Source organism: Gluconacetobacter asukensis (genome assembly GCF_014174375.1).
GTDB lineage: Bacteria > Pseudomonadota > Alphaproteobacteria > Acetobacterales > Acetobacteraceae > Gluconacetobacter > Gluconacetobacter asukensis.
The window spans coordinates 1-54,068 of sequence record NZ_JABEQE010000020.1 but is presented as its reverse complement, the minus strand read 5'-3'; the positions used below and the strand labels follow the sequence as shown (position 1 = coordinate 54,068).

Sequence of the window (54,068 nt, the reverse complement as noted above, 5' to 3'; positions counted from 1 at the left end):
TCGAGGCGTTGGAGGAACGCCCTGTGTCCTTCGATCCGGCGGACATGGCCCGCGCTGGAGCCTTCGTTAGCCTAGATACCGACGGCACACTGCTGGTGGAGCGGGGCTTCGTTCTGCCCGAGGATATGCTGGCGGATTCGGATGATGCTCACGATGAGTCCGAGGGATATGACGACACAGTTGTCCATCACGGCGCGGGCGACGACGGCGAAGGGGATGGGACGGAAGGCGCACCCGACATCGAGCCGGAGGAGGAAGACGGGCTGAAGCCGCTTTCCGATCGTGTGCTGACCGAACTGACGGCCTGGCGCACGCTGGCCCTGCGCGACGCATTTGCCGGCAATCCGCACATCGCGCTGACCGAACTGCTTCACACGCTGGTTCGCGATCTCTACTGGCAGGTCTCGGGCACGGACTGCCTGGAAGCCTATGTCCGGGAAATCTCGCTGTCGATCCATTCCCCAGACATGCCGGGCAGTCTGCCAGCCTATGCGCTGCGCCAGCGCAACGAAGGCTGGAAGCACGACCTGCCGGAGGATGAGAATGCGCTCTGGCAGTGGCTGGATGGGCTGGACGATACCAGCCGCCTGGCGCTGCTGGCCCATTGTCTGTCTTTTGGCGTCAACGCCCTTTACGAGCGGATGCCGCCCTATGGTGCGGTGTCGCAGCGCAGCGTCTCGGAGCGGGTGGCCCGCGCCGACCGTCTCGCCACTGCGCTCAGGCTCGATCTGACCGAAGTGGGCTGGCAGGCGACGATGGAGAACTATCTCGGCCGTGTCACCAAGGCGCGCATCCTTGAAGCCGTGCGCGAAGCACGCGGCGATGAGGCAGCGGACCGCATTGCCCATCTCAAGAAAATGGACATGGCCAGTGAGGCCGAGCAGTTGCTGGACGGCTCCGGCTGGCTGCCCGAAGCATTGCGAACTGCTGGTTTGACCGACGGTCATCAGGAACAGGTCGCTGTTATCCCCATCGAAACCGCCACGGATATCGCGGCCGAATGACGGGCGCCTCGTAATTCATGAATCCGAACCTAACCGGCCCTGGCTTCGGTCAGGGCCGTCCTGCTGATCCAGGAGAAACAGGACATGACCAATCCAGGAAATACGCCTGAACAGGCCGATACCTTCACCGCCTTTTCCGAGCATTACGAGGCCTATCGGAAACGGCAACAGGAGTTGGGAGCAGTCAATCGCAAAGCACTGTTTGATCGCCTTGATGCTGCTGGGATCGAAACGGTGGTGGTCACCTTCGATGGTTGTGGAGATAGCGGCCAGATCGAAGATATGGCGGTCACTCCGGAAACCGATAATACGGTTCTGGAGAACTGCATGCCTTACATCTCTGTCGACTGGCAGTGTGCCACGTCGAAAGCTGATGATTGCAGCGTCAAGGATGTCATTGAGAACGTCTGCTACGACCTGCTTTCCGAAGCGCATGGTGGCTGGGAAAACAATGATGGTGCGTATGGCGAGTTTACCTTTGACGTCGCGGGACGGTCCATCGCCCTGGAGTATAACGAGCGTTACACCGCCGTCGAAAACTACGGCCATGAATGGACGGAGGAGGGGCACTATGGCGCATAGTTATCATCATGCCCTCTCTTCCGTCCGGAAGTGGGGCGGTACGGTGGAGGACTACCTGCCGTTGCACACATGGTTCGATGAATCGAAACTGATCACGGCGGATTTCCGGCACCGGGCGCTGCGACACCATGCGGAAGGCATCTTCCTCGCCGAAAAACTGTTCGGCGTTACACTTACGCTCTCGACCGGACGGGTAGTACCGATCCGTCTGATCGGCGAACAGCATGTCCGGGAAGATTTCGGTTTTATCCCAGGCTTTGCGGATTGGGTGAAGGAAATCCGACCCTGTCCGTGGATGGGACGCGCCAAACCCCTCGATGTAGAAGGTGAGACACCGCACAGTATGAGCTGATGCGGGATTTCGAGACAGCGGCTTCCGGTAATTCAGATGCTCCGCTACCACTAATGTCTGGATAAGCGAGACGAGCGGGATACGTCCGCCTAAATATCTATTGTATTCATTTCCTCCTATTCTTCGATTCATATGAGCAGCCGCAAAGTCCCCTGTTTTACTTCAGAACGTCAATGACGATCTTACCGAACGGGCCCCGTTCAAGATGGTTGAAAGCTTCCGGAGCCGCATCGAAACTATAGATTTCGTCGATGGCCGGCTTGATGCCACGAGCGTCAATGGCTCGAACCATATCTTCGAAGGCGCGACGATGTCCGACTGTGATGCCCTGGATGATTGCTCTTTTGAGCATCATCGGAACGGCGGAAAACCTGATCTCGGTTCCATTGAGGAAGCCAATCTGCGCGATCCGGCCACCGCTCGCGAGTGCTGCCAATGATTGACTGATATTGTCGCCGCCAATCAATTCCAACACATGATCGACGCCAGCCCCTCCTGTCAGATCGAGTGCCACGGCCGACCAGTCAGGTGTGGCGCTGGTATCGATGACATCGCACATGCCAAGAATCTCGACCCGTTTCAACTTTTCGGCGCTCCGCGAAGTGACGATGGCGCGAGCACCGAAAGCACGGGCGATCTGGAGGCCAAACAGGGCAACGCCTCCAGTCCCTTCGACCAGGACTGTATCGCCAGCTTTCAACTTACCGGTTTCGACGAGAGCGAACCATGCAGTCAGCCCCGCGATCGGCAACGTCGACGCTTCTCGGTCAGTCAGCGATGCAGGAGCAGTGACCGCGACATCTTCGCGGATGAGTACATATTCGGCCAATACTCCGGGGAGAGGCCCGCCCAGCGACAAGCCGTGCCGCGTCATTTCCCGAGGCGGTTCGCCGTCGATCCATTGAGTCCAGAAATTGCCGAGCACCCGATCGCCGGTCCTGAAACGGGAAACCCCGTCGCCTGTTGCCACGACCTCTCCTGCCATATCGGAAACCGGCGTGAAGGGCATGGCCGGCGCATCCGGCAGCAATTCGCCTTCCACCACCAGCTTGTCGCGATAGTTAAGGGAAACCGCTGAAACCCGGACCAGAAGTTCGTGACTACCGGGCGTGGGAACCGGCACCGTAGCCAGTTCCAGATTCTTCAGGCCGAATGACGACAACTGCCATCGCTTCATGGTCTTGCTCATGTCTGATCCTTTCCCGCACGAGACTCGATATCAGAGCATATTGACAACCATAGGGAATGTGTTCCGATCTCATGGACGAAGACTTCCTCCAAAATGTCGGAAATCTATCGACCATGAATCTTCATTCCCAACTGCAAGGCATGTCGGCCTTTGTTCATTCGGTCGAGACGGGCAGTTTCACGGCTGCTGCCGCGCGCATGGGCGTCTCCAAATCCGCCACGGGCAAGAGCGTAGCCCGTCTGGAGGAACGGCTGGGTGTCCGCCTCCTCAATCGTACCACGCGAAGTCTGAGCCTGACGGCAGAGGGACAAGCCTACTATCAGAGTTGCCTCAAGATTCTGGACGAACTGAACGCAGCGGAATCGCTGCTGGCTTCGCGTATGCACAGTGTGTCCGGAACATTGCGCGTCAACTTGCCGGTCTCGTTCGGACGGTTGTGTGCAATGCCCGTCCTGACGACAGTAGCCGTGCGCAACCCTGACCTCGACCTCGATATTTCCTTCACCGATCGCCGGGTCGATCTGGTCGAAGAAGGCATAGACCTGGTGGTGAGGCTGGGTGATCCCGGCGATCATGTGAATCTGGTCGGCAGAAGCATTGCCACCCAGCGTTCGGTGATTTGCGCCGCACCAGCCTATCTGGAACGCAAGGGGTGTCCCTCCAGCATCGAAGATATTCGCCATCACGATTGCCTCGCCTTTGCACGGGACGGCCGGCCGCTTCCATGGATGATTTCGGACCAGCACGGCGGGCAGAAAGCCCTCGTCGTCAGACCCCGCCATCAAATCGGTCATGGCGAAGCCTTGCGGGACGCCGCGGTGAACGGGCTCGGTCTGGCTTATCTTTCGACCTGGCTTGCTGGAGAGGACATTAGGCGGGGTCGGCTTGTAATGGTTCCAGTCGCCACTCTTACCGAGGACAGCCCGATTTCCGTTCTCTGGCCACGTTCGCGCGATTTGTCGCCCAAGGTGCGCGTCGTGGTCGACGCGCTGGTATCGGCATTCATGCCGATACCACCCTGGGATCAGGAAATCGTGCGCGCCAAGGAAATTCCCGGCACCCAATAAACACTCGAGAGTGACGATGAGTGCCATCGCACTGCAAACTCTATCGGAGGAAGGTGTTAACCGGAAGCCGCTTTTTTCGTGCCGTTCCGGCCAGAAAAGAGGGAGAGGGCGGCTTCGCCTCTGATGCCGAATGTCCGGCAAGAGAGGAGAGTTTCCATGTCCGCTTCCGTTCTGTCTTCCGGCCGTGCCGGATTCCGCATCGATCCTTCGCGCGGGGAGCGTAGCGCCCGCGTGTCGTCCGAATGGTTCTCGCGCCCCGATGATGAGCGGTATCTGTCGCTGTCCGACCTGCACGCCGCCACCCTGGCGCGGGCGGATCGGGCTACGGCCCGCACGGTGGAGTGCCGCGCCATTCGCGTGGAGGCGAGCTGCGACAATGCCGAACGCCTGACGCTGGCTGTGCCGGGCCAGGCCGAACTGGTCGCGCCGACGCACTGGTCCTTCGGACAGCTTTGCAGCCTGGTCGGTGCTCCGTCTTCCTATCTGCGCGACCTGCCGGCACCGCTGGCGGCGATCAATCTCCAACACGGGCTGCTGTCACACCGCGCCGAGTTGGTCAAGACGTTGGAGACCGAGGACGGACGGGTGGAACTGCGCGCCGTGACCGGTCCCGATTACGGCCGCATCTGGGACCACGAACTGGTCGGGGCGGTGCGCAAGATCGCGGGTGACGGCACGGGCGATACCAACTGGAAGGTGCCCGGTGTAATCGACTGGGCCACCATGACCCATAATCCCTATGTCGATATCACGAAGGAAACCACGACGCTTTACGCATCGGATCGCGATGTATTCCTGTTTTTGGTCGACGATACACACCCGATCGAGGCTGGACGCCTGCCCAACGGCGATTCCGATCTCTATTTCCGGGGCTTCTACGCCTGGAACAGCGAGGTCGGTAGCAAGAGCCTCGGCATCGCCTCCTTCTATCTGCGCGGAGTGTGCCAGAATCGCATGTTGTGGGGCGTGGAAAATTTCGAACAGATCACGATCCGGCACAGCAAGTTTGCAGCCTCGCGTTTCGTGCATCAGGCCACGCCCGCGCTGCGGAATTTCGCCACGGCCAGCCCGGCGTCATTCGTCTCCGGCATTCAGGCGTCGCGCAAGGTGCTGGTGGCGAAAACTGACGAGGACCGCGAGAGCTTCCTGCGTCGTCGCGGGTTCTCGAAGCCGGAAACCGCGAAGATCATCGAAACGGTCCTGCACGAGGAAGGACGCAAGCCCGAGAGCGTCTTCGATTTCGTGCAGGGGATCACGGCACTGGCGCGGACAAAGGCCAACCAGGACACGCGGCTGGATCTGGAAGAGAAGGCCCGCAGGCTGATGGAGCGTGCTTCCTGAAAGCCGCTTTTCTGTCTTTCCGTAAAGACGTTTTTACGAGCCCGGCCCCTGCGCCGGGCTTTTTCGTTTCGGGAGTTCTTCCGATGGCTGATTTCTTCACGCATTTTTCCTGCGTGCTCGATGTGGGCACGGTGGAAAACGCTGCCAAGGCGCTCGACCTCTACAATGAATTCATGGACGAACTGGCGGCGGAAGACCCGCCCTCTGACGGTTTTATTCTGTCGATCGTGCCTGAATATGGCGGCACGAAACTCTGGATGCATGATGAGACAACCGGCGATCCGCATCAGGTCGTGGAATTCGTGCTACGCTGTGCGCGGGCATTCCGGTTGCGGGGCCGATGGGGGTTCCAGTGGGCCAATACGGCCTCACGTCCCCGGATTGGCGCCTTCAGCGGTGGCGCGCATCTGCTTGACCTTGGCCGGCGCAAGACGATTTCATGGATGACCACCGATCGCTGGCTGGCGATCGCCCTCGACGGAGGCGATCCCGACACAGGAGGGCAGGGCGATGACCTTGCATGATGCGGGCGATCTCGCCCGTCGTCTGGCGGAGAACGCGGAGGCGGTGTGCCGGCGGTATCTGTCCGCCGGTCGCCGTCACGGCAATTACTGGCTGGTCGGTGACGTGCGTAATGCGCCCGGCCGGTCGCTGTTCGTCCGGCTGCACGACACCGCCAACGGCAGAGCGGGAAAATGGACCGACGCGCAGTCGGGTGAGCATGGCGACCTGCTCGACGTGATCCGCGAAAGCCTCGGCCTGGTGGATTTCCGTGACGTGGCGGACGAGGCGCGCGCCTTCCTCAGCCTGCCGCGTCCCGATCCGGTACCGTCGTCACAGGACCGTCCGGCCCGTGAGCGTGGCTCTGCCAGTTCTTCCGAAGCGGCTCGACGGCTCTGGGCCATGTCCGGGCCGATCACGGGCACGTCCGTAGAAGCGTATCTCCGTAGACGCGACATTACGCTTTTGCACGGAGCCGGCGCCCTGCGCTTCCATCCGCACTGCTTTTACCGGCCGGACGAGGACAGTCCGACCGAGACCTGGCCGGCCATGATCGCCGCCGTCACCGACCTCGACGGCACTCTGACCGGCGTGCATCGCACCTGGCTGGCGGCGGAAGGGCGTGGCAAGGCGCCGGTGGATCATCCGCGTCGTGCCCTGGGGGGCCTGCTCGGCCATGCCGTGCGCTTTGGGGTGGCATCCGACGTGCTTGCCGCCGGGGAAGGTATCGAGACGATCCTGTCGCTGCGGCAGGTTCTGCCCGATCTACCGCTGGCCGCCTGCCTGTCCTCGGCCCATCTCGCTGCCTTGATCTTTCCGCCACTGCTGCGCCGTCTCTACGTCCTGCGCGATGACGACCCGGCCGGGGATCAGGCGTTGGCGACGCTGCACGCCCGCGCGAATGACGCCGGGATCGAACTGATCGGCCTGTCGCCACGGCTGGGCGATTTCAACGACGATCTCCGTGCCCTCGGACGCGGCGCGCTGCGGGCCATCCTGCATCCGCAACTCGCGCCATCGGACGTGGCACGGTTTCTGGAGGCCGCCGGCACCTGAGCGGGCCGGAAAGAGGAGTGGGCGGTTTCCGTTTTCGTCTGGCGGAGCTGTGGTGTGTCTCCCGTCCGGCAGGGCCGCGCCCCGGCCTTTCAAGTGGGGAGCGGGCGCCAGCCGAGCCGGGCCTTCAATGGCGGGGACCGGCTATTTTCCGCCGCGCGCAGAGCGCGCTTTGCATCTCGAAGCAAAATAGCCGGCCCCCTGCCATCCTTCGCTGTGCTGCGGCCGCGCGCGAGCGCGCGGTTCCGGCCCGTCCCTGGTCTGTCGCTGTCCGCCCCCGGAAAGGCCGCGAAGGGCGCGGCCGGAGACCTGGGAGGCTCGCATCATGACCCGTATGACCGACGATTTCGAACCGCTGCACGCCGCTTCCTCCACCGCCCACGTGCTGGCTGAACTCCAGATGTATGGCTACCGTCCCTTCGAGGCTGAGCCGGATCCAAGGCCGCTGCCCGAAGCACAGCGTATCGGGGGTGCTGTGGCCGACATCTTCGACGCCATCGCCGCGACGCTGACCGACACACGGCTGGAACCCGACCTTGAGGCGCTGCTCTGGTCTGCCGTGAACATCTTCCATCGCATGGTCGGCCAGGTGGAACGTGAGCTTGACCGCAACGAGCAGGCGCAGAAGCGCAGCCAGCAGGAACAGGACGGCAGCGAGATCCGCTCGATGGAACTGGAGCGGCTGATCGCCGAAGGGCTGACCCTGATCGAACGCCGCAACGCCTACGAGATCTTCCGCGACGAGGCACAGGAGCAGTTCGAGCGCCTGACCCTGAGCACGTGGCGGCCGAAGACCGGCTCGCTGGTCTCACGCCGGACCATGACGGCCTCCATGATCGACAGCCGCGACTTCCTCAACGCCCGTCGTAAGGCCGAGGGCGAATTGTTGGTGCCGCCCGGTCCCAAGGTGGTCGTCACTGGCGGTCTCGATTTCGACGACCATATCCTGATCTGGGATCGGCTCGACAGAGTCCGGGCCAAGCATCCCGACATGGTGCTGCTGCACGGCGGCTCGCCCAAGGGGGCGGAATTCATCGCCTCACGCTGGGCCGATCACCGCGAGATCGTGCAGATCGCCTTCAAGCCGGACTGGACCAGGCATGCCAAGGCAGCCCCCTTCCGCCGCAACGATGCGATGCTCGACACCCTGCCGATCGGCGTCATCGTCTTTCCCGGAACCGGCATCCAGGAGAACCTGGCCGACAAGGCGAAGCGCCTCGGTATCCCGGTCCTACGGTTTGGAGGCGGATGACCGGTCCCGCTTCCATCCCGACATAGGGTGCAGCGACTTGCATTTCCGATAGCAGACATCAAAAGTGGTGATCACGGCACGCATGCCGGAAAAGCAGCCCGCGCTTGTCTGGTGCGGATATGAGAGAACGACATGACCGAGAAGGCGCCTACGATCGTCAACATGCACACGGCGCCGGAAATCGCGGCAGACGTACCCGCCGCCTGGACGCATTTCCGGCGCGCGCTGACACCTGCGATGAGGAGTGCGGGGCCGGGGCGTTTCGGGATGGGTCGTCTCGGCATGGGCGCCGTGCGGGTACCTCCAGGCTACAGCGCGTGCCCGGCGCACACGCATCTTCAGGCCGATGAGATCTTCGTCGTGCTCGAAGGGCACGGTCTATTCCGCTACGGCGATCGGGTGCATGGGATCCACCCCGGAGACTGCATTTCCTGTCCAGCCGACACGGGCATCGCCCACCAGATCGCCAACCCCGCGACCCCGGACGGCAGGGGCGACCTGGTCTATCTGGCGATCGGCGCCGAGCCGCCCGCGGACGTCTGCACCTATCCCGACAGCGGCTCGCTCGTTATCGATGGCCTCGATCGCCGCGGCTTCCTGCGTGAAGCCGATTATTACGAGGGGCAGCCACAACCCACGCCGCTTCTGACATGCGGCCGCGACGCACCCGTCTGATTGGGGCGCGCGGGTTTGGCCATCGGGTGGAGTCCGGTTCGGGCCGCGTCAGGAACGCATGGACGCCTCCGGCAGGGTCGCTGCAAAGTTGCTTGAGATGGCAAGGCAGCAACGCAACGGACCTGGCGTGAAAAAAAATTAGACTAAGGAACCGGCCGCCTCACGGCAGCTTCTGCCTCAGCTCCGACGACACTAGATAGCCTCCACGATTCCCAACGCCGACATCATAGTACAGGCTTTATGTCCCCAGAAATTCTCCGATCATCTCGGAGATTGGCGGCCCGGTAGTCAATAAACACCCGTGTTTCCAGAAACAGGCCTCGCCATTCGACTGGACATTCGCTAAAGCGCGAGATCTTCGAGCGTTTCCTTGGCCTTCGACACAGCGCCGGATGATAGAGCAGGGATGTTCATACCCTCGACACGAACAGCTTGCACATCCGTGATGCCAATGAACCCGAGGACCTGACGCAGGTAGGGTTCGACATAGTCCCAGGGACGCCACGGGCCGTCTGTAAAGACGCCCCCAGAAGAGATGATCAGGATCGCCCTCGTGCCTTTTGCCAGGCCGAGCACGCCGTTCTCGGCGTACTGGAATGTTCGACCTGGCCGAACGACCAGATCAATCCACGCTTTCAGGGCCGAGGGAATACCGAAGTTCCACATCGGCGTCGCAATCACGAGAAGGTCGGACGCCAGAAGCTCATCGGTCAGGTGATCGGAAAGACGGGCGGCCTCTTCCGACTGCCCCGCCTTGGCGGGGTCTGGTGTCGAAATGGCTTGCAGCGTAGCGCCGTCCAGATGCGGCAGATGCTCGCGGGCAAGATCACGACGCACAAGTTTTGCCGAAGGATAAAGTGCCCCAAGCCGTGTGCCGAGTGCCTCAGCCACTGCCCGGCTTGCCGAGTCCTGCCCGCGCGGACTGATCTCGATCATGAGAATCTGTTTCATGGCTTCATGCTCCCTGTTTTGCTGTCAGGGCGTTCCAGGCCGCGAGCGAGTCCATGTAATCCCGCCAGTGCGCGATCTTGCGGTTTTCGATTTTGACGATCGAACAGAATCGATTGTCGTAGCGCACGCCAGTGGCAAGAATCATGCCGTGGACTTCGTACTCGATGACCATCACTTCGCCGTCCGTCCGGTGACACACCAGATTGTCGACAGAATGCAACGCAATGGCGCCGACATATCCTTCGAACGCCGCCATTAGGGCACGTCGCCCTGTGATGATACGCGGCCAGCCTGGTACTTCGTAGAGCACCTCGTAAATGGTATCGTCGGTGAGGACATCGAAGAAATGTTCGCCCTCGACGAGATCGCCTAGCGCTTTGCGAACGAGATCGAAATAGGGCGCGGCAGGTTGGTAGGCCGCGTATTCTCGATTTGGCATCTGGATCTCTCCATGGCGCGCGATGTTGCTTACCGGGTGAGAGCTACATATAAATCGGAAGCCTGTTACGAAGAAGAGGGCACTCTTATATTAGTCACTTACGTGGAGGTAAGTAATGGGAAAGCCTCATAAGACAAAACAACTGGACCCTGCGGCGGTCTGCCGCAGTTCAGATCCGATGGCGGTTCGGGAATTGTTGACGAAAATCGGCGACAAATGGACAATATTCATTGTGTTGTCGCTCGACATTCTGGGCGGCCGCGCCCGGTTTTCAGAGCTGGAGCGGGCGGTTCCCGGCATCTCGCAACGGATGCTCTCCTCGACGCTGCGGACGCTCGAACGCGATGGAATGGTGATCCGGGAGGTTTTTCCCGAGGTACCGCCCCGCGTCGAATACGAGATGACGCCCTTGGGAAAAGGTCTGCTACGTCCGACACAGGGGCTGGTCGACTGGGCCAAGGAAAACTGGGAACAGGTGCGGAAAGCGCAATCGCAATACGACGAACGATAGGCCCGGTGCGGGTAGTACATGTCATCTTTTACCTCATTCTTGCCATTCAGATCCCAATTTTTGCTCCCGAAAGCTGCTGTTCATAAAATATTCAAGCCGCCGATCTGGCCTACCACAGAGGACATCAAGGTGACGTCTATACCGTCTGGGTCTGAAAACGGCGCCGATAGGCGATGGGACTGATGCCCACGATCCGCCGGAAACGGCTGCGGAAGGTAATGGGCGATTCAAAACCGACTTGGCGGGCGACCTCTTCGATTGGTGCGGGCGTGATCTCGAGTAATTCCTGCGCCGCCCGGACGCGCGCGGCCAGCAGCCACTGAACCGGTGATGAACCGGTCTGATCACGGAAATGCCGCGCGAAACTGCGTTCGCTCATGCCGGCACGGTCCGCCAGCATGCGCACGTCCAGGGACCGATCGAGATTGGCGAGAATCCAGTCCAATGTCGCGGCAAGACCCGCCGTTGTGCGTGGTGGCGCCTGACGAATGAACTGGGCCTGTCCGCCATCGCGAATGAGGGGTGCGACGGCGAGACGCGCGGCGTCGGCGGCCACGGCCTCGCCATGATCCAGCCGCACGAGATGCAGGCACATGTCCAGCCCAGCGGACGCACCGGCGGATGTCACCAGCCTGCCTTCGTCGACGAATAACGCATCAGGCTCTATGCATGCCGTTGGATATCGCCGGGCAAGCTCGGCGGCAGCGATCCAGTGTGTCGTGGCGCGTCTGCCGTCGAGAAGCCCGGCGGCCCCGAGCAGGAACGCGCCCGAGCAGATCGACACGATTCGTACCCCGGCTTTCCAGGCAGCGCGCAGGCTTGCGAGAACCGCAGGCGACATGTCTCTTTCCACGTCGTCGATACCGGGGACCACGACTGTGTCGGCGGATCGGATGTCCGCCAGCGTTCCGGGCGCCCTCAACGTGAAATTCCTGGTCTGTATGGCGCCGCGCCGCCCGCAGACGCGTACCGCATAGGCTGGCGCGCCGTCGGGCGCACGGACGCGGCCGAAGACTTCACAGGGGATGCTGAGATCGAACGGCACGACCCCGTCGAACGCCAGTATCGCGACCTTGTGCATCCTGTCCCCAGTGTCTTCGACGTTTGGCTGAATATGATCTATGGTTGTCTTTTCTGCCACTCACACGTCCTGGCTGCCAGGGCTAAACTCGCGGGTGCAAGCAGGAGACATTCATGGCCGATACCAACCCCGCACCCGATCCGCTCGAAATCGGCATCATCCTCTATCCGGGCTTCACCCTGCTGGATCTTGCCGGACCGCAATCGGCGCTCGGGCTTCATGGTCGGACGCAGTTCTTCGCGCGGACTCTCGATCCCGTCGTCTCCGACACTGGTGCGGCACTCGTCCCGACAGCGACATTCACGCATTTTGAGGGGCGGCTCGACGTCCTGCTCGTGCCTGGTGGCTTCGGAACCAATGACGCCATGCGCGACGAGGCGTTGCGTGCCTTCCTGGTGCGCGTAGCGCCTTCGGCCGGCTATCTCTGCTCGGTGTGTTCGGGTTCACTGATCCTCGGAACGGCGGGTCTGCTCGCAAACCGCCGGGCAACGACGCACTGGACACTCTTCGAGGCGCTTGAAGCCGTTGGCGCCGCGACGATCCATGAACGCGTGGTGAATGACGAGAACATCTGGACAGGTGGAGGCGTCACGGCGGGCATCGATTTTGGCCTGAAGCTGCTCGCCGAACTCAGGGGCGAGGATGTCGCGAAGCTGACCCAACTGATGATGGAATATGACCCCGAACCACCCTTCGCGACGGGTAATCCGCAGGCCGCCGGACCGGCCCTCGTTTCAGCCACATATGCGGCGATGGGCGAAGGGACAATCCGTGAGACCGTATCGATCGCAGCCGCGCGCGCTGCCGAGATGCGCGCATGACGCTTCCTGTTGACGAGAGCGAGGAATGTCGCCAGCTCGGTCGGATGCGGGCGGCCTCGCTCCTGGAGGGCATGACCCTGGTGCTGCTTGTCGGCATCGCGGTGCCGCTGAAGCACCTTGCCGATTTCCCCGTCGCGGTGCGGATCATGGGGCCGGTTCATGGTCTCGCCTTCACCCTCTATGTCTGGATGCTGGTCCAGACGCTGGCCAGTGGACGTTGGACCAGGGCGGAGGCGGTCCGGATGCTTGCCGTCGCCTTCATTCCATTCGGGGCATTTGCCAATGAGCGGCTGCTTGCGCGTCGGCAGCGCGCCCTGGCGTCTTCTGTCTGAAAGGTCGGTGATGGCCTATCTCTGGCTGAAAGCGATTCACGTCTCCGCAGCGGTCATATGGATAAGCGGGCTCCTGATCTCCGCTCTGACGCTGGCGACCACGGCGCTGGGCGGCAATCGTCCCGTGACGAAAGAAAGAACCGCGATAGTGGCGGCCATGCGGCGCTGGGATCGCAGCGTTACCGCGCCCGCCATGATCCTGGTCTGGGCCGTGGGGCTCGCCCTCGCCACGATGGGCGACTGGTTTCCACAGCGATGGCTCCTGATAAAGCTCGGGGTCGTTCTCGCTCTTTCCATGCTCCACGGGCTGCTGTCGGGCAGCCTCCGAAAGGCTGCAATTGGCCAAGGCAAACGCGGCGCAAACCTGGGATATGCTCCGTGGCTTGTCGTGCTCGCTACGAGCACGATCGTCATCTTGGTGGTCCTGAAGCCATTCTGACTCCATACGGAGCATGACTGATGACGACATCATGGCCAAAGCGGCCATTCAGGGAGCCTGTTGTCCGAATTCTATATATTTTCCACCGAAGCCAGACTTTTGGCTCTCCCTGCTATGCCGCCTGTCTGAGATGCGTGGCACGGACTGGAAAATATGCCCGCAACGTCGTCATTAGTTGGCCGCTCGGCATGCCGCCTAAGCGCCCGGCAGTAGCCCAAGCGGTAGCCGGGCTAGAAATGACCGGAACACGACGGCGAACAGCAGGACGGATGCCATGGTTGTCCACGGCTCTGCCACAGCCCGGTATACTTCGCGCCCGTTATCCGAAGGCCGTGGTGTCGTCGCACGGTAATCAGCTTCCAGGCTACCTTGGTAAAGCAGCCGGTCCTGGAAGAACGTGCGGTCCATTGGACGCCGGTCGCATCGCTCCCGAATTCATTGCCGGAGTGAAGGCTTCCGTATGATTGTCAAGCGGGCAAGGTCTTTCGCAAAAAGGCCCTGCGTGATCGCATTGTGAAATTCCCGAGCGCCTTTATCTGGAGACAAACCCTTATAAAATTAGGATCCCACGGGAATATAGCCTGGCAGGACTTCAATCCGCGCCATCCATGCGCGGATCGCACCATATGGTTCCAGGTCGATCCCTCCTTCCGGGGCGAGCGCAATATAAGGATAGGCCGCACAGTCGGCGATGCTGGGCCCGCGCAAGGCCAGCCAGTCGCGATCCGTGAGGTGCGTATTGATCGTCGCCAGGACGTGCGCCGAGAGCCGCGCAGCCTGATCGTAATTCAATTGATACCCGAATTTGCGCACCAGCCGCGCATCGGCCGGACCATGCTGGATCTCATTGGCGCTGACCGAAAGCCATTGCGTGATCTGGGCATGCGACAGCGGGTCGGGCGGACACCATTCCGGTTCTGCGTATCTTTCCGCCAGATAAACCAGGATCGCCTGGGAATCCCAGAGGACGATCGCGCCATCCTGCAGCACCGGCACCTGCTGCCAGGGATTCAACGCCGTGAACGCGGCTTGCCTGTGCTCGCCTCCGGCCAGGTCCACCTCCAGGATCTTCAGCGGAATGCCGGCAAGCGATGCGAACAGGCGGACTTTGTAGCAGTTTCCGGATGGCCCGCAATTATACAGCACACACTGCGCCATGATGTGCTCCCCCGTGGCTCTGGATCGTGTTTCAGCCTCTGTCAGAGGAGAATAAGACGTACCGATCAGTCGCAAAAGTGCTTCCGGAATCGGCTCTTTTGTCACGTTGCCAAACGTGCGTCGCAAGGTGTCCTTTAGCCAGGCCTGAAAGGCCCGCTCTCGGAATTCGGCCATGTGAGCGGACTGTGGCGTGGACCCGGTCAAGGACGTGGTCCGCTACTATCCCACTGCTGACGTCGGACCATGAGCAGCGTGCTGTCATCAGGCATGAAAGCGCCCTTTCTATACGCCGTTATAAAAGACATCTTTTCCTCGTGCGCTGCCGGACATCGTCTGTGGCTGTGCAAGATGCACCGCAAAGCGCCGCCTTCACGATATCACACGGCGCTTTCAATCGCTATACGATTGGCGACTATTAAAGTCGCATTTTGTCCGAGCGGCATAGCGGATGACACGTTCATCTGCGCCGACCATGAACGCTCGCCCAACGCGGCTGGCCTGGGCAGGTTTCTGCCCCACGTGGAGAAGAGGGGCCGTCTCTTCAGACTTCCCATCCTACCATGCGTGGCTGAACCGCGTCGTGGACGGGCGGTGCCCCCAATTTTGCCGAACGCAAGGAGCGCGCTGCCGCGCGCCATGTGCCTTGCCCCGTTCGACAAAACCGGCTCCCCACCCACCGGCAAGCCGGTCGCCCAAGGGCGATCCACGACCCGGTCCGTCCCCGCATGACCCGTCTGTCCTGTCTTCAAAACGAAAGGAGCAGGACAATGACCACGCTGTACGACACCATCCAGCAACTGCGCGCCGAACTCACCAGCTTCCATCTCACCCGCCGGGAGCGGGCGGCGATCAAGGCCGAACTCGCGGCGGCGATTGCCCGGCAGGCAGAACGCGACCGGGCTGCCGACGAGGAGGCTCCCGCATGACGCGGGAGCTTTCTGACCTTTGGGCGTGCGGCCCCGCCTGTGGATTTACGCTCTGTCCGCTGCCGTAACTTCCTGATGGAATTTTGCGCTCAAAGCGTCTATATTAGTCGTGCGCTGGGGAGGTGGTGGAAAGCGCGATCATCCAATCCTGTACAACGGAGATCGCAGATGGTTGTCTTCGCACCCTTCATCCTCCTGTCCGTTCTCGGTCTTTTCTGCTGGCTGATCTTCGTGGTCGCCGTTTACGCGCTGCCCTTCTATGTCGGGCTCAACGCCTTCTTCGGCAGCCTGCACACCGGTGCGGGCTACCTCGGCGCCATTGTGATCGGCATCGTCGCCGGCACGGCAACGCAGGTTGCCGGTCAGATGGCGTTCGCGATGGTGCCCATCGTCTGGTTCCGGATGGCACTCGGCCTGCTCTACACCGTTCCCGCCGTCATCGCCGGCTACTGCGCCATGCTCGACGTGTCGCAGCTCTGCGTCCCGTCCTCTTTCTGGCGGCACCTCTTCGCCGTGATCGGTGCGGTCCTTGTCGGTGGCACGGCCTGGGTCCGTATTGGCGCGGAACTCCCGCCGGCGACGCCGGCTCATGGCGAGGATGGCACGCTCCCCGGTCGCGCGCTGATCGATCCGACCGGACAAGCATAGGCCGGCCCCCCTGTTCCGGCCGGTAGGGAGACGATCGGGGCATCAAGGCCCGGATCATCCAGCCTGATCCTGACCGGGAACGTGGCGGCCCGGCTGGGAGAGTTTCTGCCACCGCCCCAGTTCCATCCGTCCGGCGCTCAGACAGCAGCAACCGGCACATTGCCGTGGTGTCGTCTTCGTCAAAAGATGCGATCGGGCAGCGTCCTGCCGGAATCGCGTGGAGCCTGGCCTGTCTCTCCGCGCGACCTGACCGGGGAACACGCCGGTCAGCCACATTTCTCCCGGAGATGCTGTCAGGCAACGACCACCCCGTCCTCTCTTGGCCTGATCTGCCCGAGGTCGGCTTCGCCTCGATCGCCCTGGGGCAACGCCGTCGTCAGGACTTTCTTCCCCTGGCGCCAGGGCGCCATTCCTCGCGAGGCAAGAAAGTCCTGCCGCCGCCGTCCTGCGCGGTGCTCCGGCCCGCAAGCGGGTGCCCGGTCGCTCGCCCCCGGGCGGACGATCGCCATCGAGGCCGCGGTGGTCGCTGCCCGATAACAGCAGGAGAAGTCACATGGCCAACATCGGTTCCTTCAAGAAGGTCGGCAACGAGATCCAGGGCGAGATCGTCACTCTGTCCCTCCAGACGAAGAACGTCCGCTTCGTCGCCGAAGCCAACCGGAGCAACGACAACGCGCCCAGCCACCGGGTCTTCGTCGGCCGGATCGAAATCGGGGCGGCGTGGAAGAAGACCTCCAACGAGGGCCGCGACTATCTCTCGGTCAAGCTGGACGATCCGAGCTTCAACGCGCCGATCTACGCCAACCTGTTCCGGGACGAGGATGGCGAGGATTACAGCCTGATCTGGTCCCGGCCCAACGGGCGGCGCAACGGGGAGTGAGCCGCCTCGGCCCCGCCCGGCTCTCCGGGCGGGGGTTTCTCTCCCCCAAGGGACGTCGGTGGGCCCCAGCAAGGGACAGCACCGATCTCGGCGAGGACCAGCCGACCGATTCGGAACGCGGCGTGCCTTGAAAAAATAGGCTTGAACCACCGTTGTGCGACTAATATAGTCGTATTTCTGGTGTGTGCCTGTCTCTTGTCGGATGTGATCGTGGATGATCACTGGCCGACAGGTACGGGCAGCGCGGGCACTCCTGAACTGGACGCAGGAACGGCTCGCCGAAGAAGCCCTTGTAGCATTGACCGCGCTGAAGCGTCTTGAATCCGAGCGTGGTCTCGGTGTCCATGAGGGCACGATCGACCAGGTCCGCCGCGCACTGGAGGCGGCGGGCATCCTGTTCATCGAGTCCGGACAAGGGCGCGGCGTCATGTTTCTTCACGAGACTTCCGACATCCAAACGCGGCAGGCTAGGGTGCGTCGCGTTCATTCTCCGACCTGATCGGTCCCACCATGCAGAAGCCCCCGCTCGACCCGTCCGTCGCCGACAGCGCCCCGGAGGCGTCCTGTCTCACCGGCTATGACGAACAGCACCTCATCACCTATCTGCGTCTGCTGGACGCCGAGGCCGACGGCGCGGACTGGCGCGAGGTCGCCCGGATCGTGCTCCACCGCGACCCGGCGGCCGATCCCGAGGGCGTCCACCGCTGCTGGCACAGCCATCTGGCGCGGGCGCACTGGATGACCGAGCATGGCTACCAGCATCTGCTGCGCGGCGGCGCACCCCACTGACACCCTGAATCGTTGCGTGATCCGCAAGACCTGTTGCATGGCCGGGGCGTAGCGGGCAACGGGACGGTCTGGCATACTCTCGCGAGCAAGTGCTTGCCCTGTTCCCACCCGTTACGCATCGGAGACGACGCCATGAGCCGCGCCACCTGGCGGTCGGCGGGCGCGTACGAGGGCCTGCGGTCGCTCGACGCCCCTGCCTTTGCCTTGCAATTTGTCAGCCGTAACCGCGACTTTATGCGCGAGCGTGCCGCCCTTCAGCGCGCCACGCGCCGGGGCGTCCTGATGCAGCCAGATGCCGAGGCGTTCGCCCGGCGCTGGGGGTTGCGATTTCGAAAGTGTGCGCACTGCCTTGAACCCGCGCTCTGCCTTATGGACCGCTGCGGTGCTGCCGGGTGTGATCGCGCTGGCGGATCTTCCGGCCGGTCTGGCTGACCCGGATCACCCACCGCTCGCCTCCGTGTTCATCGGAGTGTCAGCAGATCAGACGGGTGACGTGCTGATCCAGCGTTCAGGTGCTCTTCTCCGCCTGCATGTTGTGGCGGCCGGCATGGATATGCCGTCTGTCGTCTTGCCGTTCGACGCGCTGTTCGAAGTGCGCGTCCAGGCTGCTTTACGGCTCTGGCGTGCGATGACAGGCAGGCGCCCTGGCCCCAATCCGGCTACCCTGTCGTCCGAACGGACCAGACGGCTGATCCTTGCGCTCCGTGCTCTGGACGGTCGGGCAGAGGGGGCTTCTTACCGTGATTTGGCCTGCATCCTGCCCGGTGGGATCGATCTGTCAGATCGATCCTGGATCTCGCATGACGCGCGTGATCGCATCAAGCGGTTGGTGCAACTCGGGCAGGGAATGGTAAGGGGCGGCTATCGGCGCCTGTTGTTGCATCCTTATAGAGGACGGGTGTAGCGATCGTCGCCCAAACACCTGCACCCGTGGGCAGCGGCCTATCCGCTATCGGGACAAATCTGCCCGATAGCGGTCGGTTGCCTTGAGGCCGCTGGTTCACGGTTACTCTTTTTGTCGAGGGCAGCGAGCCGTCGCAGCTTTAGTTCAGATCTGCGCGGCAAGTTCCTCCAACTGGGTCAGGCAGGTGCCCCATCCCTGGAAGAACCCCATTTCTTCGTGCTTCGCCCGATCCTGCGCGTTCTTGTGGCGTACGAGGGCGCGATAACGCGTGCCGCCGGGCACTGGCTCCATCGTGATCTCCGCCGTCATGAAGGCTTCGGCATTCGGTCGGAACTGCGGGCCCAGACCGTCGGTCCAGACCAGACGCCGTTCCGGCTCCACCACAAGGATGCAGCCTGGCTTTTCCGGGAAAGCCACACCGTCCGGCGAACGCATCACCACATTGAACGTACCGCCCGGCACGAGGTCGATTTCGGCCTTGGCCACGCCATAGGGCCGTGGCGCGAACCATTGCATCAGCAGATCTGGTTCCGTCCAGGCACGCCACAGTTGGGCTGGGCTGGCCTTGACCGTGCGTTCGAGGACGAGGTCGAGTTGGTCATTTACGTCCATGGGTATTGTCCTGTTCAGCCAGTGTTTCGACGAAAGAATCCAGCCGATCCAGGCGGGATTCCCAAATGTGACGCTCCCGTTCGAGCCAGCCTTGTGCGACTGCGAGCGCGTCGGGACGCAACTGGCACATGCGTACGCGCCCCATTTTGCGGGAAATGACGATTTCGCTCTCTTCCAGAACGCGGACATGTTTCATGAAGCTGGGCAGCGCCATGCTATGGCGTTGCGCCAGATCGCCGACGCTGGCCGGGCCATGAGCAAGCTGCGCAATGACCGCGCGACGGGTGCTATCCGACAGGGAATGAAAGATGCGATCAAGGTGAGCCATATGGCTAACTAATCCTATCCTGAGCCTCTCGTCAAGAAAGTAATCCAATTAGCTAAGTTTTAGGTTCAGAACCGGACTGGCGCTGATCGAAGCGACTGACAACCGCTGGCGACGGCGATGCCATCACCAGGGCGATCTCGTTGCCCAGCGACATCGCCCTATGTCCGTCCTCCCCAATCCACAACCGTGATCCACGTCGGCCGCATTTGTCCCGCGGCCCCAGACAGCGATCACGGAGCCACCTCATGTCCGCCAATTACAGCGATCTGCCGCCGCGCTATCTGCGCACGCCCGATGCCTCGCGCTTCGTCGGACTTTCTATTCGCACCCTGGAAAAACATCGGATTTACGGCACCGGACCGCGCTACTCGAAGCTCGGCGGCCGCGTGGTCTATCGGGTCGATGAGTTGCAGGCCTGGGTCGAGAGCGGGGCACGCGCCCATACCTCCGACACCACCGCCGGCACCGTATCGGCGGCGGCGCGGCAAAGTCCGCTGATCCCGCCGACACCACGCGGGAGTCGCCGCTGATGCCTCCGCCCGGCAGAGCACGCTCCGAGCGCGAGCAATTGGAACTCTTCCACGCTATCGCGGGAGATTTTGCTCCTCGTGATGCACAGGATCTGATGGTGTTCCCGTTCTTCAGCCTCGCCAAATCCCCTCGCATGGTCCCGATCGATTACCGGACCCCGGATGTCACCATCCGGGTCGAGGCGTCTGCCGAACATGGCATGGCCACGATCTGGGATGCCGACGTGCTGATCTGGGCCGCCAGCCATCTCGTTGCCGCACGCGACGCCGGTCGGCGCACGTCCCGGCTGATGGTGACCAGCCCGCGCGAGATCCTGACTTTCATCGGTCGAGGCGACAGTGCGCGGGATTATGAGCGGCTGGAAGCGGCGTTCGATCGGCTGCAATCCACCACGATCAAGACCTCGCTCCGGCAGACCGGGAAGGGGCAACTGCACCGCTTTTCCTGGATCAACGAATGGAAACGGCATACCGCGCGGGAAGGGCGCACCCGCGTGATCGAACTGATCCTGCCCGACTGGTTCTACCAGGCGGTTCTCGATGACGCGCTCGTGCTGACCATCGACCCTGCCTATTTTGGCCTCACAGGCGGCCTGGAGCGCTGGCTGTATCGCATTGTGCGCAAGCATGGCGGTCGCCAGCGTGCGGGCTGGGCCTTCGGCCTGCGCCATCTCTACGAAAAATCCGCCAGTCTTTCCCCATATCGCCGCTTTGCCTTCGAACTGCGCGAGATGGCGAAGCGTCAGCCTTTTCCGGGCTATCGGCTGTCGGTGCGCCCCGACCGCAATGGCAATGACATGCTGGCCTTCGCGCCTGTCAAACTATCCACAGGCGCCTGTGGACAAGCTGTGAATTCATCCGTGCTATCAGTTGTGGATTTATCCGTGCCATCACTGCCACGGCATCCGTGCTATCGTTTGCAGAAAACGCCGAATCAGGATGTCGAATCAAATGGTTATGATGCCCTTAACTTAGAATCTAACTTAAAAGAGTCTAACTTTAAGGATGTTGGCACCCCTTCCGATCCGTGGATAAGCCCCGGAGAGGGGTCATGATCGTGGCCTTCCTCAACCAGAAGGGCGGCGTCGGCAAGACGACGCTGGCGCTGCATCTCGCGGGCCAATGGGCTCGGGAAGGCCGGCGCGTGACGGTCATCGACGCCGACCCGCAGGGCTCGGCGCTGGACTGGTCGGCGCAGCGGGCGCGGGAGGGACTGCCACGGCTGTTCGGCGTCATCGGACTGGCGCGCGACGCGCTGCACCATGAGGCACTGGCCCTGGCTCAGGGGGTGGATCACGTCGTCATCGACGGTCCCCCACGGGTAGCGGCACTGCTGCGCTCCGCCCTGCTGGCCGCTGATCTGGTGCTGATCCCGGCGCAGCCTTCGCCCTTCGACGGTTGGGCCTCGGCCGAGATGCTGCGGCTGCTGGCAGAAGCACGTCTCTTCCGTCCCGGCCTGCTGGCCCGTTTTGTGCTCAACCGCTGCGCCGCGCGCACGGTGATCGCCCGCGAAACCCGGCTGGCGCTGGTGGGGCATGAGCCGGCGGCGCTGGCAGCGCGGATCGGCCAGCGGGTCGCGTTCGCCGACATGGCGCGCACCGGCCGCCTTGTCTGCGACCTGCGCCCGCAGGGGATTGCCGCCCGCGAAATCGCCGCGCTGACAGCCGAGATTGGGGGGCTGGTGGCATGACCCTCCTGACCGGCGACAGTGCGCTCCTGATGCCCTGGCACGGCCCCTACGACATGATCCTGGTCGATCCCCCCTATGGCGATACGTCGCTCGCATGGGACCGGCGCATAGCGGATTGGCCTGGCAAGGCGCTCGCCGCCCTGAAACCCAGCGGCTCGCTCTGGGTTTTCGGCTCGCTGCGGAGCTTTCTCGCATCCAACGCGGCATTTCGGAATGTAGGCTGGAAATATGCCCAGGAACTGGTCTGGGAGAAGCAGAACGATTCCAGCTTCCATGCCGATCGGTTCCGGCGCGTGCATGAACTGATTGTCCAGTTCTATCGCGACGATACGCCCTGGCGTGCCGTCTACAACGTGGTTCCGACCACGTCCGACGCGCGGGCGCGCACGGTGCGGCGGAAACATCGGCCGCCGCATATGGGCCAGATCGACGCTGGCCATTACGTCAGCGAGGATGGCGGCCCGCGCCTGATGCGCTCCGTAATTCCGGTCCGCAATACGCATGGCCGCGCCATCCATCCGACCGAGAAGCCGGTGGCGTTGCTGGAGATCCTGATCCGCACGAGCTGCCCGCCGGGTGGCCTGGTGGGCGACTGGTTCGCTGGCTCTGGTGCCGTAGGCGTCGCCTGCCGGTTGACCGGCCGGCGTTATGTCGGCTGCGAGATCGATCCCGTCATGGCGCAGAAGGCGCGCGACCGTATCGCGTCCGTGCTGCCGCTCGGCGAGGGAATATCGCCATGACAGAGCGTCGCACGCTACCCGGCTTCGCGTCGCGCCCCGCCGACCGGGAACGCTGGGTCAAGGCGCCGGACAAGCCTGCGGCTGCCAACCACTTCACCGCCCGGCTGACCATCGACGTCACGCCGGCGCTGCGCGCGCGGCTCAAGGTCGCGGCGTTCCAGCGCGGCATGACCGTCGCCGACATGCTGCGCGCCCTGCTGGCCCGCGAGTTCCCCGATACTCCTGGAGATGTGCCATGAACGACACCCTCGCTCATGTCGAACTCACCTGGATCGAGAAGCGTATCGAACACTGGATCCGCTTCGGCCCTGTCGCCCATGAGCAGGTTCTCGATCGTCGGCGGCGGATACTGAGCTTTCCGCCGGACACCGTGTTCGCCTTCCTACGCTGGGCGGCGAACGATTACGGCACGGTGGTGTCCTGCATCGACATCGTGCGCGTCACCCGTCCCGGCGAGCCGTATCAGACGGTGCCGTTCGTGCGCCCCGGTGGCGAGAGCCTGCTGCGGCAGAGCGGCTGGCCGAGGGTCCGTCTGGTGCTGGAAGCGATAGACCGCATCGAGGCGACCGGCATCGACCCCGTCGACGTGGCGCCCGACCATTGGCGGCATCTGCACAATCGGATGCTCGCCGGGCAGGCGCCACGCCCCTACACACGCGATCGCCATCATGCCTGGCTGCGCCGGAGGGCGGTGTCATGAGCCGGCTTGGTTGGTTCCTCACCACCTATGTCGCGGTGATGGCGATCGTGCTGGGCGCCGTGTTCCGTCCTACGCCGTGGTTGATCTGGAATGCCACCGCCAGCACTCCGGTCGGGCTGTATCGCCTGCAATCGGTGCGCCGATTGCATGTCGGTGACCTGATCGCGATCCGGCCGCCAGCCGACATGGCCGCGCTGCTGGCGCGCGGTGGCTATCTGCCGCTCGGTGTCCCGCTGCTCAAGCCGGTCGCGGCACTGCCGGGACAACTGGTCTGCCGGGTCGGCACCATCGTGTCGGTTGACGGCAAGCCGCTCGGCGATGCGTTGGCTCGCGATCATCGCGGCCGTCCGCTGCCGGTCTGGCAGGGCTGTCGGCACGTCCTGCCCGGCCAGATCTTCGTCATGAATCCGGCAGTCCCGACCAGTCTCGACGGCCGCTATTTCGGCGTCCTGCCGGTCGATGCGGTGCTCGGCCGCGCGCGGCCGCTGTGGCTCATGCCGTCACCGCTTTCTCCCAACCCCAACCAGAAACGAGGCTGATATGGCCCAGATCGGAACCTTTATGCGCACATCTGACGGCTTCGCCGGTCGCCTGCGCACGCTCGCCCTCGACGTCGAACTGACGATCGTGCCGGCGACATCGTCGGACGCCGAGCATGCGCCCGATTATCGCGTCCATCTCGGTGACGCTGACGCCGGACCGGAGATCGGCGCAGGCTGGAAGCGCACCGGCGAGAAGGCGGGCACCTATCTCTCGCTCGTTCTCGACGATCCCATGCTGGCGCAGCCGATCCGTGCCAATCTGTTCCAGTCCGATCGTCAGGGCCGTGCCTTCCATCTGGTCTGGACCCGTCCGGTAAGGCGCGATGACCGGCGGTAAAATGGGGCCACGGCTGTTCGGTGTCGTGCTTCCGGTGGTCGTTTCCATGACGATATCGGAGCATGTCGCGGTCGCCGATCCATACGCTGACATGATCGCGGAAGCAGCCACGCGCGCGCAGATTCCGGCCGCATGGATCGCTGCCGTCCTGCACGCGGAGAGCCGAGGCGATGCGCGGGCCGTGTCATCGGCGGGTGCGATGGGGCTCATGCAGGTGATGCCCGGAACATGGGCCAGCTTGCGCACGTCGCTCGGGCTCGGCGACGATCCGTTCGACCCGCATGACAACATCCTGGCGGGTGCCACTTATCTGCGCTGGATGCGGGACCGCTACGGTACGGCGGGATTTCTCGCCGCCTACAATGTCGGTCCCGCGCGCTATGACGATCATCTCGCGACCGGCCGGCCGCTGCCTGCCGAGACGCGGAACTATGTGGCGTCGGTCAGCGCCCGGCTCGCTCTTCCGCTTGTCGACGACATAGCGATCAGTGCTCTGGCTGCGCCATCCTGGCAGGAGTCTTCCCTCTTTCCGGCGTCATTCCTGCGCACGGGCAGTGCGTCCCGGCATGGCGAGAGTGCGCACAATCCGGAGCATGCCGACGGTGCCCGCCCGACCGACTGGACGGCGCTCGCACCGCAATCGGCCGGTCTGTTCCTCGCGTCATGGCAGGGGGAAGCACGCCGATGATCCCCGTTCCGGTCCATCGGGCGCTGGCGGGCGATGGGTGCCTTGGGGATGGGGTGCTGGGGGGAGGCAGGCAACGGAGGGTAGGACGGCAAGGTAAAAGCAGCGCCCGTTCGGGGCTGCATGTGGTTGGTTTGATTGGAGAATTTGTCCTCTCACGACGCACCACCTGCGGCTGTCCACGCAATTTTCCTAATGTTTTCAACGATCCGAGCGCCGTCAGGCGCACATCGAAGCGGAGAGCGGGCTATGGCGACGCGCGATGACAGCCTGACTGTCCGGCCCGGACGCATCCGGCATGGCAATCAGGGCGCACGACCGAAATCCTTCGTCGGTGAGGTCATGCGGGCCGCGAAGAGGGCCGGTCATACCGGCACCCGGTTCGGAGCGAAGGGCAGGGGAGGCGGCGGTGGTTCCCGCTTCGGACGCGGCCGACGTGCGGCGCTGTCCATGCGGCTGCGCGGCAACGCCCGTCGGGTCGTGGTCAAGGCGCGCATTGTTCGTCAGCAGGGCACGCGCTTCCGGTCGGCGCCGCTCGCCCGGCACATCGCCTATCTCAGGCGCGAGGGCGTGACCCGCGACGGCGCCAGGGCCCATCTGTTCGATGCCGGTTCCGACGAAGCGGACAGCAAGGCCTTCGCAGAGCGCTGCGAAGACGACCGGCACCATTTCCGCTTCATCGTCTCGCCCGAGGATGCGGCACGGATGGAGGATCTGCGGGGCTTCGCGCGGGAACTGATGCAGGACATGGAGCGCGATCTCGGCACAAAGCTGGACTGGGTCGGGGTGGATCACTGGAACACCGACAATCCGCATGTCCACATCCTGGTGCGCGGGGTGGCCGATGACGGCAAGGATCTGGTGATCAGCCGCGCTTATATAAGTCAGGGCATGCACGACCGCGCCGCCGAACGGGTGACGCTGGAACTTGGCCCGCGCAGCGAGCAGGAAATCCGCACCGCCCTGGAGACCGAAATCGGTGCCGACCGCTGGACCAGCCTCGATCGCGCGTTGCAGGACATCAGCGACGAAGGGGGTGGCATCGTCGATCTGCGGCCGGGCGCGGGTGCCGAAGATCCGCAACTGCGGCGCCTGCTGGTGGGCCGGGCGACCAAGCTGGAAGGGCTTGGTCTCGCCGAACAGGTCGGGGTGGCACGCTGGACCCTCAAGCCGGGGCTGGAGGCGACCCTGCGCGATCTCTCCATCCGGGGCGACATCATCAGGACCATGCACCGCGCCATGTCCGGCGGCGGGGCAGAACCCGATGTTGCGGGTTTCGCGATCCACGGCGAGACGCTGGCCGATCCCGTCATTGGTCGGCTGGTCGAGCGTGGGCTGGATGACGAGTTGAAGGGCTCGGGCTATGTGGTGATCGCGGGGACCGATGGGCGGACGCATCATGTCCGCTTCCCCGATCTGGACCTGACCGGCGACGCCAGGACCGGCGCGATCGTCGAGACCCGGAGTTGGGAGGACGCCAAGGGCACGCAGCGCCTGTCACTGGCGACGCGCTCGGACTTCACGCTGGCCGAGCAGGTGACGGCACCCGGTGCGACCTGGCTCGACCGCCAGTTGCTCGCCAAGGATCCGGCATTGGCCAATGCGGGCTTCGGGGCCGAGGTCCGTGAGGCGATGGCGCAGCGGATCGACCATCTGGCGTCCGAGGGGCTGGCCCGGCGACAGGGCGAGCGGGTGGTGTTCGTACCCGACCTGATCGGCACCCTGCGCCAGCGTGATCTCGATCAGGCGGCGGCCCGGCTCGCCGCGCAGACCGGGCTGGAACACCGGCCCGCGAAGGAAGGCGAGATCGTCTCGGGGGTCTATCGCCAGCGGGTGGCCCTGTCCTCCGGCCGCTTCGCGATGGTCGATGACGGGCTGGGCTTCCAACTCGTGCCGTGGCGTCCAGCGCTGGAGCAGAAGCTCGGACGGCAGGTTTCCGGCACCCTGTCGCCGGGTGGAGCGGTGGACTGGAATTTCGGGCGGAAGCGCGGGCTCGGGATTTGATGGCGGGTGGCCCGCCTGCAGGTTTTCGGCTGACAAAGCAGGTGCTTCATAAGTATGATAAAGTATGCTCGCTTGGGAGGAGCCGCCTCATGTCCACGATCGAACGTATGACCATTACCGTGCCGTCCGAAATGGCTGCGATCCTGCGCCAGTCCGTCGATGGCGGCGAGTATGCCTCGACCAGCGAGGTCGTGCGCGAGGCATTGCGCGAGTGGATGCGTCGGCGCGATACCGACCGCCGCGATCTCGACACCTTGCGCGAGGCGATCAGGATGGGCGACGAGAGCGGGTCGAGCATCCCGGCTGAGAGCGTCTTCGCCGAATTGCGTGACGTGATCGCTCGCCGTCGTGCGCAGGGATGAAACGGCTCGGCTTCGCTCCGGCCGCGCGTGCCGACCTCCTGGAAATCGCGCTCTACATCGCCGAGGACAATCCCGAGCGAGCCATCAGCTTCGTTGCCGAACTGGAAGCGAAGGCCGCCGTTGCGGCTGAACATCCGGGGAGCTTTCCGGCGCGCGATGAGATCAGTCCCGGATTGAGGGTCATTGTTCACGGCCGCTACCTATTGTTCTTCCGTGAACTGGCCGACGAGGTACGCATCGTCCGTGTGCTTCATGGCGCACGGGATCTGCCGCAGATATTCGACTCGTAGAGTCAGGATTTCCCGTGGGATCGTGCGCCGCGGTCGTCAATGACGATGAACTTCGGCGCCATCACGACGATCAGAATGTGGATGCGATCATCCGGCGGAGGCATCTTTACCGTACCGGGTTCTTCTCCACATGCGACGACAAGGCGATCGGAGTTTCCCAGCATGACAAGGCGAAATAAGGCGCCAACGATCTGTTATCCAGCCACTCGTCAAGACGAGCGCACGCTTGTCGAGTTGCTGGAACAGGGCGAGCGAAGTGGCGTCAGCACGCGCACGATTCTCGATATTCTTGCCGCCGTGAAGGTCGGCGGGAAACCGTCCGTTTATTATCCGCTCCCGTCCGGCGACCCGAGGCGCTTTAATTAGGCCTTGAGTATCGGGAAATCGAGCCGTTTGGTCGGTTCCTGTCATGAACCAGACCAAGATCCTCTGGGGCTCGGTGCTTGCCGTCAGCGCCGTGATCCTCGCCTTCACCTGGGCCGCGACGCAATGGACTGCCTGGCGGCTCGGCTTCCAGCCGCAGCTCGGCGCCCCGTGGTTCATGCTGGTCGGCTGGTCGGTCTATTATCCGCCGGAGTTCTTCTGGTGGTGGTTCGCCTATGACGCCTACGCCCAGGACATTTTTACCACCGGGGGCTATATCGCGGCCTCTGGCGGGATTGCCGCCGTCATCGTCGCGATCACGATGTCCGTCTGGCGTGCCCGCGAGAAGAAACGCGCCACCACTTATGGTTCAGCGCATTGGGCAGAGCCGCGCGAGATCCGGCGCGCCGGATTGCTCGCGCCCGATGGCGTGGTGCTGGGCCGCTCGGCCGATGCCTATCTGCGTCATGACGGGCCGGAGCATGTCCTGTGCTTCGCGCCCACCCGCTCGGGCAAGGGGGTGGGACTGGTGGTGCCGACGCTGCTGACCTGGCCAGGTGCGGCGATCGTCCATGACATCAAGGGCGAGAACTGGACACTGACTGCCGGCTGGCGCGCTCGTTTCGGCCGGGTGCTGCTGTTCGATCCGACGAACCTTGCCAGTGCTGCCTACAATCCGCTGCTGGAGGTCCGGCGCGGCGAGCGCGAAGTCCGCGATGTGCAGAACATTGCCGACGTGCTGGTCGATCCTGAGGGCGCCCTTGAGAAGCGGAACCACTGGGAAAAGACCAGCCACGCCCTGCTGGTCGGTACCATCCTGCATGTCCTTTACGCGGAGGAAGACAAGACCCTGGCCGGGGTCGCCAATTTCCTCTCCGACCCCAAGCGCGCGATCGAGACCACGCTGCGCGCCATGATGACCACGCCGCATCTCGGGGCGAAAGGCGTGCATCCCGTCGTCGCCAGTTCGGCGCGGGAATTGCTCAACAAGAGCGACAATGAACGCTCCGGTGTGCTGTCCACCGCCATGTCGTTTCTCGGCCTCTATCGCGATCCGGTCGTGGCCCATGTGACGCGCCGCTGCGACTGGCGGATCCGCGATCTTGTCGCTGGCACCCATCCGGCGACGCTCTATCTGGTGGTGCCCCCTTCGGACATCAGCCGCACCAAGCCGCTGGTGCGCCTGGTGCTGAATCAGATCGGCCGCCGGCTGACCGAGGAACTGGAGGCAAAACGCCGCCATCGCCTGCTGCTGATGCTTGATGAGTTCCCGGCGCTGGGGCGGTTGGATTTCTTCGAGAGCGCTCTGGCCTTCATGGCAGGCTACGGCATCAAGAGCTTCCTGATCGGCCAGAGCCTGAACCAGATCGAGAAAGCCTATGGCCAGAACAACAGTATCCTCGACAACTGCCATGTCCGGGTCAGTTTCGCGACCAATGACGAACGGACCGCCAAACGGGTGTCCGACGCCTTGGGTACCGCGACCGAGATCCGGGACGCCAAGAATTACGCCGGGCACCGTCTGTCGCCTTGGCTTGGGCATCTGATGGTGACGCGGCACGAAACCGCGCGGCCTTTGCTGACACCCGGCGAGATCATGCAGCTTCCCCCTGACGAGGAACTGGTGCTGGTGTCGGGTTGCCCGCCGATCCGGGCGCGCAAGGCGCGGTATTTCGAAGACGCCGAACTGGCCGCGCGCATCCTCCCGCCACCCAGGTTCAAACCACCGCAGTCTCCAGAGGGAACGCCGCCCATCGGACCGCAGCCGCAGGGGGACTGGGCCGACGTAGTCCAGCCGCCTCCTGCCAGCAATGCGGATGATGATCCTGCCAATGCCGGCATTCGCCGTGAGCCGGAATTGCCGGAACAGGAAGAGGTGGTGCAGGCGCCGAGAAAGCCGGTGCATGAATTCGACCCGCCCGAGGCTGAGGCTGAGGACGATGCGACGCGAGCACAGACCTTGCGGCGCGGCGAGCGGGCTCTCGCACGGCAGGTCTCCCTCGATCCCGCGGACCGGATGGGGCTGTGACCGCCATGCGGATCAAACACACGATCCGGCTACCCGCTGACCTTAGTGTCAGGCTCGCCGATTACGCCGCCCGCAAGAAGGTGCCGCAGGCGCTGATCGTGGAAACGGCATTGGCGTCGTTCCTGTCGCCGGATGGGCCGGAGCGGCTTGAAGCGGCGCTCGCCCGTCGGCTGGATCGGATGACGCGGCAGTTGGAGCGCATGGAACGGCGGGTGACGATCTCCAATGAATCGATAGCTGTGTTCGTGCGGTTCTGGCTGACCAGCACGCCGCCGTTGCCGGATGCTGCTTTGGCTGCGGCGCAGAGCAAGGGGCGGGAGCGGTATGACGGGTTCATTGAAGCGGTGGGGCGCAGGCTTGCCAGAGGGAAGACGCTGGACGATGAGATGAGGCTGGACGTGGGGCTAGGTGAACGGGGGCAGGACGCCCCTCATCCGCCAGGCAATCTTGTAACGTGATGTCTGGGCTGGGGCAGCGGAATGTCGGGTATTGGGAAGATATGACCGAAAACAGTCATTTGTGCCATTGATGCAAATGACGCTACCTGCCAACTTGAGCCACTTCGCCTGACGGTAGAAAGCGACCACTATCAGGATATGCTATCGTTCGAACGAACTTGATCAGATACCCTTGGCGACGCTTCGCTGCGTATCGACCTAGACACATTTAGCGGTAAGATCGTGACATACAGTTTCACCTCCCTCTCTCCAGCCGATTTTGAAGATCTTGCACGAGACTTGTTGGGCGAGGAATTAGCTTGTCGATTTGAGGGGTTTGGCCCTGGTCCCGATGGAGGTGTTGACGGACGCCACGCAAAATCTGGAGCAACCACGATCCTTCAGGCGAAGCACCTTCGCATGTCAGGCTTCGCAGCATTGGCAAGGCAAATGCGGAATGCTCGACCATCGATCGATCAAATACAGCCGGACCGCTATATTCTCGTCACTTCGGTTTCTCTCACGCCCGCTAATAAGAAGGCGCTCGCGGATATCATAGGCCCAAGCCTGATCAACGCATCTGATATATTGGGTTTTGAAGACCTGAACTCGCTTCTTCGAAAGCATGACGATGTCGCTAAAAGCCACGTCAAACTTTGGCTATCCGATACGGCTATCCTCGAACGAGTTTTGCAGTCCGCATCACATAACTTCACGACAGTCACCCGAGCGGAGATCACCGCAAAACTAAACGTTTATGCCGAAAACCCGAGCTTTGGTCAGGGACGAAAAGTTCTCGAAAGCCAACGCATTTTGATCATTTCCGGACCTGGAGGCGTGGGAAAGACAACTTTGGCCGAAATGCTGGCGTATGCCTACATCGGGGAAGATTGGGATCTCGTCGCGATCCGAAGTCTCGACGACGGATTTGCGCGGATAAATGACAGTCGCCGGCAGGTGTTCTTTTTTGACGACTTTTTGGGTCGCATCGCGCTCGACGAAAGAGCCTTATCTACCCAAGACACCGAGCTTGGCCGGTTTATTGCGCGAGTACGTCGCACGCCCACAGCAAGGTTTATCCTCACGACCCGTGCACCAGTTTTTCAACATGCAAAACTTGTGTCCGATGTCCTTGCCGATCACAGGCTCGACGTGGCGCAATATCTGCTTGATGTAGGTATTTATACTCGCCGAATACGGGCTCGAATTCTTTACAATCATCTCGTCGTCGCTGGCGTACCAATCGAACATATTCGAGCACTCTATGATACCGGAACGATCAAGAAAATTATTGATCACAAGTTCTATAATCCGCGAATCGTAGAATGGATGACTGACGCATCGCATATCGAAGATGTGGCAGCCGAAGATTATCCTGAAATATTTATTAATAAGCTAAATGATCCAGAGTCAATCTGGGACAAGCAATTTCAGCATCACATACCACGTCGGTGTCAGCATCTTTTATTTTCTCTCTATTTTGGGTCACAATACGGCGCAGAAATTGAAGATATTCAGGAAATATTTGAAGGACTGCATCCACTTTTGTGCCAGAAATTCGGCATAGCTTGGGACGCTAAGGATTTTGAGAGCAGCGTAAAAGTGTTGGAAGGCGGCTTTATCGCCGTCGCAAACGGCCGCATATCATTTATTAACCCATCTGTTCGTGATTATCTCTACCGCTATCTGCTCGACAGAAAATTGTTGGTAACGATGGCGGCAGGAGCCCCCACGCCCTCGTGCGCGATGCGAATAGTCGATCAGTTCAAAAAGTTATCCGACCTAACGCCTAATGACTGGAGGACATTCTTGGCGGGTTTCTCGGCGCTTGTGCAACGGCTCAACACGATACCGAGATGGAAGCGTATTCCTTCGAACCCTACCAATTTCCGTGCCTATGACACGACAACATCAGACCGTATCAATATGCTGCTTCTATGGTGGAAGTTGAGCGGACTTAAGCTATTTTTGGAAACGGCGGTCGCAATCGCAACCAACCCAAAAGACCAATTCAAATCATGGGATGATGCTCGGGCGCTGCCCACCATCCTCGCCAACCTGCTATCTGCACCTCAGAACGAAAAAAAAGATACAGGCCCGTTGGCCGTCGCTATCGAGAGCGCCATTCGCAAAATGCTCGGCGGCTCTCTCGATCCTGATGACCTCGAACGCGTTGTGACATCGATCGACACCAACAAGGCCAATCTCGGACATATGTTCGATGATGAAATAAATACGGCAATTCCTGAAATGATCGAGAATGTAAGCGACAATCTCGGGCATGTGGACTCAGATTCAACTCTCTCTGACTACATTTCGACTGTTGAAAAACTCGCCAATCGTATCGGGTACAACTCACAGGCAGTGGAGAGCGCTAAACGTGCCATTCAAAGCCGGATTGAAGAGGTCAATGAGAATGCCGCGCAGGATGAAGAGTTGTCGGTGACCGGTGAGGATGTGCAGGAAGATACTTTCGACGATCAAGATTTGAAAAATCTCTTTGAGCCTCTTCTCGCCGAAGAAGATTAGGTCAGTGAAGGGTGGTGGGGGCTTGCCGCCCGCCTGCAACACGCCTTCATTCCCGCCGCGCAAGTCCCTGTCCGATTTCCCAAAAATTCCGTTCGCATGCCTCACTGCTGCTGCGACAGCGTCTTGTAATATCGCCGGGGCGCGCCAGGTGCAGGCTCGAAGGTGAAGCAATCACAATAGTCGTCAATGGCTTGCATCACGCCAAGCAAGGACGGCCCGGAGAACGCTGCAGTTTGGCCAGTGCCCCAATGACTTAGGAAATTTCCGACAATCGTTATCATATTGGTGTTAAGACCAACTTCCTGTGCCGAGGCCAGCGTGAGTATATTAGCCGCCTTGTGCAGCTTAACCGCAGCTTCGATCGCTTTCAGAAACTCATGTGACAGGTGCTTGTCGTCGTTAAAGGCGATATCGACTGGCACAGGGATCCGGAGTTTGCTGATGAGATCACTTAAGCGGTACTCCAGGTATTGCCGCACTCCTTCCTTGGCAAAGTCCACCTGACCAGCCTGAAGCATTGATATTGTGCGGTCCCGGACCTTATTGACTGCTCCGGCTTGCGGAAGGACGGCCACTTGGGGCGATCCTTCTATTCGTTGATGCCACCACGTTCCTGTGCCGGTGTGCTTGTTGAAAAGCTTTTCGAGCATGGTGTCATGGCTCAAGAGTATGACCTGTGGGCCTGCGGCGTTGCCAGGCCGCGCAAATGTTGTCCTGATAAGTTCAACAAGAAAGTTCTGATGACCGGCATCAAAGCTTGACGTCACGTCGTCGAGTACGATGAATTTCGGCAGACCGCTGTAGAGTGATGCGGCGGCCAGATAGAGCGATATAGCGAAGGCGTTCCGAAAGCTCTCGGAGAGGAGCGCCTGCGGAGAGACATTCGTCAGCCCATAGAACTGGGCAAGGTTAATGCGGAGTTCCTCGCTGTTCACCTTCTTGGAGACAGCTGGTTCCACTCCGTAGAACGACATCTTCTTAAAATAGCTTTTGAAGATGGGTTCGACTGCCGCAAGCCGGGCGCTGCTCATGCCAGCCTCAGCTGTCGCAAAGGCGCTGGATGTGCCCTTCAAGAAGCTCCTGATCCGGTCAACGCAATCTTCCCTCGCTTGCTCAGCAACCAATGCCTTCTGTGACAGATCGAGCTTGCTCCAATTCTCCTGCAGACGTCGCGCGGTCTCCACCTTCTTGGTAACTTCCACCGATGACGGTGGCAGTTCCCGCTCGAGCTGGGCCTGTTCCCTCTCGAGCTGCTCATCAAGCTCCGTTGCTTTCGAGCGCAACGTTGCCAAGTATTGCACCAAAGTCTCTGCTTCAGCCTGTGTGATTGTGCCAGATCTGGCACGGGCCTGGTGCCCAGCGAACAGGCGTTTTTCTGGAACGGTCTCAATGACTGCTTCAAGTTGTAATAGCTCTGTCCACCCGGCTTCATTCCATTCGGCCGCAAGTAAGGCGGTCGCTTTGTCCAATGCTTCAAATTCGGAAAGCCGGAAGGCGAGGTGTTCTTTTAGGCTACGGGGTGCCTTTCCATCACAGAGCGGGCAAAGGTGCGTGTCCTCCCACTGTCCACTTTCGATAACCTTTGTACCGGCTTGATAAAGCTGGAGCATCAAGTCGCCAGCGGTTCTTTCCAGTGCCTCCGCCCGCTCGGTCGCGCGAGTAACCAACAGCTCGGCACGTGCCGTGTTGGGAGCGTCGTGGTTGACCTTTGCGAGGCCTCCACGCTCGCGGATACAGGCACCGAGCCGTTCGCGCTTCGGTCCACCCTCAGCATCTTTGATAGCCTCGATACAGGCATCGATGTTGATGGTATCGAACGCCTTTCCCTGGCACACCGGTTTGAGCGGGGCGATCTGGGTCAGCGCTTCATTACACTTTTCTTTTGCAGTCGTCGTATCCAATGTTCCGATGGCGGTACCAACCAGTGTCTCGTAGTCGTTGGCGATCGCCCTTGATAACTCGCCTACTGTCCGTTCCTCACGGGTTTTAGCTTGTGTATGGGCAGTGATGCCGAAATGACTGTTGAAGGCGCGAGTGTTCGCCAACCCCGCCAGTGCTTGGCGAAGGTCGCTGTATGCAGATAGGCCGAGAAGCCCAGAGAAGGTACGCCCGCGAGTCAGCGGTGCAGCCTCGATGAATCTCTGAAATGTCGGACCATCAAGAAATACGAACTCACGATTGAGTCCAGCCAGTATCGCTGTCGCGTCCCACGGTGTGGGGGCACTAACGGCGCGCTGCCCCAACGAGTTCCGAATTACCGTGATCTCGCACTTCTCGGAGCCTGGTTCAGCGACGAGTTGAAGCTTGATGGTTGATTGCCCGGTAGAATGAAAGCGATTCTGGTAATAATCCTTGTCCCGTTCGGTAGCAGGAAGGTCGTCGAGCCAAGGCAGCTTTCCGGTAATCGCATAGCGCACTGCGTCGTAAACGGACGTCTTTCCAACACCGTTGACCGCAGAAATGCTGTTGACTTTGGTCGGGTGAAGTTTGAGTTCGAGCGGCTGACCTTCGTTGTTCACGCCTCTGAATCCCTCGATTAAGACTCCTTCGAGGAGCCAACCTGTCACGGTTGGGGGCGGAGTGGGCAAAGATTGCACGACCGCTGGCGCATTGGGGTTTGCTGCTGCGGTTTGCTCCTGAGCCGTAGCAACTGCTTCCGTTGCTGGCGGTGTGACGCAGATATCGAGTAATCGATCCCATATTTCCTCGACCTTGTACTTTCCATCCAGCAAGATCGGAAAGCGGTCACACAGATCTGCGGCAAGGGCCGCATCCAATTGGCTGATATGGCTTCCGAATGCAGATAGATTTTCCTCAAGACTTGCATTCTCGTTGAACTCAAAAGCGCCTTCGCGTGCAGTCATAACAGCCCCTAATTTCCCGAAAATATTGTGATATTCTCGATCTATACGCATGCGTTCTATCATATATACCGGAGAACGACCTGCAATTTTTGTGATTGCGTCTCACTGAAACAATACAAAATGTCGATATGTGGCAATTTACAACGAGACGGCAGCGTCCCATGTCTTTGCCAACACTTGAGAGAAATTCATGTTCCGAACTGCTTCACGTATGTCATGACCTGTAAGCGGTATAATCAATGTCTCTTCACGGCTACCTCTTAGCATTTCCTTTGTGATCGTTTCAGCAAACCCGTTCCACGAAATCAGAAAACCTAGTGTTGCTCTCCGACTACGATTTTCTACTTTAGAACGAAATACGACAAATTCATTTTTTCCGCATTTCCGGGACCAATTCTTACACTCAGCGAGAATAATTGCTCCTTCCCGTTTGAAACGGGAATCTTCACTTCCATTTATAATAGAAATATCAATTTCCTCAGTCTCAGTAAGTATGCGCTGAGTGACTGACATGCCAGGAACTGTTTCAAATAGTCGGCTACAAAGTTCTTCTAAAGCACGCCCCTTATCCTGATTTGTCGATGCGGTTTCTACAGCGTCAACAAGATTATCTAGACTTTCTGATCCCCAGCCTGATAGGCGGGCGGCTATTTCTGATATCCGCTTGCCAACTTCGTCCGACGCAGCAGTTGCAGCTTCTTCGACTTGATGGCTAACTTTGAGTATAGCAGCGTAGGCCAAACTCAAATTGGTTTCGGTTGTCATTATTTCGAAACGTAGCGCGACATACGCCCCATCGTCATCTTGATAGGTTATCGCAACGTCGCCACAAGTTTTTTGCCGTGCCTCTACGGCTCGACGGACAAGATCAAGATACTGTTCCAGACCAATCGGAGAATACCAATACTTGCGCGTCCATGTATGATCGGCTTCCCCGACCAAATTCGCGCCTCGTCGGTAGATGGTGCCATTCCACTCGATTTTATGGATGCTATCTTCGATAGTACCGATTTGAAATCCGCAACCATCTGGAATATCATTTACATTAAGATTTTTTAGGACAGAAACTGGCAACACTGCTGGTTCCTCCTCATCCAATCCCCGTAAAATCTGCCGTGCTTGCGCTGCGTTCATTTGTATTCCTTTTAAAAGTCAATCAAATACCGATCGTGAAACGTGCCGAGATTAACTACTATCTTTTTGAGCAAATTACGTGGCCAAGACGATTGGATCCAGAGGGAGGACATCACGTCAACTTCTTTCGAGACGAGAGCTGAATCGCTCGTGTCCGCTTTGCAAGAATGGGTTCTGAAGTCAATACGTCCGAGATGAAGCGGAAATTGCCAGTCTCCTGTCTTCTATTACCGAACATTACCGTCTCGCGGTCATTGGACGATGAGTCCAATCAGACTGCCTTCTTCAGAACGGGACTGGCCTTGAAGCGCACGGTCTTGCCGGCCTTGACCTTCACCGGCTCACCGGTGCGGGGATTGAGCGCCTTGCGGGCCTTGGTCTTGTGGACCGTGAACGTCCCGAAGGATGGCAGCGTGAACCCGCCCTCCTGCTCCAGCTCGGCGACAATGGCCCCGACCAGGTCATCGGCGGCCTTGGCGGCGGCAACACCTGTGCAGGCGAGGGAATCCTGAAGAACGGCGGCAATGAAGGCTTTGCTCATGCGGGCGCAAGTCCGTGTGGTGGTCGATTCCGTGAACGGTAGCAGCGCCCTTTCGCCCCGTCACCGTTGAAACGGCGACACACCCCTATGCAAGTTCTTCTATCCCAGCGCCCTACGGCCGCGAGACACTTGTTGCGCTTCCGTGTCCATGCCTCTTTCTAATCAACCCCGCTGATCCATCGCCTCTCTCGGGAGGTCAATCGCGGGGTTCACGGTGTCCATCGCTCCCTTCCGTTCCGAAGCCGTCGCCCGCGGCACGCGCATGCTGCACACCGCCCTTGGGCCGGCGATTGCCGGGCATCTCGACGATCCGTCGATCGTCGAGGTGATGCTCAATCCCGATGGAAAGCTGTGGATCGACAGGCTAGCCGGCGGGATGGAGGACACCGGCACCCGGATCGCGCCGGCCGATGCCGAGCGGATCGTCCGCCTGGTCGCCCACCATGTCGGGGTCGAGGTCCATCCGGGCAGCCCGCGCGTCTCCGCCGAACTCCCGGGAAGCGGGGAGCGGTTCGAGGGGCTGGTGCCCCCGGTGGTGGCAGCACCCTGCTTTGCCATCCGGCGTCCCGCCGTCGCGGTGTTCTCGCTCGACGATTATGTGGCCGCCGGGATCATGACCGCCGAGCAGGCCGCGTTTCTGCGCCGCGCCGTCGCCGACCGGCAGAACATCCTGGTCGCCGGGGGCACCTCCACCGGCAAGACCACCATGGTCAACGCCCTGCTGGCCGAGATCGCGCAGACCGGGGACCGGGTGGTGCTGATCGAGGATACCCGCGAACTGCAATGCGCGGCGCCCAATCTGGTCGCTCTGCGCACCAGGGACGGCGCGGCCTCGCTCTCCGATCTGGTGCGCTCCTCTCTGCGCCTGCGTCCCGACCGGATTCCGATCGGCGAGGTGCGCGGCGCCGAGGCGCTGGACCTGCTCAAGGCCTGGGGTACCGGCCATCCCGGCGGCGTCGGCACGCTACATGCGGGCTCGGCGATCGGTGCCCTGCGCCGGCTGGAGCAGCTGATCCAGGAAGCCGTCGTCACCGTGCCGCGCACCCTGATCGCCGAGACCATCGACGTGATCGCGATCTTGTCCGGGCGCGGAAACGCGCGCCGGCTGGCCGAACTCGCCACTGTCCGGGGCCTGACCCTGGACGGGGACTACATCCTCACCCCCGCCGGAGACCCGTCATGACAAGCATGATCGCCCTGCGCCGCCGCCTCGCCGTGGCCGGCGCCACCCTGTCGCTCGCCCTGCTGTCGGCCCCGGCCTATGCCTCGGGCTCCAGCATGCCGTGGGAAACCCCGCTCAACGAGATCCTGGAATCCGTGCAGGGGCCGGTGGCCAAGATCATCTCGGTGATCATCATCACCGTGACCGGCCTGACGCTGGCCTTCGGCGAAACCTCGGGCGGGTTCCGCCGCCTGATCCAGATCGTCTTCGGCCTCTCGATCGCCTTCGCCGCGTCCAGCTTCTTCCTGTCCTTCTTCTCCTTCTCGGGCGGGGCGCTGATCTGATGGAGCCGGACGCCATCTCCGGCTTCGCTGCCCCGGTGCATCGCGCCCTGATCGAGCCGATCCTGCTCGGCGGCGCGCCGCGCACGGTGGCAATCGTCAACGGCACGTTGGCCGCAGCAATCGGGCTTGGCCTGCGACTGTGGATTGCGGGCGGCATTTTCTGGCTGGTCGGCCATCTCGCCGCCGTCTGGGCGGCCAAGCGCGATCCCGCCTTCGTCGACGTGGTGCGCCGGCACCTGCGCTATCCCACCCATCTGGTCGGGTGAGGGCGCCATGCTGAATCTCGCCGAATACCGCCATCGTCGCGACCGCCTCGCCGATTTCCTGCCCTGGGCGGCGCTGGTCGCCAGGGGCGTGGTGCTGAACAAGGACGGTGCCTTCCAGCGCACCGCCCGGTTCCGCGGTCCCGACCTGGATTCCTCGACCGCTTCCGAACTGGTCGCCATCACGTCGCGCCTGAACAACGCCCTGCGCCGTCTCGGCTCCGGCTGGGCCATTTTTGTGGAGGCACAGCGCCGGCAAGCGCGCGGCTATCCGGCCAGCCCGTTTCCCGATCCGGCCGCTGAACTGGTGGACGCCGAGCGCCGGGCACAGTTCGAGGAAGAGGGCGCGCATTACGAGAGCCGTTATTTCCTGACCCTGGTCTGGCTCCCGCCGGCCGACGACGCTGCCCGCGCGGAAGCCTGGCTCTATGAGAACCGCGCCCGTGGTGGCTCCGACCGGCAGGCGGTGGTCGCGGGCTTCATCGACCAGACCGATCGGGTGCTGGCGCTGCTCGACGGCTTCATGCCCGAGGCCGACTGGCTCGATGACTGCGAAACCCTGACCTATCTCCATTCCTGCATCTCCACGCGGATGCAGCGGGTCCGGGTGCCGGAAATCCCGATGCACCTCGACGCGATCCTGGTTGATGAGGAACTGACCGGCGGGCTGGAACCCCGATTGGGCGATGCGCATCTGCGCACGCTCACCGTCACCGGCTTCCCGACCCAGACCTGGCCGGGGCTGCTGGACGAGCTGAACCGGCTGGCCTTTCCCTATCGCTGGTCGACGCGGGCAATCTGCCTCGACCGCACCGACGCGACCAAGGTGCTGGGCCGGATCCGGCGGCAATGGTTCGCCAAGCGCAAATCGATCATGGCCATCCTCAAGGAGGTGATGACCAACGAGGCCTCGGTGCTGCTGGATTCCGACGCCGCCAACAAGGCCGCCGACGCCGATGCTGCCCTGCAGGAACTCGGCACCGACCAAGTCGGCCAAGCCTATGTCACCGCCACCGTCACGGTATGGGACGAGGATCCGACCGTCGCCGCCGACCGGCTGCGGCTGGTGGAGAAGACCATCCAGGGCCGCGACTTCACCTGCATGCGTGAGACGGTGAACGCCATCGAGGCCTGGTTCGGTAGCCTGCCGGGGCATGTCTATGCCAATGTCCGCCAGCCCTGCGTTTCGACCCTGAACCTGGCGCACATGATCCCGCTCTCCGCGGTATGGGCGGGGCCGGAGCGCGACGGGCATTTCGCGGCGCTACCGCTGTTCTATGCCCGCACCGAGGGTTCGACCCCGTTTCGCTTCGCACTCCACGTCGGCGATGTCGGACACACGCTGATCGCCGGGCCGACGGGGGCTGGCAAGTCGGTGCTGCTGGCCTTCATGGCGATGCAGTTCCGCCGCTATGCGGGCGCCCGGATCTTCGCCTTCGATTTCGGTGGCTCGATCCGCGCGGCCACCCTGGCGATGGGTGGCGACTGGCACGATCTCGGCGGCGCGCTGGCGCAGGACGGGGACGAACCGGTCGCGTTGCAACCGCTGGCGCGGATCGACGAGCCGGGCGAACGCGCCTGGGCGGCGGAATGGGTGGCGACCCTGCTGGAGCGCGAGGGCGTCACGGTTGCCCCCGACCTCAAGGAGCATCTGTGGTCGGCGCTGACCTCGCTGGCCTCGGCACCCGTGGCGGAACGCACCATCACTGGTCTGTCGGCGCTGCTCCAGTCGCTGGCGCTGAAGCAGGCATTGCAACCCTACTGTGTTGGTGGCCCGTGGGGGCAATTGCTCGACGCCGAGCATGAGCGTCTTGGTGTTGCCGATATCCAGGCCTTCGAGATCGAGGGGCTGATCGGCTCGGGTGCGGCGTCCGCCGTGCTGTCCTATCTGTTCCATCGCATCGAAGACCGGTTTGACGGCAGCCCGACGCTGCTGATCATCGACGAGGGTTGGCTGGCGCTGGATGATCGCGCCTTCGCCGGGCAACTCCGGGAATGGCTGAAGACGCTGCGCAAGAAGAACGCCTCCGTCATCTTCGCCACCCAGTCGCTGGCCGATATCGACGCCAGCCCGATCGCCCCCGCGCTGATCGAAAGCTGCCCGACGCGGATCTTCCTGCCCAACGACCGGGCGCTGGAGCCGCAGATCACCGCCATCTATCGCCGTTTCGGCTTGAACGACCGCCAGATCGAGATCCTCAGCCGGGCCACGCCCAAGCGCGACTATTACTGCCAGTCCCGTAGAGGCAACCGGCTGTTCGATCTCGGCCTGTCCGAGGTGGCGCTGGCCTTCACCGCTGCGTCTTCCCCCGACGATCAGGCCGTGATCGACCGGATCTTCGCCCGGCATGGGCGTGACGGGTTCGCGGCGGCCTGGCTGGCGCACAGGGGCGTGGACTGGGCGATCGAAATGCTCAGGCCGGGAGAGGGATCATGAAAAATGGGCTGACAATGAAATCGGCTTTCCTATTTGGCGCTGTCCTGGTGCTGCCGTTTTCTGTGACCGCACCGGCCCAGGCGCAATGGGCGGTCTATGACGGCGCCGCCCATGTCCAGACGGTGCTGATCGCGGCGCGGGAATTGCAGCAGGTCAACCAGGAGGCGCAAAGCCTCACCAATGAGGCGATCATGCTGGAGAACCAGGCCCGCAACCTCGCCAATCTCCCGCTCTCGGTGCTGGCGCCGCTGGAGCAGTCGATCGAAGCGACCGAGCAGATCGTCGGGCAGGCGCAGGGCTTGGCCTATAACCTGACCAGCATCGATCAGGCCTTTACCCAGACTTACCCGCAGGCGCTGGCGAGCCCGAGTTCGGCGGCGCAGATGACGGCCGACGCCCAGACGCGATGGCAGAACGCGCGGGGCGCCTATCAGGACGGGCTGCGCGTACAGACCGGCGCGGTGCAGAATCTCGATGCCACGCGCAGCCAGATCGACAGTCTGGTCACCTCGAGCCAGGCGGCGAGCGGCGCCTTGCAGGCCGCGCAATCGGGCAACCAGCTTACCGCGCTGCAGACCCGCCAGCTTGCCGACCTCACCGCGGTCGTGACGGCGATGGGTCGCGCCCAGGCGCTGGAAGGCGCCCGTCAGGTCGAGGGCGAGGAGCAGGGCAGGGCTCAACTGGCGAATTTCCTGAATTACGGGGCCGGTTATACCCCCGGCACCGCGCAGATGTTCCACTGATGCACTGGCCGCGCCTTTCCCCGCCGATCGTCTTCCGGCTCGTTGCCGTCGGGCTGGTCGTTCTGATCCTGGTTGCCGCGAGCCTGCATCTCCGGCACGTCCCTCGTGACGTGGGGGTGCCGGATCTAGGACCGCCGGGCTCTCGTGACCGGTTGGCCGCTGGTCTCGCACGCTGCCAGGCCCTCGGCATAAAGGCCGACGGCGATCCGGCTTGTGCCGCGATCTGGGCCGAGAACCGCAAGCGCTTCTTCGCGCCTGACGCGGCACGGTGACGCCATGCAGCAGGGCACCGGCGTCATCGACAATTTCCTCGCCACCTTCACCCAGTATATCGATTCCGGCTTCGGTCTGGTGCAGGGCGACGTCCACTGGCTCGCCGGTGTGCTGATTGCGATCGACATCACCCTGGCCGGGTTGTTCTGGGCACTGGCGCCGGATGAAGACGTGCTGGCGCGTCTGATCCGCAAGACCCTGTTCATCGGCATGTTCGCCTTCATCATCGGCGACTTCAACGGGCTGGCGAAGATCATCTACGAGTCCTTCGCCGGGCTGGGCATCGAGGCCGGTGGTGGACATCTCACCCAGGCGCAGCTGCTCCAGCCGGGGCGGCTGGCGCAGGTCGGCATCGACGCCGGCAAGCCGATCCTGACCTCGATTTCCTCACTGGTCGGCTTCATTGCCATCTTCAACAACGCGATCCAGATCGCGGTATTGCTGATTGCCTGGCTGATCGTGGTCATCAGCTTCTTCGTCATGGCGATCCAGCTTTTCGTGGCGCTGATCGAGTTCAAGCTGACCACGCTCGCCGGGTTCGTACTGGTGCCGTTCGGCCTGTTCGGCCGCACCGCCTTCCTCGCCGAGAAGGTGCTGGGCAACGTGGTGTCGTCCGGGATCAAGGTGCTGATGCTGGCGGTCATCGTCGGCATCGGCTCGACGGTATTCGGCCAGTTCACCAGCGGTTTCAACGACCCGCCCACCATCAATGATGCGCTGACCCTGATCCTCGCTTCCCTGACCTTGCTCGGCCTGACCGTGTTCGGCCCGGCATTGGCCAATGGGCTGATCGCCGGTGGTCCTCAGTTGGGTGCGGGCTCCGTCGTTGCCACCGCGGCCGGGGTCGTCGGTGCCGGCGTGGCCGCCGCGTCAGGGGTCGGACTCGCTGCGGGTGCAGCGATGGCGGCCGTTCGTGGTGGGGCCTTTGTCGCCGGAGGTGCCACAGCCGCCTATCGGGCGGGCGGCGCGGCAGGTGTGGCCAAAACCGGACTGTCCGCTGCCGCCAGCCCGTTGCGCCGCGCGGCGGCCAGTGTCCGCACCAGCTATCAGGCCGGCGGGGCGGCCGCGACCGGCGGCGCTGGTGGTGCGACCGCTTCGGGTGCTGGCGGTGCAGGCTCCGCCGGCAAGCCGCCAGCCTGGGCCAGCCGGATGCAGCGCAACAACCGGATCAAGGGCGGGGCTGACGCCGCCGCGCAGGCGATCAAGGGCGGTGACCGACCTAGCGGCGGCCACGACGTCGATCTCTCGGAAGGAGAATAGCCATGTTCCGCCGCCCCAATGTGCGTTTCGGCAAAACACCGGAGCCCGAGACCCCCTATCACAGGGCCGGACAGGTCTGGGACGACCGCATCGGCTCGGCCCGTGTCCAGGCCCGCAACTGGCGGCTGGCCTTCTTCGGCTGTCTCGCTTTGAGCGGCGGCCTGGGCGCCGGGCTGGTCTGGCAGTCGCTGCGTGGCACCGTCACCCCCTGGGTGGTGCAGATCGACCATCTCGGGCAGGCGCAGGCCGTCGGTCCGGCGACGGCTGCCTATCGGCCGACCGATCCGCAGATCGCCTGGTATCTGGCGCGCTTCATTTCCGAGGTGCGCGGCATTCCCGCCGATCCGGTGGTGCTGCGGCAGAACTGGCTCGACGCCTATAACTACGTCACCGATCGCGGCGCGCTGGCCCTGAACGATTATGCCCGCACCAGCGATCCCTTCAGCCGGATCGGCAAGATGCAGGTGGCAGTCGAGATCGCCAGCGTCATCCGCGCTTCCGACGACAGCTTCCGGGTGGAATGGATCGAGCGCCGCTATGTCGACGGCGCGCTGGCCGCCACCGAGCGCTGGAGCGCGATCCTCACCATCGTCGTCACTACCCCGACCGATGCCGAGCGGCTGCGCAAGAACCCGCTCGGCATCTACATCCACGCCCTCAATTGGTCCAGGGAGCTCGGCTGATGCGCACCTTCAACACCATCGCGCCGCTCATGATCCTGCTGGCGCCGCTGGCGGCCTGCTCCTCATGGAAGCCGCCTGCCATCAAATACGACGATACGCCCCGGCAGGCGGTTCTCACCCCGGAGCCGCCCAAGCCGGTGCAGGTGGTGGCACTCCCCGAGCCCCTGCCGCTGCCGGGGCAGCTCAAGCCGATCCCCTTTCGGCATGCGGCACCGGACCCGACGGATCCGCACCAGCGGGTCGAGCGCGCCAACAGTGCGGCGCGGATCCAGCCGACGCGGGCCGGCTATCTCAATGCAATCCAGGTCTATCCGTTCTCCGAGGGTGCGCTCTATCAGCTCTACGCGGCGCCGGGGGAGATCACCGATATCGCGCTGCAGCCGGGCGAAAAGCTGGTCGGCTCCGGTCCGGTCGCTGCCGGCGATACCGTGCGCTGGATCATCGGCGATACCGAGAGCGGGGCAGGGGCGGCCAAGCGCATTCATATCCTGCTCAAGCCGACGCGCCCGGACCTGACCACCAACCTGGTCATCAATACCGACCGCCGCACCTATCATCTGGAACTGCGCTCCGATGAGCGGACCTATATGGCGTCGGTGTCCTGGGATTATCCTCAGGACCAGATCGTCGCCCTGCGCGACCAGGATCGTGACGCGGACCTCACGACGCCAGTCGCGACCGGCGTCGATCTCGATGCGCTGAATTTCCGCTATCGGATCGAGGGCGACGAGGCGCCATGGCGGCCGTTGCGGGCCTTCGATGACGGGCGGCAGGTCTTCATCGAGTTTCCGACCGGCATCGCCCAGGGTGAGATGCCGCCGCTGTGGGTCATCGGCCCGCAGGGTGACGGCCAACTCGTGAACTATCGGGTGCGCGGCAATCGGATGATCGTCGATCGTCTGTTTGCCGCAGCCGAGTTGCGGCTGGGGGCCAAGCACCAGCAGGTGGTGCGGATCGTCCGCACCGACGGGTCGCGGCGGTCATGAGCGAAAGCGCCGGAAGTGGCGGCACCGAAACGCCAGGGGCCGCCGTCAGGCCATCTGGAGAGATGCGGCTGCGGACGACGCGGCCGCCGGTCACGCGGCTGTCGCGCAAGGTGATCGTGGGGCTGGCCGTCGTCGCCGTGACCGGCGTCGGCGGCGCGCTCTATCTGGCGCTGAGGCCGGTGCCACCGAAGAGCAATGCCGAACTCTATAATACCGGCAGTCGCACCACGCCCGACGGGTTGGCCAATCTGCCGGGAGACTATAGCCATCCGCCGCGTATCGGTCCGCCGCTGCCCGGCGATCTTGGCGGGCCGTTGCTTAAGGCTGGCGTGGGTGCTCCCGGCATGGCGACACCGGCCGCACCCGCCGATCCGGAGAAGCAGCGTATCGCCCAAGAGCAGGAAGCCGCGCGGGTCAGCCATCTGTTCACCCAGACGCAGATGGGGCGGGATATCGCGACGCCGGTGACACCGGGCACGACCGCAGTCCCGCCAAGCAGCGTTCCCGCCGATCGCAAGCAGGCATTCCTCGACGGTCCGGTCGATCACCGCACCGTCAGCGTCGAGAGGCTGACACCCATTCCCAGCCCCTATGTGCTCCAAGCAGGCGCGATCATTCCCGGTGCGCTGATCACCGGCATCCGTTCGGACCTGCCCGGTGAGGTCACCGCCCAGGTAACGGAGAATATTTATGACAGCCCGACCGGACACATCCTGCTGATTCCGCAGGGCGCAAAGTTGATCGGCCGCTATGATTCCCAGATTGCCTATGGCGAGACCCGCGTGCTGCTGGTCTGGACCCGGCTGATGCGCGGAGCCGGGGATTCGATCGTGCTGGAAAACGAGCCGGCCGCCGATACGGCGGGGTTCGCGGGCTTGCAGGACCAGACCGATAACCATTGGGGCGAGGTGTTCAAGGCCGCCCTGGTCTCGACCGTCCTCAGCGTTGGTTCCGAAGCCGATATCAGCGGCGGCAATGGCATCGCCCAGGCGTTGCGCACCGGCGGCTCGCAGGGCTTCAACCAGATCGGCGAGCAGATCGTCGGGCGATCGCTGAATATCCAGCCCACGAATATCATCCGGCCAGGCTTTCCGGTGCGGGTCATGGTGCATCGTGACCTGGTTCTCACCCCCTACGGACAGGAGGTTTCCCGATGACGAAGCTCAGACTCGGGCCGATTGCGGATGACAAACCGGTGCGGCTCACTGTGGAACTTCCTGCAGCCGTACATCGTGATCTTGCCGAATACGGGCGGCTGCTGGCGCGTGAGAGCGGTCGGAGCGAGATCGCCCCCGCGAAGCTGATTGCGCCGATGCTCGCGCGCTTTATGGAGGCGGATAGGGGCTTTCGGAAGCAACGCGAAAAGGCAGCGCTCTGCAGCGGGCCTTCGTCTGATCCCTCATGAATGTGACGAATTTTCCGATCACGGGATCTTCTGTCTCCGGTCGCCATACCAAGCTGACTTCGAAGTGCGCATTCTCCTCGGCGATAGGCACAAACGTAAGGCCCGGAAGATTCAAGGTAGAATAAGTCTGTGGCGCGATCGTGATCCCGTAACCCGCACGTACGAAGGCGAGCACGGTCATATTGCTTGCCTCGAAGACCCGTAGGCCTGCGATAGGCAAGCGGTTAGCGAAGAAGTCCCGACCAGTTGGATCCGTTCCCCATACCCCCGCAAGCAAAGGCTCATTTTCTAGATCGGTCCAGCGCAGTGCCTGTTTATCCGCTAGATGATGACCGGTCGGCAAGACTGCCATCAGGAGTTCAGAATACACCGGGGAACCCGTCTCATAACAGTGCAGCAGGAAATCCGGCACCAGAGCAGCATCGATTCGGCGGCTGGTTAGCGCGGCATGAAGAGTGCTTTCACCCGCTTCATGGGGTGTCACGCTGACGCCAGGGTGGATTTTACGCCACTCCAGAAGCAGGTCAGCTAGAAGGCTATTCACGGGCGGCAGGTGGAAGCCTAAGCGGATATCGCCTATTTCTCCAGCACTGGATCGACCGAGAATTTCTTTCAAGGCATTAGTCTCGACTAAGACACGGCGAACGTGACGAAGGGCAAGGCGACCCGGCGAGGTGAGTCGGATTCCGGTCGATGTCCTTTCTATCAACGTGACTCCGAGCCTGTCCTCAAGTCGGCCAACGGCGCGGCTGAGGGTTGATACCTGCAACTGCAAAGCATGCGCGGCCCTGCCGAAACTTCCAGCTTCAATAACTGCTAGAAAATAACCGAACTCCGCGACTTGCATGGTCCCGACTACCCGATTTTTTTGCTGACACTGTGACAAGGAACTGCAATGCGATTTTGCCGCTGCGATTCCGGCAGATCATTTCGCCGAGCGAGGCATCGTAGAGCGGTCTTTGGAATCATCATTTCGCCGAGAGATCCGTTATTCTACGCTTGTGTCAGTCACCCGCATCTTTGTCTGATGTGTTGCTACGATCTTGTGTCAGGTTCACGAAGGCCTGTGCAGCAGTCCAAGCTGCTGGAAAACCGGCATACGGGGCTGTTTGCACGATGGCTTCTTCGATCTCGGCCTGAGTCAGACCGTTCGTCAGGCCGATACGAAAATGGTTTTGCAACTCAGATGTCTGGCGCAGAGCGACCAGAACGGCGATCGTTACAAGGCTTCGATGCTTGCGATCCAGCCCATCACGACTCCACACTTTGCCGAAGATGAACTCCAGCGACAGGCCAGCGATGACAGCCTCTGCGCCGATTCCGTGAGCCAGCTCCTGCATTTGCGTCGCCCTGGCCTTCCCCCTCAACTCGGCGTAGACGCGGGCGCCTTCAGCAAGCTCCTCTTTCATGCCGAAGCCGCGCCCAGAACAGCCTTCGGCTCCAAATAGGCCTGGAGTCCAAAGACGCCGTACTCGCGGCCGATGCCCGACTGTTTGAACCCGCCGAACGGTACGGTGGGATCGTGTGGTGCGCCGTTGATAACAATACGCCCTGCCTGGATCTGGCCGGCTACTGCCGTCGCCCGATCTAGGTCGGAGGAGATGACATAGGCCTGTAACCCATAGCGCGTGTCGTTGGCGATTGAGATCGCTTCTGCCTCATTCTTATAGGTCAGGATGCACAGCACCGGTCCGAAAATTTCCTCCCTAGCGATTGTCATGTCATTGGTGACGTTGGCGAAGATTGTCGGCCTCACGAAGTAGCCGCCGAGGCCGTCGGGGTGCCCTTCGCCACCGGCGACGATGGTGGCGCCTTCCTCGATGCCGAGCCGAATGTAGTGCTGGACCCGCTCGTATTGAGTCTGACTTACCATCGGCCCAATGGTCGTACCGGCGTCGCGCGGGTTGCCTGCTTTTATTTTTTCAAGGGCGATCTGCGTCTCCGCGAGCGCTTCATCAAGCCGCGAGGCAGGGACGAGGATACGGCTGCCGGCAATGCAGGCCTGGCCACTGTTCGCGAAGCCTGTCTCAAGCGCCAGCGGAATTGCCTTGGCGAAGTCGGCGTCGTCAAGGATCACCGTGGGCGATTTGCCGCCGAGTTCCAAGGTCACGCGCTTCAGGGTGTCGGCGGCGGCACACAAGATCGACTTCCCAACCGCGGTGGAGCCGGTGAATGAGATTTTTGATATGTCAGGATTTGCGGAGATTTCAGCGCCCACCACGTCGCCTCGTCCATTGACGATATTGAACAGGCCGGCAGGCGCGCCTGCCTCATGCAATGCTTCAAGCACGACCTGCGTTTGAGCAGCGCTCATCTCGCTAGGCTTAATGACGGCAGTGCATCCAGCGGCCAGCGCATAGGCAAGCTTGTTGCAAATGAAGCCGGCATTGCTGTTCCAAGGCGTGATCAGCCCGCTCACGCCGACGGGCTCCATTATGAGTTCCGCGGTACCAATCCGTTGAGTCAGATCGAAACCTTCCAGGGTACGCGCTGCATCCAGGAAGCTACTTGATGCGTAAGCGGCCATCCAGGTCGATCGAGAGATCGGTGCGCCGTACTCAAGAATGATCGCATCCAGCAGGGCGTCTTTCTTGGCCTCCATCGCGTCGTGAAGACGATGCAGAAGGGAAATGCGTTCCGCCTTCGTAGTTCGCGACCATTCCGGAAACGCGCGCTTCGCTGCTGCAATGGCGGCTCTTGTGTCATGCACATCTCCCAGCCTGACGTGGCCGAATACTTCCCCGGTTGTTGGGTTGTGCAAATCGAACAGCTCGGTTCCATGTGGCTCGATGAACTGGCCATCAATGTAGACGTGAGTAATCTCTTGCATCTCAATTTTTCCTGACCGGAGCGACTACGCAAGATATAGGGCTTACGAATGTCCATTATAATCCGTATTATCATTCATGAAGTGATGCAGGAATCTGGATAATGCGGAAAATCGGGATCGTGGAGCTTGAGGCGGCAATGGCAGTCGCCACGCGACGAAGTTTCCGCGCCGCGTCCTCTGACCTTGGCGTTTCCCCAACGGCACTTAGCCAGACAATCGCGGGGCTCGAAGCAAGGTTGGGCGTTCGCCTGTTCAACCGGACGACGCGTAGCGTCTCTCCGACACATGCCGGAGAGCAATTCCTCGCGGAAATCGAACCGGCCGTGGGTGTGATCAATCATGCGATGGAGACTGTCAACAACCATCGGGATAGACCTGCCGGCATATTGCGAATCAATAGTTCCGTTGGAGCAGCACGACGTATTCTCTCCCCCATTATTTTGGATTTTGTGCGTCTTTATCCCGAGATGCAGGTGGATCTCGTGACGGAAGACCGCCCGATCGACATAGTGGCTGAGGGTTTCGATGCGGGCGTGAGACCGGGTGACGCGGTGCCTGGCGATATGATTGCCGTCCGTCTGGAGCCAATACAGGGATCTGCCGTGGTTGGGTCGCCAGCTTATTTCGAGGGTAAGGCAGCGCCTGAGACGCCTCAGGACCTGCTGCGCCATACCTGCATTCGTGCGAGGATGCCCAGCGGGAGCATGTATCGCTGGGAGTTCGAGCAGGATGGGCGGATTGTCACGCTCGATGTGCCGGGAAGGCTTACCCTTGATGACGCAAGCTTGACGCTGGAGGCTGCGCTGGCTGGGGCGGGCCTAGCCTATTTGGCCGAATGGTGGATCGGTGAGAGCGTTCGTGACGGGAAACTTCGCCGGGTCCTAGATGGCTTTGTTCCCACATCAGCAGGGCTGTGTCTCTATTATCCAAGCCGCCGATTTCAATCCGCCGGATTGCGTGCCTTGATCTCATTTATCGAAGAAGCGCGTCGCAAGAGGACATCTGACCATGTGGCTACCATCCGTCGGCGCAGCCGGTAGCGATTATCTTCATTGAGCGCGCGCGGCGTCGAGGGTGCGAAGTTCCAAGAGGGCATCGGCTAGCGTACGCTTGCTCAACAGGTCTAATACCGACTCATCGACCTCGTCGGCCAAGTTTCCAAAGAAGCGTTCGACATTGCAGCTGACAAGGCAACGATGGGGGATGTCGCTACGTCCGGTCCACAGCTTCTTGTTCCCCATAGTGGCCTTATAGATGTCGCCAAGCGTAATCATGGCCGCGTCGGTGCTTAGACTTACACCCCCATCTCGTCCCATGGTGGAATGAACAAGACCTGCCTGGATCAGGGGGACCAGCAATCGCCTGACAAAGGTCGGGTTGGAGTCAATCCCCTCAGCCAACTGGGCGGAGCTCAATCGTTCGACGCCTGCGGTCTGGGCTAGCGCGAGGCTAAGCATCATCTGCAAGGCCGTTGGGAAACGGACATCGATCATCATCTGCTCCTTGCCGATCAATATGTATCTTTTATCATTGCATATCAAGCGCGAAATATGCATCTATGATAGGATCACTTCTCTTCAAGGAAACTTACCATGTCCGATGAACGTGAAATTCAGCAGTTGATGGCTCGATATGTTCGGGCAGCCGATCACCGAGACGGAGCGGCAATGGCCGAACTCTTCGTGCCAGAAGGCAAGGTGGAGATATTTTATAACAATGCAGGGACGCCCGAGCCGCTTGGCGAGTTGATCGGGTCGGAAGCCATTGGCGCGGCCGTGACCACGATGATGAAGCCACATCCGCCGCGTGGATGGAGCCATCACACCACCCATGACCCGATCATCGAAGTGAATGGTGACACCGGGATGCTTGACGCCCAGTTCGTAGTGTTCAACGTCGTTGGTGCGGAAAAGCCTGAAGGGGGTTGGCCGGAAGGAGCCTATGGTGCGCAAGGAACGATCGCCCCGATAGAGACCGGTTATTATCGTCCGATTCTAAAAAAAATCGATGGACATTGGATGATAGCGCACCATCGTATCTATCTCGACCTTCCGATGGCCTTCTAGGAGAAGCGACATGAAGGGCGTTTCTTATAAGAGATTCGGCGGATCTGAAGTCCTCGAATACGGCGAATTGCCAGAGCCGAAGCTGTCGCAGAATGCCGTGATTGTCCGCATGATGGCCGCAGCAATCAATCCGGCCGATGTCGCATTGCAGGCCGGCTTTGGTGAGAGTTTTATGGAGACATGGTTTCCCGTCGTGCCCGGATGGGATCTCGCCGGAATCGTCGAACGCGTAGGAGCCGGCGTCATCGAATTTCAGCCGGGCGATGAAGTCATTGCCTATACGCATCAGGAAATCCTGCACAGTGGTACTTATGCGGAACTGGTGAGTGTGCCTGTAGAGCGCTTATGGCGAAAGCCAAGGAATGCTTCATGGGGCGAAGCGGCTGGGCTCCCACTCGCCGGGTTAACGGCCTATCGTTCGGTTGTTGACACCCTGCGTGTATCCGACGCGGATGTCGTTCTCGTACTCGGTGCGTCAGGAGCCGTCGGCTCGTTGGCGACACAGTTGGCGGTGGGGTCAGGCGCCACCGTAATTGGAAGTGCCTCTGTCTCACACCAAAACTATGTGACGTCGATCGGAGCGCTACCCATCCAGTACGGCGACGACGTCGCTGAACAGGTTAGAAAGCACGCCCCCGCTGGCGTGACGGCTATCGTGGATTGCGCGGGCCATGGCTCGTTGGCGACAGCTATGGCTGTAGCAATCCCAGGCGCGAGAGTCTGTTCGATAGCGGATGGCGGCCCTGGGGTAACAACCGTATTCGCCCGCCCAGATACCCGAATACTTGCCCGGCTCGTCGATCTGGTTGAAGCCGGGTCTCTCAACGTCAAAGTTGCTGTGTCGTTTGCCTTGGCGGACGCTGCAATCGCTCAAGATGCTTTGAAGGAAAGATCCAGGCAGCCCGGAAAGATTGTTCTCGTTCCAGATATTACCCGATGATATCGAGTATCATTAAACCTCATTCAAAAAGGCTTCAAACATACTTTGGGAGTAATGACGGAAGGCTGCGACGGCAGAGGTTTCCTGGGAAGGCCAACGAAATATCGGGCGATCAAGTATAGGCCTTTCATCCAACGGAAAGTAGCCCTTCGGGGAAAGTTAAGCCCTTAGTTGTAGAGTGTGCAATGGGGTTAGGATCTCCGCCCCGCTCCGGGCTCCGATCCTGGCCCCATTGCCTTGAATGGTGCGGTGCGCGCCGTCGGGGTCTGATATCCCAAGGCCGAATACGGCCTGGCGGTGTTGTAGTCGGTTTTCTAGGCTGAGATGACGGCGAGGGCCTAGGCCATGCTTGTAAAGATTGTCTTGTTCAGAAGTTCGTCTCGCATTCGGCCATTGAAGCTCTCAACATAGCCATTCTGTCTGGGCCGGCTTGGGGGCAATGTAGCGCCATTGCATGCCATGATTCTGTGCCTATTTCAGCACGACATTCGCAGTCAGTTCATTGCCGTCGTCGGATAATGTGATGCGGCATGTAGGAGAAGGCTTGGACGAGTATTGTCGTCGTTCACTGTGAGGTCTTATCGATCTATTTCATTCCCACGTCCTGCTGGCTGATTTGACAGTAATACGGATGCAAACGGGGTGAAAACCGGAATGAAAGGAGTGGGAATTGAGACATTTTTGATCGACAATTCCCGCATGGAAAGCTTCTCCAGACTGAACATCCCGGTCGTCAGAAATACAATGTCGGAGGCTATGCCGGTATCAGACGGTTGTAGATCGATTACTGTTCCTTCTTGAACAAATCCTGGAAAATGAGCGGTCCCCAAATGCGGCCGCGTGCATGCACTAATGCGCCACCCTCGTTGAGTTTTCCCAGCTTGACGGGTGCGAACCCGAGTTGTTTGGCCAGGGCCACCACGGGAACGGTCGCATCCTCATCGTCACTCGACAGAAAGACGACCCGGTGGCCGCCCTCGACGACCGGATCGGTCGCCAGGGTGGCGGCAATCAGGTGATTGAACGCTTTCACCAGCTTGGCGCCGGCGAACGCCTTCGCGGCG

The 54,068-nt window shown here is 61.6% G+C and carries 63 protein-coding genes and 2 pseudogenes (1 of these 65 running past the window's edge); 49 read left to right on the top strand and 16 right to left on the bottom strand.

Annotation, left to right across the window (positions count from 1 at the left end; genetic code table 11):
* The 3 genes from HLH35_RS17150 to HLH35_RS17140 all read left to right on the top strand — a co-directional run.
* On the top strand, positions 1–1,004 hold the end of the coding sequence (locus tag HLH35_RS17150; protein ID WP_182980309.1) for a ParB/RepB/Spo0J family partition protein. 1,057 nt of this gene lie to the left of the window's left edge; only the last 1,004 of its 2,061 coding nucleotides appear in the window; its start codon lies off the left edge, out of view; its stop codon occupies positions 1,002–1,004.
* Positions 1,005–1,088: 84 nt separating this feature from the next.
* Positions 1,089–1,586 (top strand): DUF6878 family protein, encoded by a 498-nt coding sequence (locus HLH35_RS17145; protein ID WP_182980308.1) that lies wholly within the window; start codon positions 1,089–1,091, stop codon positions 1,584–1,586.
* Positions 1,576–1,938 carry a DUF6915 family protein gene (locus tag HLH35_RS17140; RefSeq protein WP_182980307.1) on the top strand — a complete coding sequence of 121 codons (363 nt, stop codon included), beginning with the start codon at positions 1,576–1,578 and terminating at the stop codon, positions 1,936–1,938. The genes HLH35_RS17145 and HLH35_RS17140 overlap by 11 nt, the downstream gene beginning before the upstream one ends.
* A gap of 157 nt (positions 1,939–2,095) precedes the next feature.
* Here HLH35_RS17140 and HLH35_RS17135 read toward each other — a convergent pair whose 3' ends face one another.
* Positions 2,096–3,127, bottom strand: a complete 1,032-nt coding sequence (locus tag HLH35_RS17135; RefSeq protein ID WP_182980306.1) for a zinc-dependent alcohol dehydrogenase family protein — start codon at positions 3,125–3,127, stop codon at positions 2,096–2,098.
* 113 nt (positions 3,128–3,240) lie between these two features.
* Here HLH35_RS17135 and HLH35_RS17130 point away from each other — a divergent pair, with 113 nt between their 5' ends.
* From HLH35_RS17130 to HLH35_RS17105, 6 genes are all read left to right on the top strand, one after another.
* Positions 3,241–4,194, top strand: coding sequence for a LysR family transcriptional regulator (locus HLH35_RS17130; protein ID WP_182980305.1), 954 nt, complete (start codon positions 3,241–3,243; stop codon positions 4,192–4,194).
* Between the two features lie 156 nt (positions 4,195–4,350).
* Positions 4,351–5,535, top strand: coding sequence for a DUF932 domain-containing protein (locus tag HLH35_RS17125; RefSeq protein WP_182980304.1), 1,185 nt, complete (start codon positions 4,351–4,353; stop codon positions 5,533–5,535).
* Positions 5,536–5,618: 83 nt separating this feature from the next.
* Positions 5,619–6,059 carry a hypothetical protein gene (locus tag HLH35_RS17120; protein WP_182980303.1) on the top strand — a complete coding sequence of 147 codons (441 nt, stop codon included), beginning with the start codon at positions 5,619–5,621 and terminating at the stop codon, positions 6,057–6,059.
* Positions 6,046–7,092, top strand: a complete 1,047-nt coding sequence (locus HLH35_RS17115; RefSeq protein ID WP_182980302.1) for a DUF7146 domain-containing protein — start codon at positions 6,046–6,048, stop codon at positions 7,090–7,092. The genes HLH35_RS17120 and HLH35_RS17115 overlap by 14 nt, the downstream gene beginning before the upstream one ends.
* 322 nt (positions 7,093–7,414) lie before the next feature.
* Complete coding sequence (locus HLH35_RS17110; protein WP_182980301.1) at positions 7,415–8,341, top strand: DUF2493 domain-containing protein; 927 nt, start codon at positions 7,415–7,417, stop codon at positions 8,339–8,341.
* A 132-nt stretch (positions 8,342–8,473) separates the two neighbouring features.
* Positions 8,474–9,016 carry a cupin domain-containing protein gene (locus tag HLH35_RS17105; RefSeq protein ID WP_182980300.1) on the top strand — a complete coding sequence of 181 codons (543 nt, stop codon included), beginning with the start codon at positions 8,474–8,476 and terminating at the stop codon, positions 9,014–9,016.
* Between the two features lie 342 nt (positions 9,017–9,358).
* On the opposite strand, the gene HLH35_RS17100 is transcribed toward HLH35_RS17105, so the two are convergent.
* A complete protein-coding gene (locus tag HLH35_RS17100; protein ID WP_182980299.1) occupies positions 9,359–9,967 on the bottom strand; it encodes an FMN-dependent NADH-azoreductase in 609 nt (202 codons plus the stop codon).
* Between the two features lie 4 nt (positions 9,968–9,971).
* A complete protein-coding gene (locus HLH35_RS17095; protein ID WP_182980298.1) occupies positions 9,972–10,406 on the bottom strand; it encodes a nuclear transport factor 2 family protein in 435 nt (144 codons plus the stop codon).
* 115 nt (positions 10,407–10,521) lie between these two features.
* On the opposite strand from HLH35_RS17095, the gene HLH35_RS17090 reads away from it, so the two are divergent.
* A complete protein-coding gene (locus HLH35_RS17090) occupies positions 10,522–10,917 on the top strand; it encodes a winged helix-turn-helix transcriptional regulator (RefSeq protein WP_182943930.1) in 396 nt (131 codons plus the stop codon).
* 136 nt (positions 10,918–11,053) lie between these two features.
* On the opposite strand, the gene HLH35_RS17085 is transcribed toward HLH35_RS17090, so the two are convergent.
* Positions 11,054–11,998 (bottom strand): GlxA family transcriptional regulator, encoded by a 945-nt coding sequence (locus tag HLH35_RS17085; RefSeq protein ID WP_182980297.1) that lies wholly within the window; start codon positions 11,996–11,998, stop codon positions 11,054–11,056.
* A gap of 113 nt (positions 11,999–12,111) precedes the next feature.
* On the opposite strand from HLH35_RS17085, the gene HLH35_RS17080 reads away from it, so the two are divergent.
* Genes HLH35_RS17080 through HLH35_RS17070 form a run of 3 tightly spaced genes read left to right on the top strand, consistent with a single transcriptional unit; the run spans position 12,112 to position 13,590 of the window.
* On the top strand, positions 12,112–12,819 hold the full coding sequence (locus HLH35_RS17080) for a DJ-1/PfpI family protein (RefSeq protein WP_182980296.1): 708 nt from the start codon (positions 12,112–12,114) through the stop codon (positions 12,817–12,819).
* Positions 12,816–13,151: a DUF3817 domain-containing protein gene (locus HLH35_RS17075; RefSeq protein ID WP_220789788.1), complete on the top strand. Its 336-nt coding sequence runs from the start codon at positions 12,816–12,818 to the stop codon at positions 13,149–13,151. The genes HLH35_RS17080 and HLH35_RS17075 overlap by 4 nt, the downstream gene beginning before the upstream one ends.
* 10 nt (positions 13,152–13,161) lie before the next feature.
* Complete coding sequence (locus HLH35_RS17070; RefSeq protein ID WP_182980325.1) at positions 13,162–13,590, top strand: CopD family protein; 429 nt, start codon at positions 13,162–13,164, stop codon at positions 13,588–13,590.
* Positions 13,591–14,148: 558 nt separating this feature from the next.
* Here HLH35_RS17070 and HLH35_RS17065 read toward each other — a convergent pair.
* Complete coding sequence (locus HLH35_RS17065; protein ID WP_338029384.1) at positions 14,149–14,952, bottom strand: glutathione S-transferase family protein; 804 nt, start codon at positions 14,950–14,952, stop codon at positions 14,149–14,151.
* 563 nt (positions 14,953–15,515) lie between these two features.
* Between HLH35_RS17065 and HLH35_RS17060 the strand changes: the two genes are divergently transcribed.
* From HLH35_RS17060 to HLH35_RS19790, 7 genes are all read left to right on the top strand, one after another.
* Positions 15,516–15,674 (top strand): hypothetical protein, encoded by a 159-nt coding sequence (locus HLH35_RS17060; protein WP_182980295.1) that lies wholly within the window; start codon positions 15,516–15,518, stop codon positions 15,672–15,674.
* A gap of 168 nt (positions 15,675–15,842) precedes the next feature.
* Positions 15,843–16,322, top strand: coding sequence for a hypothetical protein (locus HLH35_RS17055; protein WP_246385187.1), 480 nt, complete (start codon positions 15,843–15,845; stop codon positions 16,320–16,322).
* Positions 16,323–16,875: 553 nt separating this feature from the next.
* Positions 16,876–17,202, top strand: a complete 327-nt coding sequence (locus HLH35_RS17050) for a DUF736 domain-containing protein (RefSeq protein WP_182943925.1) — start codon at positions 16,876–16,878, stop codon at positions 17,200–17,202.
* A 214-nt stretch (positions 17,203–17,416) separates the two neighbouring features.
* A complete protein-coding gene (locus tag HLH35_RS17045; RefSeq protein ID WP_182980293.1) occupies positions 17,417–17,701 on the top strand; it encodes a helix-turn-helix domain-containing protein in 285 nt (94 codons plus the stop codon).
* 11 nt (positions 17,702–17,712) lie between these two features.
* A complete protein-coding gene (locus tag HLH35_RS17040; RefSeq protein ID WP_019087061.1) occupies positions 17,713–17,991 on the top strand; it encodes a DNA -binding domain-containing protein in 279 nt (92 codons plus the stop codon).
* A gap of 132 nt (positions 17,992–18,123) precedes the next feature.
* Positions 18,124–18,423 carry a transcriptional regulator domain-containing protein gene (locus HLH35_RS19795; RefSeq protein ID WP_246385186.1) on the top strand — a complete coding sequence of 100 codons (300 nt, stop codon included), beginning with the start codon at positions 18,124–18,126 and terminating at the stop codon, positions 18,421–18,423.
* Positions 18,374–18,895 (top strand): DUF2285 domain-containing protein, encoded by a 522-nt coding sequence (locus HLH35_RS19790; RefSeq protein WP_338029383.1) that lies wholly within the window; start codon positions 18,374–18,376, stop codon positions 18,893–18,895. Before HLH35_RS19795 ends, HLH35_RS19790 begins: the two co-directional genes overlap by 50 nt.
* Before the next feature lie 144 nt (positions 18,896–19,039).
* Here the strand turns inward: HLH35_RS19790 and HLH35_RS17030 are convergent, their stop codons facing one another.
* Together HLH35_RS17030 and HLH35_RS17025 are read right to left on the bottom strand one after the other, a co-directional pair.
* Positions 19,040–19,507, bottom strand: coding sequence for an SRPBCC family protein (locus tag HLH35_RS17030; protein WP_182980292.1), 468 nt, complete (start codon positions 19,505–19,507; stop codon positions 19,040–19,042).
* Positions 19,494–19,835 carry an ArsR/SmtB family transcription factor gene (locus tag HLH35_RS17025; protein WP_182980291.1) on the bottom strand — a complete coding sequence of 114 codons (342 nt, stop codon included), beginning with the start codon at positions 19,833–19,835 and terminating at the stop codon, positions 19,494–19,496. The genes HLH35_RS17030 and HLH35_RS17025 overlap by 14 nt, the downstream gene beginning before the upstream one ends.
* Before the next feature lie 245 nt (positions 19,836–20,080).
* Between HLH35_RS17025 and HLH35_RS17020 the strand changes: the two genes are divergently transcribed.
* The 15 genes from HLH35_RS17020 (at position 20,081) to HLH35_RS16950 (ending at position 33,073) form a co-directional block, all read left to right on the top strand.
* Positions 20,081–20,365 carry a helix-turn-helix transcriptional regulator gene (locus HLH35_RS17020; protein WP_182943919.1) on the top strand — a complete coding sequence of 95 codons (285 nt, stop codon included), beginning with the start codon at positions 20,081–20,083 and terminating at the stop codon, positions 20,363–20,365.
* The gene (locus HLH35_RS17015) at positions 20,365–21,420 is read left to right on the top strand and encodes a replication initiator protein A (RefSeq protein ID WP_182980290.1); all 1,056 of its coding nucleotides are present in this window, start codon (positions 20,365–20,367) and stop codon (positions 21,418–21,420) included. Before HLH35_RS17020 ends, HLH35_RS17015 begins: the two co-directional genes overlap by 1 nt.
* Positions 21,417–22,055, top strand: a complete 639-nt coding sequence (parA, locus tag HLH35_RS17010) for a ParA family partition ATPase (protein ID WP_182980289.1) — start codon at positions 21,417–21,419, stop codon at positions 22,053–22,055. The genes HLH35_RS17015 and parA overlap by 4 nt, the downstream gene beginning before the upstream one ends.
* On the top strand, positions 22,052–22,795 hold the full coding sequence (locus HLH35_RS17005; protein WP_182980288.1) for a DNA-methyltransferase: 744 nt from the start codon (positions 22,052–22,054) through the stop codon (positions 22,793–22,795). Before parA ends, HLH35_RS17005 begins: the two co-directional genes overlap by 4 nt.
* On the top strand, positions 22,792–23,034 hold the full coding sequence (locus HLH35_RS17000; protein WP_182980287.1) for a ribbon-helix-helix protein: 243 nt from the start codon (positions 22,792–22,794) through the stop codon (positions 23,032–23,034). Before HLH35_RS17005 ends, HLH35_RS17000 begins: the two co-directional genes overlap by 4 nt.
* Positions 23,031–23,495 (top strand): DUF2840 domain-containing protein, encoded by a 465-nt coding sequence (locus tag HLH35_RS16995; RefSeq protein WP_182980286.1) that lies wholly within the window; start codon positions 23,031–23,033, stop codon positions 23,493–23,495. The genes HLH35_RS17000 and HLH35_RS16995 overlap by 4 nt, the downstream gene beginning before the upstream one ends.
* A complete protein-coding gene (locus HLH35_RS16990) occupies positions 23,492–24,034 on the top strand; it encodes a S26 family signal peptidase (protein ID WP_182980285.1) in 543 nt (180 codons plus the stop codon). Before HLH35_RS16995 ends, HLH35_RS16990 begins: the two co-directional genes overlap by 4 nt.
* Position 24,035: 1 nt before the next feature.
* On the top strand, positions 24,036–24,374 hold the full coding sequence (locus HLH35_RS16985) for a DUF736 domain-containing protein (RefSeq protein ID WP_182980284.1): 339 nt from the start codon (positions 24,036–24,038) through the stop codon (positions 24,372–24,374).
* Complete coding sequence (locus HLH35_RS16980; RefSeq protein ID WP_182980283.1) at positions 24,361–25,062, top strand: lytic transglycosylase domain-containing protein; 702 nt, start codon at positions 24,361–24,363, stop codon at positions 25,060–25,062. The genes HLH35_RS16985 and HLH35_RS16980 overlap by 14 nt, the downstream gene beginning before the upstream one ends.
* Positions 25,063–25,308: 246 nt before the next feature.
* A complete protein-coding gene (locus HLH35_RS16975) occupies positions 25,309–27,063 on the top strand; it encodes a relaxase/mobilization nuclease domain-containing protein (RefSeq protein ID WP_182980282.1) in 1,755 nt (584 codons plus the stop codon).
* A gap of 89 nt (positions 27,064–27,152) precedes the next feature.
* Entirely contained in the window at positions 27,153–27,425 is a 273-nt protein-coding gene (locus HLH35_RS16970) for a type II toxin-antitoxin system ParD family antitoxin (protein ID WP_182980281.1), read from the top strand.
* Positions 27,422–27,715, top strand: a complete 294-nt coding sequence (locus HLH35_RS16965; RefSeq protein WP_182980280.1) for a type II toxin-antitoxin system RelE/ParE family toxin — start codon at positions 27,422–27,424, stop codon at positions 27,713–27,715. The genes HLH35_RS16970 and HLH35_RS16965 overlap by 4 nt, the downstream gene beginning before the upstream one ends.
* A 409-nt stretch (positions 27,716–28,124) precedes the next feature.
* Entirely contained in the window at positions 28,125–30,107 is a 1,983-nt protein-coding gene (locus HLH35_RS16960) for a conjugal transfer protein TraG (RefSeq protein WP_182980279.1), read from the top strand.
* A gap of 5 nt (positions 30,108–30,112) precedes the next feature.
* Positions 30,113–30,565 (top strand): CopG family transcriptional regulator, encoded by a 453-nt coding sequence (locus tag HLH35_RS16955; protein WP_182980323.1) that lies wholly within the window; start codon positions 30,113–30,115, stop codon positions 30,563–30,565.
* Between the two features lie 222 nt (positions 30,566–30,787).
* Positions 30,788–33,073 (top strand): nSTAND3 domain-containing NTPase, encoded by a 2,286-nt coding sequence (locus HLH35_RS16950; protein ID WP_182980278.1) that lies wholly within the window; start codon positions 30,788–30,790, stop codon positions 33,071–33,073.
* Positions 33,074–33,174: 101 nt separating this feature from the next.
* Here HLH35_RS16950 and HLH35_RS16945 read toward each other — a convergent pair whose 3' ends face one another.
* The 3 genes from HLH35_RS16945 to HLH35_RS16935 form a co-directional block, all read right to left on the bottom strand.
* Entirely contained in the window at positions 33,175–35,988 is a 2,814-nt protein-coding gene (locus HLH35_RS16945) for an AAA family ATPase (RefSeq protein WP_182980277.1), read from the bottom strand.
* 87 nt (positions 35,989–36,075) lie between these two features.
* On the bottom strand, positions 36,076–37,071 hold the full coding sequence (locus HLH35_RS16940) for a restriction endonuclease (RefSeq protein ID WP_182980276.1): 996 nt from the start codon (positions 37,069–37,071) through the stop codon (positions 36,076–36,078).
* 271 nt (positions 37,072–37,342) lie between these two features.
* On the bottom strand, positions 37,343–37,612 hold the full coding sequence (locus tag HLH35_RS16935; protein WP_182980275.1) for an HU family DNA-binding protein: 270 nt from the start codon (positions 37,610–37,612) through the stop codon (positions 37,343–37,345).
* 214 nt (positions 37,613–37,826) lie between these two features.
* On the opposite strand from HLH35_RS16935, the gene trbB reads away from it, so the two are divergent.
* The 11 genes from trbB to HLH35_RS16880 are packed head-to-tail and all read left to right on the top strand — an operon-like array spanning position 37,827 to position 47,168.
* Positions 37,827–38,795: a P-type conjugative transfer ATPase TrbB gene (trbB, locus tag HLH35_RS16930; protein ID WP_182980274.1), complete on the top strand. Its 969-nt coding sequence runs from the start codon at positions 37,827–37,829 to the stop codon at positions 38,793–38,795.
* Entirely contained in the window at positions 38,792–39,118 is a 327-nt protein-coding gene (locus tag HLH35_RS16925; RefSeq protein ID WP_182980273.1) for a TrbC/VirB2 family protein, read from the top strand. The genes trbB and HLH35_RS16925 overlap by 4 nt, the downstream gene beginning before the upstream one ends.
* Positions 39,118–39,384, top strand: coding sequence for a VirB3 family type IV secretion system protein (locus tag HLH35_RS16920; RefSeq protein ID WP_182980272.1), 267 nt, complete (start codon positions 39,118–39,120; stop codon positions 39,382–39,384). The genes HLH35_RS16925 and HLH35_RS16920 overlap by 1 nt, the downstream gene beginning before the upstream one ends.
* Positions 39,385–39,391: 7 nt before the next feature.
* Positions 39,392–41,818: a conjugal transfer protein TrbE gene (gene trbE / locus HLH35_RS16915; RefSeq protein WP_182980271.1), complete on the top strand. Its 2,427-nt coding sequence runs from the start codon at positions 39,392–39,394 to the stop codon at positions 41,816–41,818.
* On the top strand, positions 41,815–42,561 hold the full coding sequence (gene trbJ, locus HLH35_RS16910) for a P-type conjugative transfer protein TrbJ (protein ID WP_182980270.1): 747 nt from the start codon (positions 41,815–41,817) through the stop codon (positions 42,559–42,561). The genes trbE and trbJ overlap by 4 nt, the downstream gene beginning before the upstream one ends.
* Positions 42,561–42,833, top strand: a complete 273-nt coding sequence (trbK-alt, locus tag HLH35_RS16905) for a putative entry exclusion protein TrbK-alt (RefSeq protein WP_182980269.1) — start codon at positions 42,561–42,563, stop codon at positions 42,831–42,833. The genes trbJ and trbK-alt overlap by 1 nt, the downstream gene beginning before the upstream one ends.
* Before the next feature lie 4 nt (positions 42,834–42,837).
* Positions 42,838–44,094, top strand: a complete 1,257-nt coding sequence (gene trbL, locus HLH35_RS16900) for a P-type conjugative transfer protein TrbL (protein ID WP_182980268.1) — start codon at positions 42,838–42,840, stop codon at positions 44,092–44,094.
* A gap of 2 nt (positions 44,095–44,096) precedes the next feature.
* A complete protein-coding gene (trbF, locus tag HLH35_RS16895; protein ID WP_182980267.1) occupies positions 44,097–44,777 on the top strand; it encodes a conjugal transfer protein TrbF in 681 nt (226 codons plus the stop codon).
* A complete protein-coding gene (gene trbG, locus HLH35_RS16890; RefSeq protein WP_182980266.1) occupies positions 44,777–45,763 on the top strand; it encodes a P-type conjugative transfer protein TrbG in 987 nt (328 codons plus the stop codon). The genes trbF and trbG overlap by 1 nt, the downstream gene beginning before the upstream one ends.
* On the top strand, positions 45,760–46,920 hold the full coding sequence (locus tag HLH35_RS16885; RefSeq protein ID WP_182980265.1) for a TrbI/VirB10 family protein: 1,161 nt from the start codon (positions 45,760–45,762) through the stop codon (positions 46,918–46,920). Before trbG ends, HLH35_RS16885 begins: the two co-directional genes overlap by 4 nt.
* Positions 46,917–47,168 carry a DUF2274 domain-containing protein gene (locus tag HLH35_RS16880; RefSeq protein ID WP_182980264.1) on the top strand — a complete coding sequence of 84 codons (252 nt, stop codon included), beginning with the start codon at positions 46,917–46,919 and terminating at the stop codon, positions 47,166–47,168. Before HLH35_RS16885 ends, HLH35_RS16880 begins: the two co-directional genes overlap by 4 nt.
* On the opposite strand, the gene HLH35_RS16875 is transcribed toward HLH35_RS16880, so the two are convergent.
* The 3 genes from HLH35_RS16875 to HLH35_RS16865 all read right to left on the bottom strand — a co-directional run bounded on the left by HLH35_RS16875 (position 47,089) and on the right by HLH35_RS16865 (position 49,998).
* On the bottom strand, positions 47,089–48,015 hold the full coding sequence (locus HLH35_RS16875) for a LysR family transcriptional regulator (RefSeq protein ID WP_182980263.1): 927 nt from the start codon (positions 48,013–48,015) through the stop codon (positions 47,089–47,091). The genes HLH35_RS16880 and HLH35_RS16875 overlap by 80 nt on opposite strands.
* A gap of 157 nt (positions 48,016–48,172) precedes the next feature.
* Positions 48,173–48,577 carry a carboxymuconolactone decarboxylase family protein gene (locus tag HLH35_RS16870; protein ID WP_182980262.1) on the bottom strand — a complete coding sequence of 135 codons (405 nt, stop codon included), beginning with the start codon at positions 48,575–48,577 and terminating at the stop codon, positions 48,173–48,175.
* Positions 48,574–49,998: an aldehyde dehydrogenase family protein gene (locus HLH35_RS16865; protein ID WP_182980261.1), complete on the bottom strand. Its 1,425-nt coding sequence runs from the start codon at positions 49,996–49,998 to the stop codon at positions 48,574–48,576. Before HLH35_RS16865 ends, HLH35_RS16870 begins: the two co-directional genes overlap by 4 nt.
* Positions 49,999–50,099: 101 nt before the next feature.
* Between HLH35_RS16865 and HLH35_RS16860 the strand changes: the two genes are divergently transcribed.
* Positions 50,100–51,038: a LysR family transcriptional regulator gene (locus HLH35_RS16860; protein ID WP_182980260.1), complete on the top strand. Its 939-nt coding sequence runs from the start codon at positions 50,100–50,102 to the stop codon at positions 51,036–51,038.
* 9 nt (positions 51,039–51,047) lie between these two features.
* On the opposite strand, the gene HLH35_RS16855 is transcribed toward HLH35_RS16860, so the two are convergent.
* Positions 51,048–51,512 carry an RrF2 family transcriptional regulator gene (locus HLH35_RS16855; RefSeq protein WP_220790742.1) on the bottom strand — a complete coding sequence of 155 codons (465 nt, stop codon included), beginning with the start codon at positions 51,510–51,512 and terminating at the stop codon, positions 51,048–51,050.
* A 78-nt stretch (positions 51,513–51,590) separates the two neighbouring features.
* Here HLH35_RS16855 and HLH35_RS16850 point away from each other — a divergent pair, with 78 nt between their 5' ends.
* Positions 51,591–52,064: a nuclear transport factor 2 family protein gene (locus HLH35_RS16850; protein WP_182980259.1), complete on the top strand. Its 474-nt coding sequence runs from the start codon at positions 51,591–51,593 to the stop codon at positions 52,062–52,064.
* A 10-nt stretch (positions 52,065–52,074) separates the two neighbouring features.
* A complete protein-coding gene (locus HLH35_RS16845; RefSeq protein ID WP_182980258.1) occupies positions 52,075–53,004 on the top strand; it encodes an NADP-dependent oxidoreductase in 930 nt (309 codons plus the stop codon).
* A gap of 317 nt (positions 53,005–53,321) precedes the next feature.
* Here HLH35_RS16845 and HLH35_RS20025 read toward each other — a convergent pair.
* Both HLH35_RS20025 and HLH35_RS16835 read right to left on the bottom strand, forming a co-directional pair.
* Positions 53,322–53,523: pseudogene (locus HLH35_RS20025) on the bottom strand (integrase core domain-containing protein); the annotation flags it as partial.
* A gap of 265 nt (positions 53,524–53,788) precedes the next feature.
* Positions 53,789–54,068, bottom strand: a pseudogene (locus tag HLH35_RS16835) (NADP oxidoreductase coenzyme); the annotation flags it as partial.

Excerpts from the sequence above, each read along its gene's own strand:
- HLH35_RS17050 (WP_182943925.1), top strand. The coding sequence starts at position 16,876 with ATGGCCAACATCGGTTCCTTCAAGAAGGTCGGCAACGAGATCCAGGGC.
- HLH35_RS17025 (WP_182980291.1), bottom strand. The coding sequence starts at position 19,835 with ATGGCTCACCTTGATCGCATCTTTCATTCCCTGTCGGATAGCACCCGT.
- HLH35_RS16965 (WP_182980280.1), top strand. The coding sequence starts at position 27,422 with ATGAAACGGCTCGGCTTCGCTCCGGCCGCGCGTGCCGACCTCCTGGAA.
- HLH35_RS17145 (WP_182980308.1), top strand. The coding sequence starts at position 1,089 with ATGACCAATCCAGGAAATACGCCTGAACAGGCCGATACCTTCACCGCC.
- HLH35_RS16970 (WP_182980281.1), top strand. The coding sequence starts at position 27,153 with ATGTCCACGATCGAACGTATGACCATTACCGTGCCGTCCGAAATGGCT.
- HLH35_RS17005 (WP_182980288.1), top strand. The coding sequence starts at position 22,052 with ATGACCCTCCTGACCGGCGACAGTGCGCTCCTGATGCCCTGGCACGGC.
- trbE (WP_182980271.1), top strand. The coding sequence starts at position 39,392 with ATGCTGAATCTCGCCGAATACCGCCATCGTCGCGACCGCCTCGCCGAT.
- HLH35_RS17045 (WP_182980293.1), top strand. The coding sequence starts at position 17,417 with ATGATCACTGGCCGACAGGTACGGGCAGCGCGGGCACTCCTGAACTGG.
- HLH35_RS16850 (WP_182980259.1), top strand. The coding sequence starts at position 51,591 with ATGTCCGATGAACGTGAAATTCAGCAGTTGATGGCTCGATATGTTCGG.
- trbJ (WP_182980270.1), top strand. The coding sequence starts at position 41,815 with ATGAAAAATGGGCTGACAATGAAATCGGCTTTCCTATTTGGCGCTGTC.
- HLH35_RS16975 (WP_182980282.1), top strand. The coding sequence starts at position 25,309 with ATGGCGACGCGCGATGACAGCCTGACTGTCCGGCCCGGACGCATCCGG.
- HLH35_RS17135 (WP_182980306.1), bottom strand. The coding sequence starts at position 3,127 with ATGAGCAAGACCATGAAGCGATGGCAGTTGTCGTCATTCGGCCTGAAG.
- HLH35_RS16880 (WP_182980264.1), top strand. The coding sequence starts at position 46,917 with ATGACGAAGCTCAGACTCGGGCCGATTGCGGATGACAAACCGGTGCGG.
- HLH35_RS17075 (WP_220789788.1), top strand. The coding sequence starts at position 12,816 with ATGACGCTTCCTGTTGACGAGAGCGAGGAATGTCGCCAGCTCGGTCGG.
- HLH35_RS16845 (WP_182980258.1), top strand. The coding sequence starts at position 52,075 with ATGAAGGGCGTTTCTTATAAGAGATTCGGCGGATCTGAAGTCCTCGAA.
- trbK-alt (WP_182980269.1), top strand. The coding sequence starts at position 42,561 with ATGCACTGGCCGCGCCTTTCCCCGCCGATCGTCTTCCGGCTCGTTGCC.
- HLH35_RS19795 (WP_246385186.1), top strand. The coding sequence starts at position 18,124 with ATGAGCCGCGCCACCTGGCGGTCGGCGGGCGCGTACGAGGGCCTGCGG.
- HLH35_RS16980 (WP_182980283.1), top strand. The coding sequence starts at position 24,361 with ATGACCGGCGGTAAAATGGGGCCACGGCTGTTCGGTGTCGTGCTTCCG.
- HLH35_RS17090 (WP_182943930.1), top strand. The coding sequence starts at position 10,522 with ATGGGAAAGCCTCATAAGACAAAACAACTGGACCCTGCGGCGGTCTGC.
- HLH35_RS16945 (WP_182980277.1), bottom strand. The coding sequence starts at position 35,988 with ATGCGTATAGATCGAGAATATCACAATATTTTCGGGAAATTAGGGGCT.
- trbL (WP_182980268.1), top strand. The coding sequence starts at position 42,838 with ATGCAGCAGGGCACCGGCGTCATCGACAATTTCCTCGCCACCTTCACC.
- HLH35_RS16865 (WP_182980261.1), bottom strand. The coding sequence starts at position 49,998 with ATGCAAGAGATTACTCACGTCTACATTGATGGCCAGTTCATCGAGCCA.
- HLH35_RS17015 (WP_182980290.1), top strand. The coding sequence starts at position 20,365 with ATGCCTCCGCCCGGCAGAGCACGCTCCGAGCGCGAGCAATTGGAACTC.
- HLH35_RS17060 (WP_182980295.1), top strand. The coding sequence starts at position 15,516 with ATGACCACGCTGTACGACACCATCCAGCAACTGCGCGCCGAACTCACC.
- HLH35_RS17105 (WP_182980300.1), top strand. The coding sequence starts at position 8,474 with ATGACCGAGAAGGCGCCTACGATCGTCAACATGCACACGGCGCCGGAA.
- HLH35_RS17000 (WP_182980287.1), top strand. The coding sequence starts at position 22,792 with ATGACAGAGCGTCGCACGCTACCCGGCTTCGCGTCGCGCCCCGCCGAC.
- HLH35_RS16940 (WP_182980276.1), bottom strand. The coding sequence starts at position 37,071 with ATGAACGCAGCGCAAGCACGGCAGATTTTACGGGGATTGGATGAGGAG.
- HLH35_RS16920 (WP_182980272.1), top strand. The coding sequence starts at position 39,118 with ATGGAGCCGGACGCCATCTCCGGCTTCGCTGCCCCGGTGCATCGCGCC.
- HLH35_RS17130 (WP_182980305.1), top strand. The coding sequence starts at position 3,241 with ATGAATCTTCATTCCCAACTGCAAGGCATGTCGGCCTTTGTTCATTCG.
- HLH35_RS17140 (WP_182980307.1), top strand. The coding sequence starts at position 1,576 with ATGGCGCATAGTTATCATCATGCCCTCTCTTCCGTCCGGAAGTGGGGC.
- HLH35_RS17115 (WP_182980302.1), top strand. The coding sequence starts at position 6,046 with ATGACCTTGCATGATGCGGGCGATCTCGCCCGTCGTCTGGCGGAGAAC.
- HLH35_RS16870 (WP_182980262.1), bottom strand. The coding sequence starts at position 48,577 with ATGAAAGAGGAGCTTGCTGAAGGCGCCCGCGTCTACGCCGAGTTGAGG.
- trbF (WP_182980267.1), top strand. The coding sequence starts at position 44,097 with ATGTTCCGCCGCCCCAATGTGCGTTTCGGCAAAACACCGGAGCCCGAG.
- parA (WP_182980289.1), top strand. The coding sequence starts at position 21,417 with ATGATCGTGGCCTTCCTCAACCAGAAGGGCGGCGTCGGCAAGACGACG.
- trbG (WP_182980266.1), top strand. The coding sequence starts at position 44,777 with ATGCGCACCTTCAACACCATCGCGCCGCTCATGATCCTGCTGGCGCCG.
- HLH35_RS17125 (WP_182980304.1), top strand. The coding sequence starts at position 4,351 with ATGTCCGCTTCCGTTCTGTCTTCCGGCCGTGCCGGATTCCGCATCGAT.
- HLH35_RS16935 (WP_182980275.1), bottom strand. The coding sequence starts at position 37,612 with ATGAGCAAAGCCTTCATTGCCGCCGTTCTTCAGGATTCCCTCGCCTGC.
- HLH35_RS17055 (WP_246385187.1), top strand. The coding sequence starts at position 15,843 with ATGGTTGTCTTCGCACCCTTCATCCTCCTGTCCGTTCTCGGTCTTTTC.
- HLH35_RS16875 (WP_182980263.1), bottom strand. The coding sequence starts at position 48,015 with ATGCAAGTCGCGGAGTTCGGTTATTTTCTAGCAGTTATTGAAGCTGGA.
- HLH35_RS16990 (WP_182980285.1), top strand. The coding sequence starts at position 23,492 with ATGAGCCGGCTTGGTTGGTTCCTCACCACCTATGTCGCGGTGATGGCG.
- HLH35_RS16960 (WP_182980279.1), top strand. The coding sequence starts at position 28,125 with ATGAACCAGACCAAGATCCTCTGGGGCTCGGTGCTTGCCGTCAGCGCC.
- HLH35_RS17110 (WP_182980301.1), top strand. The coding sequence starts at position 7,415 with ATGACCCGTATGACCGACGATTTCGAACCGCTGCACGCCGCTTCCTCC.
- HLH35_RS16955 (WP_182980323.1), top strand. The coding sequence starts at position 30,113 with ATGCGGATCAAACACACGATCCGGCTACCCGCTGACCTTAGTGTCAGG.
- HLH35_RS17120 (WP_182980303.1), top strand. The coding sequence starts at position 5,619 with ATGGCTGATTTCTTCACGCATTTTTCCTGCGTGCTCGATGTGGGCACG.
- HLH35_RS17100 (WP_182980299.1), bottom strand. The coding sequence starts at position 9,967 with ATGAAACAGATTCTCATGATCGAGATCAGTCCGCGCGGGCAGGACTCG.
- HLH35_RS17030 (WP_182980292.1), bottom strand. The coding sequence starts at position 19,507 with ATGGACGTAAATGACCAACTCGACCTCGTCCTCGAACGCACGGTCAAG.
- HLH35_RS17020 (WP_182943919.1), top strand. The coding sequence starts at position 20,081 with ATGTCCGCCAATTACAGCGATCTGCCGCCGCGCTATCTGCGCACGCCC.
- HLH35_RS17095 (WP_182980298.1), bottom strand. The coding sequence starts at position 10,406 with ATGCCAAATCGAGAATACGCGGCCTACCAACCTGCCGCGCCCTATTTC.
- HLH35_RS17070 (WP_182980325.1), top strand. The coding sequence starts at position 13,162 with ATGGCCTATCTCTGGCTGAAAGCGATTCACGTCTCCGCAGCGGTCATA.
- HLH35_RS17085 (WP_182980297.1), bottom strand. The coding sequence starts at position 11,998 with ATGCACAAGGTCGCGATACTGGCGTTCGACGGGGTCGTGCCGTTCGAT.
- HLH35_RS16885 (WP_182980265.1), top strand. The coding sequence starts at position 45,760 with ATGAGCGAAAGCGCCGGAAGTGGCGGCACCGAAACGCCAGGGGCCGCC.
- HLH35_RS17040 (WP_019087061.1), top strand. The coding sequence starts at position 17,713 with ATGCAGAAGCCCCCGCTCGACCCGTCCGTCGCCGACAGCGCCCCGGAG.
- HLH35_RS16985 (WP_182980284.1), top strand. The coding sequence starts at position 24,036 with ATGGCCCAGATCGGAACCTTTATGCGCACATCTGACGGCTTCGCCGGT.
- HLH35_RS16860 (WP_182980260.1), top strand. The coding sequence starts at position 50,100 with ATGCGGAAAATCGGGATCGTGGAGCTTGAGGCGGCAATGGCAGTCGCC.
- HLH35_RS17080 (WP_182980296.1), top strand. The coding sequence starts at position 12,112 with ATGGCCGATACCAACCCCGCACCCGATCCGCTCGAAATCGGCATCATC.
- HLH35_RS16925 (WP_182980273.1), top strand. The coding sequence starts at position 38,792 with ATGACAAGCATGATCGCCCTGCGCCGCCGCCTCGCCGTGGCCGGCGCC.
- HLH35_RS16995 (WP_182980286.1), top strand. The coding sequence starts at position 23,031 with ATGAACGACACCCTCGCTCATGTCGAACTCACCTGGATCGAGAAGCGT.